General features: G+C 70.1%; 52 protein-coding genes and 2 pseudogenes (2 of these 54 only partly in view). 34 read left to right on the top strand and 20 right to left on the bottom strand.

Features of this window, described 5'->3' with window-relative positions:
- The 8 genes from RV986_RS22660 to RV986_RS22625 all read left to right on the top strand — a co-directional run.
- Window positions 1–63: the 3' end of a VC0807 family protein gene (locus RV986_RS22660; protein ID WP_475919146.1), read on the top strand. The gene continues 645 nt to the left of window position 1, outside the view; only the last 63 of its 708 coding nucleotides appear in the window; its start codon lies beyond the left edge, outside the window; its stop codon occupies window positions 61–63.
- A gap of 228 nt (window positions 64–291) precedes the next feature.
- Complete coding sequence (locus RV986_RS22655; protein WP_475919145.1) at window positions 292–1,506, top strand: MFS transporter; 1,215 nt, start codon at window positions 292–294, stop codon at window positions 1,504–1,506.
- Complete coding sequence (locus RV986_RS22650) at window positions 1,457–2,629, top strand: acetoin utilization protein AcuC (RefSeq protein ID WP_475919144.1); 1,173 nt, start codon at window positions 1,457–1,459, stop codon at window positions 2,627–2,629. Before RV986_RS22655 ends, RV986_RS22650 begins: the two co-directional genes overlap by 50 nt.
- Before the next feature lie 679 nt (window positions 2,630–3,308).
- Complete coding sequence (locus RV986_RS22645; protein ID WP_475919143.1) at window positions 3,309–4,124, top strand: phosphatase; 816 nt, start codon at window positions 3,309–3,311, stop codon at window positions 4,122–4,124.
- 129 nt (window positions 4,125–4,253) lie between these two features.
- The gene (locus RV986_RS22640) at window positions 4,254–4,466 is read left to right on the top strand and encodes a helix-turn-helix domain-containing protein (protein ID WP_004984898.1); all 213 of its coding nucleotides are present in this window, start codon (window positions 4,254–4,256) and stop codon (window positions 4,464–4,466) included.
- A gap of 165 nt (window positions 4,467–4,631) precedes the next feature.
- Window positions 4,632–4,730, top strand: coding sequence for a 30S ribosomal protein bS22 (locus tag RV986_RS22635; RefSeq protein WP_003948845.1), 99 nt, complete (start codon window positions 4,632–4,634; stop codon window positions 4,728–4,730).
- A gap of 506 nt (window positions 4,731–5,236) precedes the next feature.
- Window positions 5,237–6,298, top strand: coding sequence for an NAD-dependent epimerase/dehydratase family protein (locus tag RV986_RS22630; RefSeq protein ID WP_475919142.1), 1,062 nt, complete (start codon window positions 5,237–5,239; stop codon window positions 6,296–6,298).
- Window positions 6,299–6,312: 14 nt separating this feature from the next.
- Window positions 6,313–7,443 carry a lysophospholipid acyltransferase family protein gene (locus RV986_RS22625; protein ID WP_475919141.1) on the top strand — a complete coding sequence of 377 codons (1,131 nt, stop codon included), beginning with the start codon at window positions 6,313–6,315 and terminating at the stop codon, window positions 7,441–7,443.
- Between the two features lie 128 nt (window positions 7,444–7,571).
- On the opposite strand, the gene RV986_RS22620 is transcribed toward RV986_RS22625, so the two are convergent.
- The 3 genes from RV986_RS22620 to RV986_RS22610 all read right to left on the bottom strand — a co-directional run bounded on the left by RV986_RS22620 (window position 7,572) and on the right by RV986_RS22610 (window position 11,280).
- The gene (locus RV986_RS22620; RefSeq protein WP_475919140.1) at window positions 7,572–8,807 is read right to left on the bottom strand and encodes a DUF5667 domain-containing protein; all 1,236 of its coding nucleotides are present in this window, start codon (window positions 8,805–8,807) and stop codon (window positions 7,572–7,574) included.
- 327 nt (window positions 8,808–9,134) lie between these two features.
- Window positions 9,135–9,914 (bottom strand): ECF subfamily RNA polymerase sigma factor, BldN family, encoded by a 780-nt coding sequence (locus tag RV986_RS22615; protein WP_475919139.1) that lies wholly within the window; start codon window positions 9,912–9,914, stop codon window positions 9,135–9,137.
- Between the two features lie 415 nt (window positions 9,915–10,329).
- A complete protein-coding gene (locus tag RV986_RS22610) occupies window positions 10,330–11,280 on the bottom strand; it encodes an HAD family hydrolase (RefSeq protein WP_475919138.1) in 951 nt (316 codons plus the stop codon).
- A 128-nt stretch (window positions 11,281–11,408) separates the two neighbouring features.
- On the opposite strand from RV986_RS22610, the gene RV986_RS22605 reads away from it, so the two are divergent.
- The 6 genes from RV986_RS22605 to hemB all read left to right on the top strand — a co-directional run bounded on the left by RV986_RS22605 (window position 11,409) and on the right by hemB (window position 18,670).
- Complete coding sequence (locus RV986_RS22605) at window positions 11,409–11,708, top strand: glutaredoxin family protein (RefSeq protein ID WP_475919137.1); 300 nt, start codon at window positions 11,409–11,411, stop codon at window positions 11,706–11,708.
- Between the two features lie 388 nt (window positions 11,709–12,096).
- On the top strand, window positions 12,097–12,873 hold the full coding sequence (locus RV986_RS22600) for a redox-sensing transcriptional repressor Rex (protein ID WP_475919136.1): 777 nt from the start codon (window positions 12,097–12,099) through the stop codon (window positions 12,871–12,873).
- A complete protein-coding gene (locus RV986_RS22595; protein ID WP_475919135.1) occupies window positions 12,870–14,660 on the top strand; it encodes a glutamyl-tRNA reductase in 1,791 nt (596 codons plus the stop codon). Before RV986_RS22600 ends, RV986_RS22595 begins: the two co-directional genes overlap by 4 nt.
- Window positions 14,661–14,734: 74 nt before the next feature.
- Window positions 14,735–15,718: a hydroxymethylbilane synthase gene (gene hemC / locus RV986_RS22590; RefSeq protein ID WP_475924382.1), complete on the top strand. Its 984-nt coding sequence runs from the start codon at window positions 14,735–14,737 to the stop codon at window positions 15,716–15,718.
- Window positions 15,715–17,436, top strand: coding sequence for a bifunctional uroporphyrinogen-III C-methyltransferase/uroporphyrinogen-III synthase (locus tag RV986_RS22585; RefSeq protein WP_475919134.1), 1,722 nt, complete (start codon window positions 15,715–15,717; stop codon window positions 17,434–17,436). Before hemC ends, RV986_RS22585 begins: the two co-directional genes overlap by 4 nt.
- Window positions 17,437–17,677: 241 nt before the next feature.
- The gene (gene hemB / locus RV986_RS22580; RefSeq protein WP_475919133.1) at window positions 17,678–18,670 is read left to right on the top strand and encodes a porphobilinogen synthase; all 993 of its coding nucleotides are present in this window, start codon (window positions 17,678–17,680) and stop codon (window positions 18,668–18,670) included.
- A 58-nt stretch (window positions 18,671–18,728) separates the two neighbouring features.
- Here the strand turns inward: hemB and RV986_RS22575 are convergent, their stop codons facing one another.
- Window positions 18,729–19,484 carry a DUF4232 domain-containing protein gene (locus RV986_RS22575; RefSeq protein ID WP_475919132.1) on the bottom strand — a complete coding sequence of 252 codons (756 nt, stop codon included), beginning with the start codon at window positions 19,482–19,484 and terminating at the stop codon, window positions 18,729–18,731.
- 210 nt (window positions 19,485–19,694) lie between these two features.
- Here RV986_RS22575 and RV986_RS22570 point away from each other — a divergent pair, with 210 nt between their 5' ends.
- The 3 genes and pseudogenes from RV986_RS22570 to RV986_RS22560 all read left to right on the top strand — a co-directional run bounded on the left by RV986_RS22570 (window position 19,695) and on the right by RV986_RS22560 (window position 21,602).
- Entirely contained in the window at window positions 19,695–21,029 is a 1,335-nt protein-coding gene (locus RV986_RS22570) for a helix-turn-helix domain-containing protein (RefSeq protein ID WP_475919131.1), read from the top strand.
- A 92-nt stretch (window positions 21,030–21,121) separates the two neighbouring features.
- A pseudogene (locus RV986_RS22565) lies at window positions 21,122–21,271 on the top strand (SAM-dependent methyltransferase); the annotation flags it as partial.
- Window positions 21,272–21,470: 199 nt separating this feature from the next.
- Window positions 21,471–21,602: a hypothetical protein gene (locus RV986_RS22560; RefSeq protein ID WP_475919130.1), complete on the top strand. Its 132-nt coding sequence runs from the start codon at window positions 21,471–21,473 to the stop codon at window positions 21,600–21,602.
- A 13-nt stretch (window positions 21,603–21,615) separates the two neighbouring features.
- Here the strand turns inward: RV986_RS22560 and RV986_RS22555 are convergent, their stop codons facing one another.
- The 4 genes from RV986_RS22555 to argS all read right to left on the bottom strand — a co-directional run bounded on the left by RV986_RS22555 (window position 21,616) and on the right by argS (window position 25,671).
- On the bottom strand, window positions 21,616–22,503 hold the full coding sequence (locus RV986_RS22555) for a DUF4253 domain-containing protein (RefSeq protein ID WP_475919129.1): 888 nt from the start codon (window positions 22,501–22,503) through the stop codon (window positions 21,616–21,618).
- Window positions 22,463–22,666, bottom strand: coding sequence for a DUF397 domain-containing protein (locus tag RV986_RS22550; protein ID WP_475924381.1), 204 nt, complete (start codon window positions 22,664–22,666; stop codon window positions 22,463–22,465). The genes RV986_RS22555 and RV986_RS22550 overlap by 41 nt, the downstream gene beginning before the upstream one ends.
- 174 nt (window positions 22,667–22,840) lie before the next feature.
- Window positions 22,841–23,434, bottom strand: a complete 594-nt coding sequence (locus tag RV986_RS22545; RefSeq protein ID WP_475919128.1) for a lamin tail domain-containing protein — start codon at window positions 23,432–23,434, stop codon at window positions 22,841–22,843.
- 464 nt (window positions 23,435–23,898) lie between these two features.
- Window positions 23,899–25,671 (bottom strand): arginine--tRNA ligase, encoded by a 1,773-nt coding sequence (gene argS / locus RV986_RS22540; protein WP_475919127.1) that lies wholly within the window; start codon window positions 25,669–25,671, stop codon window positions 23,899–23,901.
- 158 nt (window positions 25,672–25,829) lie between these two features.
- Here argS and lysS point away from each other — a divergent pair, with 158 nt between their 5' ends.
- Window positions 25,830–27,656, top strand: coding sequence for a lysine--tRNA ligase (lysS, locus tag RV986_RS22535; RefSeq protein ID WP_475919126.1), 1,827 nt, complete (start codon window positions 25,830–25,832; stop codon window positions 27,654–27,656).
- A gap of 92 nt (window positions 27,657–27,748) precedes the next feature.
- Here lysS and RV986_RS22530 read toward each other — a convergent pair whose 3' ends face one another.
- From RV986_RS22530 to RV986_RS22520, 3 genes are all read right to left on the bottom strand, one after another.
- Window positions 27,749–29,113 carry a DUF2637 domain-containing protein gene (locus RV986_RS22530; protein ID WP_475919125.1) on the bottom strand — a complete coding sequence of 455 codons (1,365 nt, stop codon included), beginning with the start codon at window positions 29,111–29,113 and terminating at the stop codon, window positions 27,749–27,751.
- 187 nt (window positions 29,114–29,300) lie between these two features.
- Window positions 29,301–30,230: a DUF3558 family protein gene (locus tag RV986_RS22525; protein WP_475919124.1), complete on the bottom strand. Its 930-nt coding sequence runs from the start codon at window positions 30,228–30,230 to the stop codon at window positions 29,301–29,303.
- A 157-nt stretch (window positions 30,231–30,387) separates the two neighbouring features.
- Window positions 30,388–31,266, bottom strand: coding sequence for a DUF3558 domain-containing protein (locus RV986_RS22520; protein ID WP_475919123.1), 879 nt, complete (start codon window positions 31,264–31,266; stop codon window positions 30,388–30,390).
- A 213-nt stretch (window positions 31,267–31,479) separates the two neighbouring features.
- Between RV986_RS22520 and RV986_RS22515 the strand changes: the two genes are divergently transcribed.
- On the top strand, window positions 31,480–32,673 hold the full coding sequence (locus RV986_RS22515; RefSeq protein WP_475924380.1) for an RtcB family protein: 1,194 nt from the start codon (window positions 31,480–31,482) through the stop codon (window positions 32,671–32,673).
- A gap of 87 nt (window positions 32,674–32,760) precedes the next feature.
- Here the strand turns inward: RV986_RS22515 and RV986_RS22510 are convergent, their stop codons facing one another.
- The 4 genes from RV986_RS22510 to RV986_RS22495 all read right to left on the bottom strand — a co-directional run bounded on the left by RV986_RS22510 (window position 32,761) and on the right by RV986_RS22495 (window position 34,652).
- Window positions 32,761–33,177, bottom strand: a complete 417-nt coding sequence (locus RV986_RS22510; protein WP_475924379.1) for a tyrosine-protein phosphatase — start codon at window positions 33,175–33,177, stop codon at window positions 32,761–32,763.
- A 49-nt stretch (window positions 33,178–33,226) separates the two neighbouring features.
- Window positions 33,227–33,445: a hypothetical protein gene (locus RV986_RS22505; protein WP_475919122.1), complete on the bottom strand. Its 219-nt coding sequence runs from the start codon at window positions 33,443–33,445 to the stop codon at window positions 33,227–33,229.
- Window positions 33,445–34,221: an SDR family NAD(P)-dependent oxidoreductase gene (locus tag RV986_RS22500; protein ID WP_475919121.1), complete on the bottom strand. Its 777-nt coding sequence runs from the start codon at window positions 34,219–34,221 to the stop codon at window positions 33,445–33,447. The genes RV986_RS22505 and RV986_RS22500 overlap by 1 nt, the downstream gene beginning before the upstream one ends.
- A gap of 92 nt (window positions 34,222–34,313) precedes the next feature.
- Window positions 34,314–34,652, bottom strand: coding sequence for a YnfA family protein (locus RV986_RS22495; RefSeq protein WP_475919120.1), 339 nt, complete (start codon window positions 34,650–34,652; stop codon window positions 34,314–34,316).
- Between the two features lie 153 nt (window positions 34,653–34,805).
- On the opposite strand from RV986_RS22495, the gene RV986_RS22490 reads away from it, so the two are divergent.
- Window positions 34,806–35,282: a hypothetical protein gene (locus tag RV986_RS22490; RefSeq protein WP_475919119.1), complete on the top strand. Its 477-nt coding sequence runs from the start codon at window positions 34,806–34,808 to the stop codon at window positions 35,280–35,282.
- Between the two features lie 129 nt (window positions 35,283–35,411).
- Window positions 35,412–35,975, top strand: coding sequence for a MarR family winged helix-turn-helix transcriptional regulator (locus tag RV986_RS22485; protein ID WP_475919118.1), 564 nt, complete (start codon window positions 35,412–35,414; stop codon window positions 35,973–35,975).
- On the opposite strand, the pseudogene RV986_RS22480 reads toward RV986_RS22485, so the two are convergent.
- Window positions 35,969–36,364: pseudogene (locus RV986_RS22480) on the bottom strand (winged helix-turn-helix transcriptional regulator); the annotation flags it as partial. The gene RV986_RS22485 and the pseudogene RV986_RS22480 overlap by 7 nt on opposite strands.
- Window positions 36,365–36,488: 124 nt before the next feature.
- Between RV986_RS22480 and RV986_RS22475 the strand changes: the two are divergent.
- The gene (locus RV986_RS22475) at window positions 36,489–37,379 is read left to right on the top strand and encodes an NADP-dependent oxidoreductase (RefSeq protein WP_475919117.1); all 891 of its coding nucleotides are present in this window, start codon (window positions 36,489–36,491) and stop codon (window positions 37,377–37,379) included.
- A gap of 116 nt (window positions 37,380–37,495) precedes the next feature.
- On the opposite strand, the gene RV986_RS22470 is transcribed toward RV986_RS22475, so the two are convergent.
- Window positions 37,496–38,983, bottom strand: a complete 1,488-nt coding sequence (locus tag RV986_RS22470) for an MFS transporter (protein WP_475919116.1) — start codon at window positions 38,981–38,983, stop codon at window positions 37,496–37,498.
- 265 nt (window positions 38,984–39,248) lie between these two features.
- Between RV986_RS22470 and RV986_RS22465 the strand changes: the two genes are divergently transcribed.
- The 7 genes from RV986_RS22465 (at window position 39,249) to RV986_RS22435 (ending at window position 48,459) form a co-directional block, all read left to right on the top strand.
- The gene (locus tag RV986_RS22465) at window positions 39,249–40,529 is read left to right on the top strand and encodes an ATP-binding protein (protein WP_475924378.1); all 1,281 of its coding nucleotides are present in this window, start codon (window positions 39,249–39,251) and stop codon (window positions 40,527–40,529) included.
- 247 nt (window positions 40,530–40,776) lie between these two features.
- Window positions 40,777–41,865 (top strand): LLM class flavin-dependent oxidoreductase, encoded by a 1,089-nt coding sequence (locus tag RV986_RS22460; protein ID WP_475919115.1) that lies wholly within the window; start codon window positions 40,777–40,779, stop codon window positions 41,863–41,865.
- Entirely contained in the window at window positions 41,862–42,494 is a 633-nt protein-coding gene (locus RV986_RS22455) for a CE1759 family FMN reductase (protein WP_475919114.1), read from the top strand. The genes RV986_RS22460 and RV986_RS22455 overlap by 4 nt, the downstream gene beginning before the upstream one ends.
- Before the next feature lie 116 nt (window positions 42,495–42,610).
- Window positions 42,611–43,447 (top strand): response regulator transcription factor, encoded by an 837-nt coding sequence (locus RV986_RS22450; RefSeq protein ID WP_475919113.1) that lies wholly within the window; start codon window positions 42,611–42,613, stop codon window positions 43,445–43,447.
- A complete protein-coding gene (locus tag RV986_RS22445; protein ID WP_475919112.1) occupies window positions 43,448–44,914 on the top strand; it encodes a sensor histidine kinase in 1,467 nt (488 codons plus the stop codon).
- 463 nt (window positions 44,915–45,377) lie between these two features.
- On the top strand, window positions 45,378–47,330 hold the full coding sequence (locus RV986_RS22440) for an APC family permease (RefSeq protein ID WP_475919111.1): 1,953 nt from the start codon (window positions 45,378–45,380) through the stop codon (window positions 47,328–47,330).
- A 364-nt stretch (window positions 47,331–47,694) separates the two neighbouring features.
- Window positions 47,695–48,459 carry a DUF4118 domain-containing protein gene (locus tag RV986_RS22435; protein ID WP_475919110.1) on the top strand — a complete coding sequence of 255 codons (765 nt, stop codon included), beginning with the start codon at window positions 47,695–47,697 and terminating at the stop codon, window positions 48,457–48,459.
- Between the two features lie 117 nt (window positions 48,460–48,576).
- On the opposite strand, the gene RV986_RS22430 is transcribed toward RV986_RS22435, so the two are convergent.
- Window positions 48,577–49,140, bottom strand: coding sequence for a hypothetical protein (locus tag RV986_RS22430; protein WP_475919109.1), 564 nt, complete (start codon window positions 49,138–49,140; stop codon window positions 48,577–48,579).
- A gap of 453 nt (window positions 49,141–49,593) precedes the next feature.
- Between RV986_RS22430 and kdpF the strand changes: the two genes are divergently transcribed.
- The 5 genes from kdpF (at window position 49,594) to RV986_RS22405 (ending at window position 54,955) form a co-directional block, all read left to right on the top strand.
- Window positions 49,594–49,683, top strand: a complete 90-nt coding sequence (gene kdpF / locus RV986_RS22425) for a K(+)-transporting ATPase subunit F (protein ID WP_475915688.1) — start codon at window positions 49,594–49,596, stop codon at window positions 49,681–49,683.
- An 8-nt stretch (window positions 49,684–49,691) separates the two neighbouring features.
- The gene (gene kdpA, locus RV986_RS22420) at window positions 49,692–51,356 is read left to right on the top strand and encodes a potassium-transporting ATPase subunit KdpA (protein WP_475919108.1); all 1,665 of its coding nucleotides are present in this window, start codon (window positions 49,692–49,694) and stop codon (window positions 51,354–51,356) included.
- Window positions 51,357–51,385: 29 nt separating this feature from the next.
- The gene (gene kdpB, locus RV986_RS22415) at window positions 51,386–53,482 is read left to right on the top strand and encodes a potassium-transporting ATPase subunit KdpB (RefSeq protein ID WP_475919107.1); all 2,097 of its coding nucleotides are present in this window, start codon (window positions 51,386–51,388) and stop codon (window positions 53,480–53,482) included.
- A 6-nt stretch (window positions 53,483–53,488) separates the two neighbouring features.
- A complete protein-coding gene (locus RV986_RS22410) occupies window positions 53,489–54,157 on the top strand; it encodes a potassium-transporting ATPase subunit C (RefSeq protein WP_475919106.1) in 669 nt (222 codons plus the stop codon).
- A 114-nt stretch (window positions 54,158–54,271) separates the two neighbouring features.
- Window positions 54,272–54,955: a response regulator gene (locus tag RV986_RS22405; RefSeq protein WP_475919105.1), complete on the top strand. Its 684-nt coding sequence runs from the start codon at window positions 54,272–54,274 to the stop codon at window positions 54,953–54,955.
- A gap of 323 nt (window positions 54,956–55,278) precedes the next feature.
- Here the strand turns inward: RV986_RS22405 and RV986_RS22400 are convergent, their stop codons facing one another.
- Window positions 55,279–56,193, bottom strand: a complete 915-nt coding sequence (locus tag RV986_RS22400) for an SDR family NAD(P)-dependent oxidoreductase (protein WP_475919104.1) — start codon at window positions 56,191–56,193, stop codon at window positions 55,279–55,281.
- A gap of 72 nt (window positions 56,194–56,265) precedes the next feature.
- Window positions 56,266–56,775: the 3' portion of an NAD(P)-dependent oxidoreductase gene (locus RV986_RS22395; RefSeq protein WP_475919103.1), read on the bottom strand. 354 nt of this gene lie beyond the right edge of the window; the window shows 510 of its 864 coding nt (coding positions 355–864); its start codon lies beyond the right edge, outside the window; the stop codon is at window positions 56,266–56,268.

The raw sequence follows: 56,775 nt of genomic DNA, 5'->3' as shown, positions 1-56,775 counted from the left end.
CGGCTGGCCGTCGTCCCGATGGAGAAGATGCTGGAGGCCGAGCTCGCCGAGCGGGCCCGGTAAAACCCCAGCTACGGAGCCCAGCCGCAGTCCGAGCCCAGTCCTGATGCAGTCCTGATGTAGTCCGAACGTAGTCCGAATGCGGTCCGACGGCGGCTCGATCGCGGCCCAATCGCAGTCCGATCACCGCCCAACCGCCTTCCAGAGACGCCGATCGACCGTAGAGCTGAGCAGAATTCATCTTCGGCTTGATCTACCCACCGGTAAGCCAGGGGCCCTACGCTCGCCGCCATGACAGATGTGCTGCGGCGCGGTAGGGCCTCGTTGGCGTTCAGCTTCTTCGCTCAAGGCGCCGCCTTCGCGCTGCTCGTGACGCGCATTCCGGCCATCCAGGACCGCTACGGGGTCTCGGACGCGCTGCTGCCCGCCTTCCTGGCCGCCGTGCCGATCCTCGCCGGGGTCGGGAGCGTGACGACCGAGCATTTGGTGAAGCGAATACGGCCCAGCCGGCTGCTGCGCTGGTCCCAGCCGGTCGTCCTCCTGGCGCTGCTCGGGGTCGGGTCGGGGGACCAGCTGGTCGAACTGGCCGTCGCGCTCGGTGCCTTCGGGCTCGCGGTCGGCGCGCTCGACGCCTCCATGAACATGCTCGGGGTGAGCCTGCAGCGGACGTACGGACGCAGCATCATGCTCGGTTTCCATGCCACGTACAGCCTTGGCGGGATCCTGGGCGCCTCGCTCGCGTGGGTGGGGGCGCACTGGCATCTCTCGCTCTTCGTGTCGTATCTGCCGGTGGTGCTCGTGCTGCTGCCGGCGGCGTTCGTGGGGAGTCGCTGGTACGTGGATGGGGACTCCGCCGCGGAGGACGGACAGGAGAAGGGGGAGGGCGGGACCCTCGTCTTCAAGCTGCTGTTGCCGCTGTGCCTGGTGATGACGTTCGCGTACATCGGGGACTCGACGGTCTCCAACTGGAGTGCGAAGTATCTGCAGGACGTGCTGGGCAGTTCCGAGCAGCTGGCGACCGTTCCGTACAACGTCTACATGGTGATGACCCTGGTGGGGCGGGCCGTGGGGGACTTCGGGGTGCGGCGGTTCGGGGCGGTGGCCGTCGTACGACTGGGAGCGGTCGTGGCGGCGGCCGGGTTCGCGGTGGTGGCGGTGGCGCCCGGGCCGTGGGTCGGGATGCTCGGGTTCACTCTGCTGGGGCTGGGGCTGTGTGTTCTGGTGCCGCAGACGTTCGCGGCGGCCGGGCGGCTCTTTCCCGGGGCTTCGGATACGGCCATCGCGCGGCTGAACATCTTCAATTACGTGGGGTTCTTGATCGGTTCGCCGTTGGTGGGGGCATTGGGCGACGCCTGGAACTACCGGGGCGCCATGCTCGTACCGATGGCGTTGGTCCTGGTGACCTTGGGGTACGCCCGCTCGTTCGCACCCGAACCGGACCGATACGGTGACGGGCATGAGCGGCCGCGCACAGCTGATGTGGGACGAGGCAGTAACGGGCTATGACTTCGGTCCGGACCATCCGATGGATCCGGTCCGGCTGGCACTGACCCGGCGACTGGTCGATGCCTTCGGGCTCGACCGTGAGATGGATGTGGTCTCGGCGAAGGCAGCCGGGGAGTCGACGTTGCGGCTCGTGCATCGCGCGGACTATGTGGAGGCGGTCAAGGCCGCGTCCCTGGACCCGGGTGCCGCGGATACCTCGTACGGCCTCGGGACCATGGACGATCCGGCCTTCGCCGGGATGCACGAGGTGTCCGCCCTGATCGCCGGGCAGTCCGTGGGGGCGGCGGAGGCCGTATGGCACGGGGACGCGCTGCACGCGGTGAACTTCGCGGGTGGGTTGCATCATGCGATGCCGGGCGGCGCGTCCGGGTTCTGCATCTACAACGACGCCTCGCTGGCGATCGCACGGCTGCTGGAGCTAGGCGCCGAGCGGGTCGCGTATGTGGATGTCGATGTGCATCACGGGGATGGCGTGCAGGCTGCCTTCTGGGAGGACCCGCGGGTTCTGACGATCTCGTTGCACGAGCATCCGCGGACGTTGTTTCCGCAGACCGGGTGGCCGGAGGAGACGGGGGGCGCCGGTGCGGAGGGGAGCGCCGTGAATGTGGCGCTGCCGGCCGGGACCGGGGACGCGGGGTGGCTGCGGGCCTTCCACTCCGTGGTGCCCGAGCTGATCGCCGACTTCCGGCCGCAGGTGTTGGTCACCCAGCACGGGGCCGACACCCACTTCGAGGATCCGCTCGCTCATCTCGCCGTGTCGCTGGACGCGCAGCGGGCCGTGCAGGTCGCCTGTCACGAGCTGGCGCACGAGTACGCGGAGGGGCGGTGGGTCGCGTTGGGCGGGGGCGGGTACGCGGTCGTGGACGTCGTGCCGCGGTCGTGGACGCATCTTGTCGCTGTCGCGGCGGGGCGGCCGATTGATCCGGAGGCGGTGATTCCGGAGGGTTGGCGGCAGGAGGTGTTTGCTCGTACGCGGCAGTTGGCGCCGGTGCGGATGACGGATGGGCGGTGGCCTGTGTCCTGGAAGGGGTGGGAGGCCGGGTACGACCCGGCGGATCGGTTGGACCAGGCGATTGTGGCTGCTCGGCGGGCGGTGTTTCCGTTGCGGGGGTTGTTGGCGTAGAGGGTGGTGGGGTGGTGCCGGGTCGGGGATGGGTGGGTGAGCGGGGGTGGGTGGGGGTGTGGCCTTCGGCCTTGTCCTCAAGCGCCGGACGGGCTGAGTGGCGTGGGCCGGGGGTGGGTGGGGTACGGCCTTCGGCCTCGTCCTCAAACGCCGGACGGGCTGGAGGGCGCCGGCCCGGGGTGGGTGGGTGAGGGTGCGGCCCTCTGCCTTGTCCTCAAGCGCCGGACGGGCTGAAGGGTCGTGGGCCGGAGGATGGGTGGGATGCGGCCCCCGGGCCTGGTTCTGCAGCGCCGGGCGGGCTGCAGGATGCCGGCCTGTGCTGGAAAGTGCGCCCGGCCATGAGCGCCCCGGCAGGGGTGCGGGGAACTGCGCGCCCAGCCACCACCGGCCCGCGGCGGAGCAAACCGGGTAAACCGGTGGGCGGGGGATTCGGGGCGCGGCCCTGACCCAGGGGTGCGGGGAACTGCGCGATCAGCCCCCACTCACTCGCAACCAAGCTATCCGGGGTGGGCCGGGAAATCGGGGCGTAGCCCCGACCCGACCTGCGCGGGAAGCTGCGAGCGGCGTTCGCTCGGCCGTAGGCGGGGGATTCGTGGTGCAGAGTGTGCATTACGCCAACTGTGGGGCGTTTTCGGGAATTTCGGGGTGAAGGGGCGCCGTATGCGTCAGCATCGCTGACGTGTTGAGCACCGGAGCATTGCGTGCGCATTTGCTGGCCGCTCGGCTGGCCGGACCCGTGGCCACTTCGCGGGAGGAGAGCCTGCGGAGCTATCGGCTCTTCGCTGCCCGTGATCCCCGCGTGTTGCTCGGGCTTGATCCCGAGTGGACATGGCAGCAGCGGGATCTGATCGAGTTGATGGCTGACAAGTGCGGGGTTTCGGCCGATCCGGCGCACACGAGTGGGCATGATGTGATCGACCCCGAGCGGACCCTGGTCGCGCTCGACGCGTTCGCCGAGCGGCTCGGGGAAGCGGCCCGCAGGCGCGAACCGGTACTCCTCGGCACCGGCCACCCGCACCGTCTGCTCGGTTTCTACGCCGCTCTCGCGGACGCCTTGTCGGCGGCGGGATGTACCGTCCTCACCCCCGCGCAGGGTAGCTCTGTCGACATAACGACCCGGTTCGGTCTACGCACGTACAACCTTGACTACGTACAAGGCGTCGCGTTGGTACGCGAACCCGGCGTGCATGCCCCCGGTGGTGCGACCGGCGCACACTCCCACTCGCCGCTCCCGGTTCGTACCGTTCTGGCGGCCGCTGCGGAGGCCGGCGGGCCGCTCCCGGAGCTCGTGATCGGGGACCACGGATGGGTCTGCGGGGCAGGTCAGCTGGGGTTCGAGGCCATGGGGCTGGCCGATACGGACGATCCTGCGCTCTTCGTCGGAGAGGCAGAGGGGCGGGTGTCCGTCGTCGTTCCGCTTGATGACGCTGTGCGGTCTGATTACTACCGACCGCTTACTCGCTATGTACTCAATCGAGCGTGTCTGTCACAGTAGGCGGCCGATGGCATCCCCTCTTCCCCACTCGCATCACACGCCCCTACATTGGGGAGTGAGCACGCAACGACGAAGAGTCACCGGAAGGGGAAGCCGGTGGCCGTCGAGTGCGGAAGGTTCAGGTGTGTCATGGCTGCAGCTGGCGAGAGGCCTCTGAACGAGGTTCAGTTCCTTACCGTGGCGGAAGTCGCCTCGGTGATGCGAGTGTCGAAGATGACCGTGTACCGCTTGGTGCACAGCGGTCATCTGCCGGCGATCCGGGTGGGGAGGTCCTTCCGGGTGCCGGAGCAAGCGGTTCACGAGTACCTCCGCGAGAGCTATGTGGGGGTGGAGACAGCCTGACGGTTCCTCCGGGGAGTTCCCGAAAGGTCCTCGTGGCCGCCGCGGGAATTCACTCGGATCCCCTCGATTACGACCTCGGCGCTCGGACGGGTAGGCTGGCCCCTCATAGGTCGTGTGGGCCCATGCAGCCCAGCACCGAGTAAAGAGAAGTGAGCGAGGGTAGTCGTGGGCTCTGTTATCAAGAAGCGGCGCAAGCGGATGGCGAAGAAGAAGCACCGCAAGCTGCTCAAGCGCACTCGCGTTCAGCGTCGTAACAAGAAGTAGGGCCGGTGCCCCGTTCCGACGGGGCTCGTCCTCGCGCTTGTGCGACCGCTGAGAACGGCGCGCTCTGTGGCCCCCCACCGGCTGGTGGGGGGCCACAGCCGTTCCGGCGAACGGGTTGCCGTTGCGCCGGCCGAGCGGTCATCAGCGGGTGTTCCCGGCCGGCGGCGGCCGTCTTCCGCCGACGTGTGTGCGCGATGGCCGAGGTGGGTGCTTTCCGGGCCGGGCGGTGATGTGCCGGGTGAGCGGGCTTCCCCCGGAGCGGGTACTTTCCGGTCGCAGCGGGCGCGCATCTCCTCCAGAAGGCCCTCGGCAAGCGATGCTGTGCGTACGCCTGTGGGCCGTACGGCTCGGTCTGATCGTACGTCTGTGGCTGTCGTCACTTCGTGCATCGGGCGGTCATCACAGCGCAACATCGACCGGCTAGGTTGGCGGCAGACGGGGAACCCGGCAGGGTACGAGCAGAGCTACGTCCACTTACGTTCAAGACGGGAAGAGAGGCGCTGATCTTGGGGAAGGTCGTGCTCGTGACCGGAGTGGCCCGTCAGCTGGGGGGCCGGTTCGTACGACGGATCCAGCGTGACCCCCAGGTCGACCGGGTGATCGCCGTGGACGCGGTGTCGCCCGAGCACCATCTGGGCGGCGCCGACTTCATCCAGGCCGACATCCGCCAGCCCACCATCGCCCGGGTGCTCGCCGAGCACTCCGTCGACACGGTCGTCCACATGGACGTGACGGGCACCGCGCTGGGCAGCGGCAGCCGGACCACGGTCAAGGAGACCAACGTCATCGGCACCATGCAGCTCCTGGGAGCCTGCCAGAAGTCCCCGACGGTCAAGCGGCTGGTCGTGAAGTCCAGTACGAACGTCTATGGGTCCGCGCCGCGCGATCCGGCCGTGTTCACCGAGACGACCCCGCCCAAGTCGTTGCCCAGCGGCGGCTTCGCGAAGGACACGGTGGAGGTCGAGGGGTATGTGCGCGGCTTCGCGCGCCGCAGGCCCGATGTCGCCGTGTGCGTGCTGCGGTTCGCCAACATCCTGGGGCCGAGCGCCGACTCGCCGCTCGCCTCGTACTTCGTGCTGCCGGTGCTGCCGACCGTCTTCGGCTACGACCCGCGGCTGCAGTTCGTCCACGAGGACGACGTCATCGAGGTGCTGCGGATCGCCTCGCACGACCCGGAGCGCGGCACCCTCAACAGCGGGACCTTCAACATCGCCGGTGACGGCGTTCTGTTGCTCTCGCAGTGTGCGCGGCGGCTGGGCCGTCCCACGGTGCCGCTGCTGCTGCCGGCGCTCAGCTGGGCGGGCACGGCGGTGCGTACCCTGGGCGTGACGGACTTCTCGCCGGAGCAGCTGCGGCTGCTCACGCACGGCAGGGTCGTGTCGACGAACCAGATGCGCGAAACGCTGGGGTACAAACCGAAGTACACGACCGCGGAGACCTTCGCGGACTTCGCACGCAGCCGGGGGCCCGGACTCCTGCCCCCCGAGGCCGTCGCGGGGGCCGTCGACCGGATCGCCGCGCTGCCGTACGTGGGCGGCGGCCAGCCCCCGACACTGAGCGCCAACTGAGGAGCGCATCGACGATGGCGGACGCCAAGGTCATTCCGTTCGACGACGACCGGTCGCGCGGGGGTGCTGTGCAGCGCCCGCCGCGGCGGCGGGCCGGGGGGAGCCGACGCAAGGGTGATCCCGTGGTGGTACGTGAGGTCCAGCCCCTGCCCGGCCGGCCCTTCCCGCAGGATGATGTTCCTGTGACGCGTGAGGAACAGCCGCTTCAGCAGCCGGCGCCGACGCCGCGGCCGAGGCCCGCGCCGGATGCGCGGGCCGCGCAGCCTGCCTCGGATGCTCAGGAAGTGCGGAATGCGCAGGACGGCGGCGGGCTGGAACGGCGTATCGCCGGCGGCCTCGCGTTCCTGCGCCGACGTCTCACCGGTGACTACGAGATCGACGACTTCGGGTACGACCAGGAGCTCACCGACCAGGTCCTGATGTCCCTGATCCGCCCGCTGTACGAGAAGTACTTCCGGGTCGAGGTGAAGGGCATCGAGAACATCCCGTCCGAGGGCGGTGCCCTGATCGTCGCCAACCACTCGGGCACCCTCCCGCTGGACGGCCTGATGATGCAGGTCGCCGTCCACGACAACCACCCCGCCAATCGCCATCTGCGTCTCCTCGCGGCCGACCTGGTCTTCATGCTGCCGGTCGTCAACGAGCTGGCCCGCAAGGCCGGTCACACCCTCGCCTGCGCGGAGGACGCCGAACGGCTTCTGGAGCGCGGCGAGCTGGTCGGTGTGATGCCGGAGGGCTTCAAGGGCATCGGCAAGCCGTTCAGCGAGCGCTACAAGCTGCAGCGCTTCGGCCGCGGCGGTTTCGTGTCGACGGCTCTGCGGCAGGGCACCCCGATCATCCCGTGCTCGATCGTCGGCGCGGAGGAGATCTACCCGATGATCGGCAACGCGAAGACCCTGGCGCGGCTGCTGGGCTTCCCGTACTTCCCGATCACGCCGACCTTCCCGTGGCTCGGCCCGCTGGGCGCGGTCCCGCTCCCCACCAAGTGGACGATCCAGTTCGGCGAGCCGATCCCCACGGACGGCTATCCGCCGGAGGCCGCCGAGGACCCGATGCTGATGTTCAACCTGACCGACCAGGTCAGGGAACAGATCCAGCACACGCTGTACAAGCTGCTGGTGCAGCGCAGGTCGGTTTTCTTCTGATCATGCGGATACGTTTCTGACGGGCACAGGGCTGCGTTTCCGACGGACCCGTCTCTGATCATGCGGATACGTCGGTGGGGGCGCCCTTCGGGAGAAGGGCGCCCCCACCGACGTACGTACCCGCGGCCCTACTGTTTGTCCTCGCTGTCGATGCCCAGGCCCGGGAGGAGACCGGGCAGCAGCGGGGGCAGGGTGACGTCCGGCGCGCCGCTGGCCGGGCTGGACCTGCCGGCCGAGGGGGACGAGCTGGTGGTGTCCTTGGGCGGGTCCAGGAGGCCGCCCGTGCTGCCGCCGAGGAGGCCCTCGTCGGTGCTGCCCGAGGAGGTGGACGGCTTGGGCTTGCCGCTGTCGCTGCTGCTGTGGCTGCCGGTGGCGGAGCCGCTGGTGGCACTGGGTGCCGGGCGGTCCGTACCGGCGGACGAGCCGGGGGCCTCGGAACTGGCGCCCCGGTGGCGGCCCGTGCCCTCCTTCGCGGGTGTCTGCGGCAGCAGCGGGTCGACCTCCTCGTCTATGGCGTCGAACACCGACGAGACCTGCTGACTGACGTCGCCGAGTTGGACGGGCAGCCGGTCGCGCAGCGCGCCCCAGGCCTCGCGATGCGACTGGGCGAAGGCGGAGAGGGCCTGGATCGGGCCCAGTGAGCCGTCCCGCTCATACGCCTCGTGGAGCAGACGGTGGCCTTCGGACGCGTCGTGCTGCATGCCCGACAGTGCGCGGCGGATCTCGCCCAGCGACTCATGGTCGAGGTGGCCGGAGCGGCCGCGCTCCATGAGCCGGCGTGCCTCGCTCAGGCGTGTGGACGCCTGGTCGAGATAGAGCTCGCCCCGGTCGCTGTCACCGTGGGCCAGGCCCAGCTTGATGTCCTCCATACCTCGCTTGAGCCCGTAGAGCGAATCGCCGGGCAGGGCGTCGGAGCTGGCGGCGGCCACACCGCCGAAGGCTCCGGCGGCCACGCCGACGGTGAGCCCGCCCGCGGCGAGGCCCTTGGACAGACGCGAACGCGGTCGCAGCTTTCCCAGTCCGCTCGCCCGGTGTGCGCCCCGTGCCCGGTGGGACCGCTGCTCGGGCACGGAACGGTCCGGCCCTTCGCCCCCCGCGGCGGTGCCTGCCAGCAGCATGGCCTCCATCGCTGCCACGAGCTGTGCTCGCTGCACGATCTTGACCTCGGGATCCAGCTCCGGTTTGGGCAGCTCGCCGAGACCGGTGGCGAGGGCCAACAGCAGGCCCTGCCCGGTCTGTTCCGACGAAGCCTGGGACGGTGCCGATCCATCGGGCTGCTCGGCCGCCGTGCCCTGGTCGGAATGCTCCTCCAGGGCCTGGGCGAAGGCGTTCGCCCGCCGGTGTGCCGATACGTTCGCGATCACTGGCGGCACCTCCTCTCGTCATGACGGTCGACTCCCCAGGGGGTCCTGAGGGTTGCACGCCCCGGGCGCATCCACACGATCGAGTGATCGGCGATGGCCGGGTCGTGACCACAGGGAGCCTGTATCCCGCACAACGAGCGTCGCGGCACTTGGGTTACGGACGACGGATGATCGGACCGTGAAGTCAACGGACTTTCACGGAAGGTGAGTTGAGTGTCGCTGAGTGTGTGGGATCACTAGGGCGTTCGTACGGGTTGTGGTGGTCGTGTTCGTACGGGTTCCGATGACGGCCTTCGTACGGCTTCGGCCGGTGGTGTCGGTGCGGGGTCAGCGGGCGTCGTCCGGGAGGAGCCGGGCCAGGGTGCGGACGGCTCGGTACTGGAGGGTCTTGATGGCGCCCTCGTTCTTGCCCATCACACGGGCGGTCTCGGCGACCGAGAGCCCTTGCAGGAAGCGCAGGGTGACGCACTCCTGCTGCTGGGGATTGAGGCGTCGTACGGCGTCGAGCAGGGCCGCGTTGGAGAGCGATTCGAGCACCGAGTCCTCGGGGCTGCGTTCGACCTCGTTCGCGTCGAGCATTTCGCCGGTGGTCACTTCGAGCCGGAAACGGCTCGACTTGAAGTGGTCCGCGACCAGGTTGCGGGCGATGGTGACCAGCCAGGCGCCGAAGTCGCGGCCCTGCCAGGTGAAGGTGCCGATACGGCGGAGGGCGCGCAGGAACGTCTCACTGGTGAGGTCCTCCGCGGTCGCCTTGCCGCCGACGCGGTAGTAGATGTAGCGGTACACGGTGTCGCTGTACTGGTCGTAGAGGCGGCCGAAGGCGTCGGCCTCGCCGGCCTGGGCGCGCTCTACGAGGTCCATCATCCGGGCGCTGTCACTGTCTGCGGCCGGGCGGCGTGCGGTGGGCGTGGCGGCCGAGCCCGAGCGGCCTCGTCTGCCTACCGCCGCGTTGCCGTCGGCCAAGGCGTAGCAAGGGCCGACGGGCGCGGGGAGGGCGGCGAGGGCGGGGACGGCGTACGCGGTGGGGACGAAGCCGCGCAAGCGGTCCAGGACCGTTGCGCGCAGCGTAGCCAGGCCCGAGGCGTCAACCCCGACGTGTGAGTACACGGGACTCCCAGAGGCAGAGCTTCCATCACGTTCAGTGCGGGACCGTTCACCCGTCGTAGCGACGGAGGGGTACCGGTTTGCGTCTGAGGAGAATAACGCTTCGTACAGGCGGCACTACACCCAGTTGCTCAAATCATCGATTACGTCGCTTCTGTAACCGATTGACGCCTGATCAAGTGTCGGAGAGTGACCGATTGTTGATCGGATTAGTCCGTGTTCGGTGTAGGTGCGGGGCGTGTTGTGGCCGGGTGGGCGGTGGGGGGACTGGGCGGGAGGAGGTGGGGGGTAGGGCTGCGGGATTGGGCATGCGGCAGTGGGGCGCCGTGGGTGGGGCCGGGCATGCCGCAGGGCCCCGCGCCCTCTGGGGGCGGGGCTGGGTGGCGTGGCTCCTCATGCCCCCTGGGGGGCGGGTTTGTCAGCGGCGGCGGCGGTGGAGGGCGATGGCGGCTGCTGTGCCGCCCGCCACGGCGCCGACTCCGGCTGCCGCGGGGATGCCGACCTTCGCGGCCTTCCGTGCCGTGCGGTAGTCGCGCAGCCGCCAGTCGAACGTGCGGGCGTGCTTGCGGAGCTTTGTGTCCGGGTTGATCGCGTAGGGGTGGCCGACCAGGGACAGCATGGGGATGTCGTTGTGGGAGTCGCTGTAGGCGGCGCAGCGGGAGAGGTCCAGGCCCTCCGCGGCGGCCAGGGCGCGTACCGCCTCCGCCTTCGCCGGGCCGTGCAGCGGTTCGCCGACCAGTTTGCCCGTGTAGACGCCGTCCACCGACTCCGCGACCGTACCCAACGCGCCGGTCAGGCCCAGGCGGCGGGCGATCACCGTGGCGATCTCGACGGGGGCCGCCGTGACCAGCCAGACCTTCTGGCCCGCGTCCAGGTGGGCCTGGGCGAGGGCGCGGGTGCCGGGCCAGATGCGTTCGGCCATGTACTCGTCGTAGATCTCCTCGCCGATCGACATCAGCTCCGAGACCCGGTGGCCCTTGACGATCGACAGTGCCGAGTCGCGGGCGTCCTGCATGTGTTCCGGGTCCTCGACGCCGGCCAGCCTGAACCATGCCTGCTGCCAGGCGAATCGGGCCAGGTCGCGCGTTTCGAAGAACTTGCGCTTGTACAGGCCCCGGCCGAAGTGGAAGAGGGCGGCACCCTGCATCACGGTGTTGTCGAGGTCGAAGAAGGCCGCGGCCTTTTCGTCGCCGAGGACCGGGAACTCCGGTTCCTGGGCGGGGGCGCCGGCGTCGGGCGCGGCGGTGGGCGCCAGTTCCTCCAGTTCCTGGGAGGACTTGCGCGCTGCCTCCGCCGAGGCCTCGCCTGCCAACACGCTCCGCGCGGTGGCGGAGCGCCTACGGGGAGTGAGCCATCCGAGAGCGGCCATGGCGTGAGCATAGCCAGTTTGTTCGGTGCTTCCGGAGTCGAGAGGATGCGGGGCTGTGAACTCTCCGCGACCGAGTCGTTAAAGAAGTCGTCCGACCGGCGCGTCGGGCCCGTGTGCGCGGCGGGAGAATGACCCGTATGAGTTCCATGTTCCGGCGCGGTGAGCGCCGTACGGCATCGAAGACGCCCTCGGAGCGGCTGGTCACGCTCATCAGGAAGCCTGGTTGTCATCTGTGTGATGACGCACAAGAAGTGGTGGAGAAGGTGTGTGGGGATCTCGGGGTCCCCTGGGAGCACAAGGACATCACCGAGGATGAAGAGCTGCACCGCGCCTACTGGGAGCAGATCCCGGTGGTACTGGTGGACGGGGCGCAGCACACCTTCTGGCGCGTGGACGAAGGGCGGCTGCGCAAGGCCCTCGCTCCGTGACGGCACGCCGTGGTGCGGTGTGACGTGGTGCGGTGAGGGGCGGCGCGATGCGGTGTTCTGTCCGGATTGTGTCGCGGGTGGGCCGAGGGTGCGTCCTGGTCGGTGAGTCCGGTGCGGTCCGGAAAGTCGCCTAGGATCGACGGCGATTGGTCTCGGGGGCGGGATTCGTTGAGGAGAGTGTGCGGTTTTGCCCCCTTCAGGTGCGGAACGAAGCTGTGCGCGTGCCGGTTCCATACAGGCGCGCCGGGTGTGCGTGACCCCCGTCACGTTGCCCGGGCAAATCGGACACCATCTTTGTGCACGCGTTCACAAAGACATAGCCTGCATTCGACGGGGCGGTCTAGGTACGTGTGACCGCCTGCAGCCCCGCGCTACCCGCAGGAGCACCGTGGCAACTGGCCGAACTCACCGACCGGCGACCCGCAGCCGAGGGATTCCCGAGGCCACCGTCGCCCGGCTTCCGCTGTACCTCCGAGCCCTCACCGCACTGTCGGAGCGCTCGGTACCCACGGTCTCCTCCGAGGAGCTCGCGGCCGCGGCGGGGGTCAACTCCGCCAAGCTGCGCAAGGACTTCTCCTACCTCGGCTCCTACGGGACGCGTGGTGTGGGGTACGACGTCGAGTATCTCGTGTACCAGATCTCCCGTGAGCTGGGCCTGACCCAGGACTGGCCGGTAGTGATCGTCGGTATCGGTAACCTCGGCGCCGCACTGGCCAACTACGGAGGGTTCGCGTCCCGTGGGTTCCGGGTCGCCGCGCTGATCGACGCCGATCCGGAGATGGCCGGAAAGCAGGTCGCCGGGATCGCCGTGCAGCACAGCGACGGCCTGGAGAAGATCATCGACGAGAACGGCGTGTCCATCGGGGTCATCACCACCCCGCCGGGCGTCGCCCAGCAGGTCTGCGACCGCCTGGTCGCCGCCGGGGTCACCTCCATCCTCAACTTCGCGCCGACCGTGCTGTCCGTTCCGGACGGCGTCGACGTACGCAAGGTCGATCTCTCCATCGAGCTGCAGATCCTCGCCTTCCACGAGCAGCGCAAGGCCGGCGAGGAGGCCGAGGCCCAGGCGAATGCCGGGGCCGGTGCCGGACCCGTGGTCCAGACCTCCCAGGAGAACGACGGCAAAGGGCCTGACGGGGACGTCCCCGCCGTGATGCCGGCATGAGTCTCCTCGTCGTCGGGCTGAGCCACCGCAGCGCCCCGGTCAGCGTGCTGGAGCAGGCCACGCTGAACGCTGACGCCCAGATCAAGCTGCTGCAGGACACGGTCGCCGCCGAACCGGCCGCCGAGGCCACGCTGCTGGCCACCTGCAACCGCATCGAGCTGTACGCCGACGTGGACAAGTTCCACGCGGGTGTCGCCGAGCTGTCCACGCTGCTCGCCCAGCACAGCGGGGTCGGCCTTGAGGAACTCACCCCGCACCTCTATGTGCACTACGAGGACCGGGCCGTCCACCATCTCTTCTCGGTGGCCTGCGGGCTGGACTCGATGGTCGTGGGCGAGGGCCAGATCCTCGGTCAGATCAAGGACGCGCTCGCCACCGCGCAGGAGCTGCACACCGCGGGCCGGCTGCTGAACGACCTGTTCCAGCAGGCGCTGCGGGTCGGCAAGCGCGCGCACTCCGAGACCGGCATCGACCGGGCCGGGCAGTCCCTGGTCACCTTCGGCCTGGAGCAACTGTCCTCCGGTGCCGCCATCGACGCCTGGGCCTGGGGCAAGAAGGCGCTCGTCATCGGCGCCGGCTCCATGTCCTCGCTGGCCGCGGCGACGCTCGCGCGCGCCGGGGTCGCCGAGATCGTGATCGCCAACCGCACACCGGACCGCGCGGAGCGGCTCGCCCAGATCCTCAACGAGGGGGACGGTACGGACGTGCTGGCCCGCGCGGTACCGATGGATTCGGTGCCGGCCGAGCTGACACGTGCCGACGTGGCCATCTCCTGCACCGGGGCGACCGGGCTCGTCCTGACGGCCGACTCGGTCGCGGCAGCCGTGGCGGGACGCCTGGCCGGGCCCGTGGGTGCGGCCGAGCGTGCGGCGCAGCCCGCGGTTCAGGGCGCCACCTCCGGTCGTACGACATCCGCCGTGGACTCCGGTCGTACGGCGTCGTCCTCTGTCGTGTCCCAGAACGCGCCGCTCGCTCCCACGAGCGTCGGTGCCGACGACGGCTGCCCGCTCGACCTGTCCGCCGTGCAGGGCACGGCCGGCTTCTCCGTGCTCGGTGAGGCCGCCGTGGCCGGGATGGCCGCCGCCGAGCTGGAGCAGCACGCCGCCTGGGTGGACAAGGGCGACGCGGCGGCCCGTGCCCCGCGTGGCGCGGCCGTGCTCGACCCGGAGGCCGATGCCGAGGCCATCGCCGCGCTCGTCTCCGCCGTCGCCAGTGTGGGCCGGGTCCCCGAGCGCCGCAGGCCGGAGCCGGTCGCCGAGGCTCCCCGGCCCGCGCCCGTGCTCTCGCTGCTCGACCTCGCCATGCCCCGTGACATCGACGCGGCCGTGCACCGGCTGCTCGGTGTGCGGCTCGTCGACATCGAGTCGCTGGCCGAGGCGTCGGCCGACGCGCCGATGGCGGCCGACGTGGACCAGGTGCGAAGGATCGTTTCCGACGAGGTGGCCGCCTTCGGCGCCGCCCTGCGGGCCGCCCACATCACCCCCACCGTCGTGGCGCTGCGGACCATGGCCGCCGACCTCGTCGCGAGTGAGATCGCGCGGCTCGACGGGCGGCTGCCGGACCTCGACGAGAAGCAGCGGGGCGAGATCACGCAGACCGTGCGGCGCGTCGTCGACAAGCTGTTGCACGCGCCGACCGTACGGGTCAAGCAACTGGCCGCCGAACCCGGCGGCGCCGGGTACGCGGACGCGCTGCGAACCCTGTTCGACCTGGACCCCGAGACGGTCGCCTCCGTCTCGCGGGCCGAGAACAACAACGAGAACGCCAAGAACCGAGGGCGAGCATGAGTGAGCCACGTGAGCCACGTGCGCCGCAGGGGTCGGATGGAGCGCCCCGGAGGCGAACAGAGGAAAAAGGGGCACTGAGGCTGGGGACCAGGCGCAGCAGGCTCGCCATGGCCCAGGCCGGGCTGGTGGCGGATGCCGTGAGCCGGGTGACCGGACGGCCCGTCGAGCTCGTGGAGATCACGACGTACGGCGACACCTCCCGCGAACACCTCGCGCAGATCGGCGGCACGGGCGTCTTCGTCACCGCGCTGCGCGAGGCGCTGCTGCTCGGCGAGGTCGACTTCGCCGTGCACTCCCTGAAGGACCTGCCGACCGGGCAGCCCGACGAGCTCGCGCTGGCCGCCGTGCCGCTGCGCGAGGATCCGCGTGACGTGCTCGTCGCCCGCGACGGGCTGCGCTTCGAGGAGCTTCCGGACGGTGCGCGCGTCGGCACCGGTTCGCCGCGCCGGATGGCCCAGCTGAACGCGTACGCCCGTAACCACGGGATGACGATCGAGACGGTCGCGATCCGTGGGAACGTCGATACGCGGATCGGATACGTACGCGGTGGGGAGCTCGACGCCGTCGTGCTCGCCGCCGCCGGCCTCAGCCGCCTGGGGCGGATCGAGGACGTGACGGACTTCCTGTCCGTCGACACCGTTTTGCCCGCCCCCGGCCAGGGGGCCCTGGCGATCGAGTGCACCGCGGACAACGCGGATCTCGTCGCCGCGCTCGGCGAACTCGACGACCCGTTCACCCGGGCCGCCGTGACCGCCGAGCGGTCCCTGCTCGCCGCCCTGGAGGCCGGCTGCAGCGCACCTGTGGGTGCGTTCGCCGACCTCCCCCAAGCTCTCAGCTCCGTTCGAGCAGAGGGGACCCCCATGGCCGACGAGCAGGTTTTCAAGGAAATGCGCCTGCGCGGCGTCGTCGGCACGACCGACGGCACGACGTTGGTGCAGTTGTCCACCACCGGTCCCGTGCCCGAGACACATGACCAAGCAATGGCGCTCGGCCGTGAACTCGCCGCCGAGATGCTTGCCAAGGGCGCGGCCGGTCTGATGGGGGAGCGAGCACATTGAGCCCCACCACCCTTCCCGCCGGTCCCGCACACGGGCACGTCACCTTTCTTGGTGCCGGACCCGGAGATCCGGGCCTACTGACACTGCGCGCCGTCGAGGCGCTGGCGAACGCGGACGTCCTTGTCGCCGAGCACGAGGTGCTCGACATGGTCCGTGTCCATGCCAGACAAGGCGTCGCCGTCATGAGTACGAATACGGATGTGGGGACGCCTTTGGGCACGTCTTCCAGTACGTATCCGAGCACAGGCACGCCTCAGCCAGCGGTTGTTGACGTCGTGTCAACAACCGTTGGTGACCCCGCGTTGAGGGGCGCTGCCAATCTTGTCATGGAGGCCGTGCGGGGCGGCAAGCGGGTCGTGCGTGCGGTGTCCGGTGACCCCGGGCTCGACACGTACGCCGCCGAGGAGATGCTGGCCTGCGCCGCCGCGGGTGTGCCGTTCGAGGTCGTACCGGGGGTCGCCGCGGCCGTGGGCGTGCCCGCGTACGCCGGTGTGCCGCTGCGTGACGCGCAGGGCGCCGACGTGCGGTTCGTCGACGCGCGTACGGCCTCCGACCGGTGCTGGACCGAGGTCGGGGCGTCGGACGGGACGGTCGTCGTCTCCTCGACGCTCGACTCGGTGGCCGCGGCCGCGGGCGAGCTGGTCGCGGCCGGTCGTAAGCCGGACACCCCGATGACCGTGACGATCGCCGGTACGACGACACGTCAGCGGACCTGGTCGGCCACGCTCGGGACGATCGCCCAGACCCTGAAGCAGGCCAAGGTGCTGCCGTCCCCGGACGGTGGCCGGCCGGTGATAGCCGTGGTCGGGGAGCGTTCCGCCGCGGCTCAGCGCGAGCAGCTCTCGTGGTTCGAGTCCAAGCCGCTGTTCGGCTGGAAGGTGCTCGTGCCACGGACGAAGGAACAGGCGGCTTCGCTCTCCGACCAACTGCGTTCCTACGGTGCCGTGCCGCACGAGGTGCCGACGATCGCCGTCGAGCCGCCGCGGACGCCGCAGCAGATGGAGCGGGCGGTCAAGGGCCTGGTGACGGGCCGCTACGAGTGGATCGCTTTTACTTCCGTGAACGCGGTCAAGGCCGTGCGGGAGAAGTTCGAGGAGTACGGGCTCGACGCGCGGGCCTTCGCCGGGATCAAGGTCGCGGCGGTGGGGGAGCAGACCGCGAAGGCGCTGGTCGCCTTTGGCGTGAAGCCGGATCTGGTGCCGAGCGGTGAGCAGTCGGCCGCGGGTCTTCTTGAGGACTGGCCGCCGTACGACCCGGTCTTCGACCCGATCGACCGGGTGTTCCTGCCGCGGGCCGACATCGCCACCGAGACGCTGGTCGCGGGGCTCATCGAGCTGGGCTGGGAGGTCGACGACGTCACGGCCTACCGGACCGTGCGGGCCTCGCCGCCGCCGGCCGAGACGCGGGAGGCGATCAAGGGCGGTGGCTTCGACGCCGTGCTGTTCACGTCCTCCTCGACGGTGCGGAATCTGGTGGGTATCGCGGGCAAGCCGCACAACGTGACGGTGATCGCCTGTATCGGTCCGGCCACCGCCAAGACGGCGGAGGAGCACGGGTTGCGGGTCGATGTCATGGCTCCGGAGCCGTCCGTGCACAAGCTGGCGGAGGCGTTGGCCGACTTCGGGCTGAAGCGGCGGGCCGCTGCCGCGGAGGCTGGGGATCCGGTCACTCGGCCCAGTGAGCGGAGGCCGGGGGCGCGGAGGCGTCGGGCGACGTAGGGGGTGTGGGACGGGTAGGGGCGGCTCGGGGCGGGTTCTTCGCCCCCGCCGCCCCTACCCGTCCCATCCCTGCCTGGGGGCTGCCGCCCCCAGACCCCCGGGTGGGTTCTTCGGCTGCGGATGGTGGGGGTCGGTCGCGCAGTTCCCCGCGCCCCTGACGGGGTGCAGCCCCTCCGGAGCCGGTCGGCGTACCGGCACGGTGTCGGCAAGGGGGTATGCGTGGCGGGCGTAGCGTAGAGGGATGACTAAGTACGGATCCTTCCCCGGTACGCGGCCGCGGCGGCTGCGTACGTCGCCTGTCATGCGGCGCATGGTCGCCGAGACCCGGCTGCACCCCGCCGACTTCATCCTCCCCGCGTTCGTGCGGGAGGGCGTGAGCGAGCCGGTACCGATCGCGGCCATGCCCGGCGTCGTGCAGCACACGCGCGACAGCCTGAAGAAGGCCGCGCTGGAGGCCGTTGAGGCCGGGATCTCCGGGATCATGCTCTTCGGAGTGCCGGAGGACTCGAAGAAGGATGCCGTCGGGACCCCCGGGACCGACCCGGACGGGATTCTGCAGGTCGCGATCCGCGAGGTGCGCGCCGAGGTCGGGGACGAACTGCTCGTCATGTCCGACCTCTGTCTCGACGAGACCATCGACCACGGGCACTGCGGAGTGCTCGACGCGGAAGGTCGCGTCGACAATGACGCGACCCTGGAGCGGTACGCCGAGATGGCCCAGGTCCAGGCCGACGCCGGGGCCCATGTGGTGGGCCCCAGCGGGATGATGGACGGGCAGATCGGAGTCATCCGCGACGCCCTGGACCAGATCGGGCGCGAGGACGTGGCCATCCTCGCCTACACCGCCAAGTACTCCTCCGCCTTCTACGGCCCCTTCCGGGAGGCCGTCGCCTCCTCGCTGAAGGGCGACCGGAAGACGTATCAGCAGGATCCCGCGAATGTCCGGGAGTCCCTGCGGGAGCTGGCCCTCGACCTGGAGGAAGGGGCCGACATGGTGATGGTGAAGCCGGCCGGCCCCTACCTCGACGTTCTGGCGAGGGTCGCTGACTCCGTCGACGTGCCCGTCGCCGCGTACCAGATCTCCGGCGAGTACTCGATGATCGAGGCGGCGGCCGAGAAGGGCTGGATCGACCGCGACAAGGCGATTCTGGAGACGCTGACCGGCATCAAGCGGGCCGGCGCCCAGAACATCCTCACCTACTGGGCCACCGAGGTCGCGCAGAAGCTGCGCTAGGCCTCTGGGCCCCGGGCCTCTCCCTGGTCCCTGGTCCCTGTTCCCTAGTCCTTGGTGCCTAGTAGGACAGGGCGTCGTCCAGGCTCTGCTGCCAGTACGTCACCGTGAGCTTGTCGTCGACGTGGACACCCTTCGCGGGGAGCGAAGGGGTCGCGCTTGCGCCCTTGGCGAAGCCGATCACGAGGGTCTTGGCCGTGTAGCCGTTGCCGCCGCTGCCGTCGCCGGCCGACAGCAGGACGCCCGCGTAGCCGGACTCGCCGGGGGCCAGGGTGACGACCGCCTGCGGGTGGGTCTCCTCGGCGACCGGCGGGACCGCCTGGGCCTCCTCGCCGAAGCGGGCGATCGGGTAGCCGGTCAGGTCGCAGTTCTTCGAGCCGGTGTTGGTGACGGTGAGGAGGAGGTGGTTGAGGGGGCGGGAGACCTCGGTGGCGGTGGTTTTGGTGTTGCTGCCGTTGCAGGCGGGGTTCAGGGTGGTTGTGGTGCTTCCACCGTTCTTTCCGGTGGAGTTGGAGCCGGAGTTGGATCCCGAGTTGGATCCCGAGTTGGATCCGGAGCTGGAGCCGCCGCTGGTGCCCGTGGCGGTGCTCTTCGGGTCGGCCGTCGAACCTCCCGTGTTACCCGCCGGCTTCGCCGTCGCCCCTCCGCCGGCCGCCGACGCGCTCGGCTGCGTCGAGGTCTGGGACGAGGTCTGGGACGAGGCGGACGGGCCCTCGTCATGTACGCCCTGTCCGTTGTTGCACGCCGTAAGAGCGAACGCGGCGAGCGCGACCGTCGTGGCGGCGAGGAGGCGGGTGCGGGCGGTGCGTGCGGACATGAGGGATCCCCCTGTGTGTATGGCTGGTTGGCGGCCGCTCGACCGGTCGAGGGGAGCGGCGTGCTTGGATGACCACAGCTTGTGGGGTGATCCGTCCCGGCCGCCATGGTTGCCGGGGGATACGGGACGCTGGAACGTTCGTAGGGGGTCTGACCTGGGGGAATGTCGTCCCCCTGGAACGCGGCCCGGGACGCGGGGGATGGAGGAACGATGGCCGGGGACGAGTTCACGGGGCTGCTGCGGGAGCTGAAGGAGCGGTCCGGACTCAGTTACGGGGCACTCGCGAAACGCTTGCACGTGAGTACGTCCACGCTGCATCGGTACGTCAACGGGGATGCCGTACCGGCGGATTACGCGCCCGTGGAGCGGCTCGCACGGGTGTGCGGGGCGACTCCCGGGGAGCTTGTGGAGCTGCATCGGAGGTGGGTACGGGCGGACGCGCTGCGGGGGCAGAAGGGAATGCCTTCGGTGTCTGCGGTGTCTCTGGAGGCTCTGGTGTCTTCGGAGGCTTCGGGGGCTTCGGAGTCGGCGGTGCCCGTGACGTCCGCGGTGCCCGTGACGTCCGTGGTGTCTGCGACCTCTGGGGCGGCGGAGGGTTCCTCCGGGGAGGCTCCGGCGCCGGGGCGACGGCGGCGTACGGTCGTGCTCGCCTCGGTCGCCGTCGCCGCGGTTCTCGCGTCCGCGGCGCTCGCGGTGCGGTTCGTGCCGGACGGGAACGGAGAGCCGGGCGGAGGGCGGGAGGCCGTGGGGGCCGCCGCCTCGGTCGGCGCTTCGGCGGGCACCCAGGACACGGCGTCGTCCGACGCGAAGCGGCGGGAGCCTTCCGGCTCCGTGACGCCTTCCGGTTCCGCTTCCGCCTCGCGCGGTGGCAGTCCTGAGGTGTCCGCCCGGGCCACTTCCAGTGCGGGTGCGGGCGCCGGTGCGGGGCTGGGGGTTGCCGACGGTGCCAGCGCGCCCGTCGTCGCCACCAACCCGTACAAGTGGGACGGTCCCTGCAGTCAGCACTACCTCGTGAACCGGGAGGCCGCTCGGGTGCCCCCGCCGCCGAACGAGCCGGACGCGCGCGGATGGGTCTCGGCGCTCGGCGGGGTCGCCGGCGGGGAGCAGATGCTCGCGCTGACCGTACAGGGGACGGGCAGGGCCACCGTCGTCCTGGATGGGCTGCACGTGCGGGTGGTGGGGAAGAACGCGCCGCTCGCCTGGAACGACTACGCGATGGGCGTCGGCTGCGGCGGCGGCGTGGAGACGAAGTCGTTCGCGGTGGACCTCGACGCGGGCCGGCCCGTCACCACGCCCAAGGCCGGGCAACGGGACTTCCCGTACAAGGTCAGCGAGTCCGACCCCGAGGTCTTCTATGTGTTCGCGGACGCGCAGGCGCACGACGTGAGCTGGTACCTGGAGCTCGACTGGTCCAGCGGGACGAACAGCGGCACGGTGCGCATCGACGACAACGGGCAGCCGTTCCGCACGAGCGGGAACGTGGGGCGGCCCGCGTACGACTATCCGCTGGGCGGGAGCGAGTGGCAGACGGCGCCCACGGGATAGGGCACCACTCCCGTCGGGCCGGGGCACTGTCAAGTCCCCCAGGAGTTGGGTTGTTGCTCGCTCAATGACGCGACTCTCCAGGGGGAGGCTTTATGCCCGGTGATGCTCTCGGCCAGGACCCCGCCGAGCTGAGAAGGAGGATCGACGCCACCAAGGCGCACCCGGCGCGCGTCTACGACGTCTTCCTCGGGGGCAAGGACAACTACCCGGTCGACCGGGCGGCGGCCGCGCGCTGTCTCGCCGACCGGGACCTCGATGCCCATGTGGCCCGGGTCGCGGGCGGGTAGCGCGGGCGGCGCGACGCCATGCCGGCGGGTATGGCCGATGCCCTTCCGGGTGGGTCCACGTGGACCCGGCCCGAAGGCGGCATGTTCCTCCGGGCGCGGCTGCCCGAGGAGTACGACACCACCGCCCTGCTCCCGGCTGTGGTGGAGCAGGGCGGTGGCGTATGTGCCCGGGGCGCCCTTCTACGCCGGTGCCGCCGACCGCGCGAGGCTGCGGCTCTGCTTCGTCACGCAGACTCCGGACGAGCTCGCGGAGGGCCCGCGGCGGCCGGCGAAGGGGGTGCGGTAGGCAGGGGAGTCGGTCAGTCCCACCAGAAGGACCACACCCGCTTCCCGAGCACCTCGTGCTCCGCGTACGCGCGCAGCGTCTCGCCCTCGCCCTGGGTGATGTTGTCCGGGCAGAACGCGAAGTGCTCGGCGGCGACCGCCTCGGCCTCGGCCTTCGTGGCGGGCGGGGCCGCCACCGACAGGACCAGCTGGTCGAAGGTGAGGGCCACCACCCGAACCCCGAAACGGTCCTCCCACGAGCGCAGGACCGCGCAGAGACGGGCCACGTCGCCCTCGTAGTTCACCGGACCGGACCAGCCGATCGCCGCCGGGATGTCCGCGCTGCGGCGCGCCGGGATCAGGGCGAGGCGCGGCTCCTTGAGCCATGAGCCGCTGCCCGCCAAGGAGTCGGCGACCTCGGCGGCACGGTCGTCCGGGTCGGCGCCGGAAGCGGTGGCGGGCGCGAGGCCGGGCCACTGCACGCCGTGCGGGGCTATCGTCTCCGCGAACTCCTCGGCCTCACCGAAGAGTTCGACGACCGTCTCCTTGCCGGGGTAGTCCACGTCGGCGTCGAGTTCGAGCTCGTCCTCCGCGTACTCCTCCCAGTACCCCGCCAGCACCTCGTCGGCGTCGTGATCCCCCGGATACGACACCTCGCCGGGCAGCAGCTCCCACTCCTCCGGCCCGCCTTGGCTGCCGCCGACGTCTATGAGCAGGGGGAGCAGCCCGGCCGTGCGCGGGGAGGAACCCAGCGCCGTCCAGTCGCCGGGGGCGGCCGGCCCGTCGGCGTGCCACAACAACGGCTCGTGCCACGGGCCCTCGTCGGTCGTGTCGATCAGTCTCCCGGGCGGGAGTTCGAGCCCGAGCGCGCGCCCGCTCGGGTCAGCCGCCAGCGAGGGCAGCGGGTTGGGAAGTGTCGCCATGGAAGTGACTGTAGGTGCAGCCACTGACAGTTGGGTGCGATGCGGTGCCCTGGCGGGCCGCGTATGCCGTGAACGCCGACCAGGCTTCCGGGGAAGCGGCGACGATGGGGCCGGTGGGGGTCTTGGAATCGCGGACGTGGATGGCGTGGGGGCAGGCGGCCACCTCGCGCACTCGTGGCTCTCCCGGCTCTCCTGGCAGACGGTCCAGCAGGCTCCTGGACGGGACACACGGGCGCGGCGTGCCACAAGTGGTTCGTGGCACGCCGCGCGAAGGGGAGAAGGTCAGGCGCGGGGTGAGGGCGGCACCGTCCGTGTGCCGGCCCTGTCCCGCTCGGGGTCAGCGGTGGCCGTGGCCCGGGCCCCGGTTGTCGCCGTCGCCCCGGCCGTGACCGTTGCCGTGGCCCGGGCCCCGGTTGTCGCCGTCGCCCCGGCCGTGACCGTCGCCGTGGCCGCGGCCGTCGCCACCGTGGTGCCTGCTGTCCCAGGAGGCGGTGTCGACCACGCGGCGGTGGTCGTTGCGGAGCGTGGCGGTGTCGTCGCGGTCGTCCCAGACGTAGTCGCGGCGGTCCTGGTAGACGTCGCGGTGGGTGTCACGCCCGACACCGGTGTGGACGCGGACGGTGGAGCGGCCGTCCAGGCGCAGGTGGTGGAAGGTGTAGACGCGGCCCTGGCGGTTGGACAGGGTCCAGTTGTCCAGGTTCACGCTGTGGCGCCCGTTGTTGGTGATCTGCACCCACTCCTCGTTCAGCGAGCGGTTGGACCTGGAACCGTGTCCCGGGGAGTCGTACTGGACCTTGCTGATCTCCACCTGCGGACCGCGCGGCTCGGCTCCGTTGGCTGCCGCCGGCAGGGCGGCTGCCCCCACCAGCGCGGCGGCGGACAGGGCGGCGGCGGCCAGGCGCCGGGCCGTGAAGGACTGCGAAGCGGACATGGGTCCCCCTTGGGGTACTCGCGGGCCACGGCCACAGGATCGTGCCGTGGGCCCGCTGTGTGGTGCACCCGGCCTGCTGGCCGGACACCGCACAGCCTGCCGACCGAAGCGCTCCGGTGCGTCGGGGAATCAGGGGGCGTTGCCGATCAACGACATAGCCGTGATGGTCGCCTGCAGTGTGCATGTTTTGTGAAGGGGTGTCAGGTTGACGCCTCTTTGGAGGGTGTCGCCGCATCAGTACTGATCTGTCGTGCTTGTTCGCCATGCCGCGCCACCCATTCGCGACCCCCGCCGTCACCCGAAAGTGAGTAACAGTCCCGAGTGGGCAGGGGCACCCGCCCGGGTGGTCGTGCGTACGCGCGTTCGGGTGCGGAAACGACTGATCCCGTAGGCGGCATCAGCGGCCTACGGGATCAGGTAGTACGGGAACAGCGAGGTGCGGGAGATCAGAGGCGTGCCGGAGATCAGAGGCGCTCGGGCGTCCTGATGCCCAGCAGGGCCATGCCCTGGTGGAGCGTGCGGGCGGTGAGGTCGCAGAGGAAGAGGCGGTTCTCCGCGACCTCCTGGGCCGGCGCCGGCTTGATGACCGGGCACTGGTCGTAGAACGTCGTGTAGAGCGACGCCAGTTGGTACAGGTACGCCGCCAGCTTGTGCGGGGCGTACTCGGCGGCGACCTCGTCCAGCGTCTCTCCGAACCGGTCCAGGTGCAGACCCAACGCCCGCTCCGCCGGGGCCAGTTCGAGCCCCGGGTGGGCCAGCGGCGTACGGTCGCCGGCCTTGCCGAAGATCGACCGGATACGGGCGTACGCGTACTGGAGGTACACGGACGTGTCGCCGTTCAGCGAGACCATCTGGTCCAGGTCGAACTTGTAGTCCCGGACGGCGGAGGTGGAGAGGTCCGCGTACTTCACGGCGCCGATGCCGACGTGCCGGCCGTTCTCCTCGATCTCCTGCTCGCTCAGGCCCACCTTCTCGGCCTTCTCCCGTACGACGGCGGTGGCCCGCTCGATCGCCTCGTCGAGGAGATCCACCAGCCGGACCGTCTCGCCCTCACGGGTCTTGAACGGCTTGCCGTCCTTGCCCAGGACCGTGCCGAAGGCCAACTGCTGCGCCTTCACGTCGTCGTTCAGCCAGCCCGCCCTGCGCGCGGTCTCGAAGACCATCTTGAAGTGCAGGGACTGGCGGGCGTCGACCACGTAGAGGAGGGTGTTCGCCTTCAGGTTGAAGACACGGTCCCTGATCGCCGACAGGTCCGTCGCCGCGTAGCCGTAGCCGCCGTCCGACTTCTTCACGATCAGCGGGACCGGGTTGCCGTCCGGGCCCTTCACATCGTCGAAGAACACGCACAGCGCACCGTCGGAGCGGACCGCCACGCCCGAGTCCTCCAGGAGGCGGCAGGTCTCGTCGAGCATGTCGTTGTAGCCCGACTCGCCGACCACGTCCGGGTCCCGGATCTCCATGTCCAGCTTGTCGAAGACCGAGTAGAAGTAGATCTTCGACTCGTCCACGAACCTCTGCCACATGGCGAGGGTCTCGGGCTCGCCCGCCTGGAGGTCGACCACCCGGCGCCGCGCCCGCGTCTTGAACTCCTCGTCGGAGTCGAAGAGCGTCCGCGCCGCCTTGTAGAGCCGGTTCAGGTTCGACATGGCCTCCTCGCCGGAGACCTCCGCCTCGCCCTTGTGGTCCAGCTCGTGCGGGTGCTCGATCAGGTACTGGATGAGCATGCCGAACTGGGTGCCCCAGTCGCCGATGTGGTGGCGCCGGACGACGGACTCGCCGGTGAACTCCAGGATCTGGACGACCGCGTCACCGATCACGGCAGACCGGAGATGACCTACGTGCATCTCCTTCGCCACGTTCGGCTGCGCGTAGTCGATCACCGTCGTGCCCGGCTGCTCCGCGAGCGGCACGCCGAGGCGCTCGCCGTCCGCGTACCGCGCCGCCAGGTTTTCGGTGATGGCCTTGTCGGTGACCGTGATGTTCAGGAAGCCGGGGCCGGAGACCTCGATGTCCTTGATCGTGTCGCCCGACTCGACCCGGGCGACGACCTGCGTCGCCAGCTCCCGCGGGTTCGCCTTCGCCTTCTTCGCGAGGGCCAGGATCCCGTTGGCCTGGAAGTCGGCCCGGTCGCTTCGTCGCAGCAGCGGGTCCGCGGAACCGGCCTCCGGCAGGGCTGCCGAGAGGGCGTCCGCGAGGCGCTGGTGGACGGAAGCGGTGAGGGACGTGACCGAGGCCATGGAGTGGCTGCCGTTCTGCTCGGGTTCCGGGAGTTCGTGTAGCTACAGAAACTCAGTATCCCATGCACTGAAAAGCCGTTTTCGCGGTTGCCGCCCGAGCTGGGAGAATGGTGCGGTCAGCCGTACTGGCGTATCAGGGCGTATCAGAAAAGAAGGACGTGCCGATCGTGGCTCAGAGCACCGAGACCACCGACTGGGTCTCCCGTTACGCGGATGAGGTCATCGAGGAGTCGGAGCGTCGTGCGCCTGGCGCGGTGACATCAGTCGCTACCGCTCCGGGCATCGTCGTCGCGTCCGGCCTCTCCCCCTCGGGCCCGATCCACCTCGGCAACCTCCGCGAGGTCATGACCCCGCACCTCGTCGCCGACGAGCTCCGCCGCCGCGGGTACACCGTGCGCCACCTGCTCTCCTGGGACGACTACGACCGGTACCGCAAGGTCCCCGTCGGCGTCCCCGGCGTCGACCAGGAGGCCTGGGCCGAGCACATCGGCAAGCCGCTGACCTCCGTCCCGGCCCCGAAGGGCTCGGCCTACCCGAACTGGGCCGAGCACTTCAAGGCCGCGATGGTCGAGGCGCTGGCCGAGCTCGGCGTCGAGTACGACGGGATCAGCCAGACCGAGCAGTACACCTCGGGGACCTATCGCGAGCAGGTGCTGTTCGCGATGAGGCACCGCGGTGACATCGACGCGATCCTCGACCAGTACCGGACCAAGAAGGGCCCGGCGAAGCAGCAGGGGCAGAAGCAGCAGGGGCAGAAGCAGCAGGGGCAGAAGCCGGTCGACGAGGCCGAGCTCGACGCCGCCGAAGGCTCCGGCGCCGCCGCCGAGGACGACGGCAGCTCGACCGCCGGGTACTACCCGTACAAGCCCTACTGCGGGCAGTGCGAGAAGGACCTCACCACCGTCACCTCGTACGACGACGAGACCACCGAGCTGGCGTACACCTGCTCGGCCTGCGGCTTCTCCGAGACCGTCCGGCTGAGCGAGTTCAACCGCGGCAAGCTGGTCTGGAAGGTCGACTGGCCCATGCGCTGGGCCTACGAGGGTGTCATTTTCGAGCCGAGCGGCGTCGACCACTCCTCTCCGGGGTCCTCGTTCCAGGTGGGCGGCCAGATCGTGGGCATCTTCGGCGGCAAGCAGCCGATCGGACCGATGTACGCGTTCGTCGGCATCTCCGGCATGGCCAAGATGTCCAGCAGCAAGGGCGGGGTGCCCACCCCGGCCGACGCGCTCCAGATCATGGAGCCGCAGCTGCTGCGCTGGCTGTACGCCCGCCGTCGCCCCAACCAGTCGTTCAAGATCGCCTTCGACCAGGAGATCCAGCGGCTGTACGACGAGTGGGACAAGCTCGCCGGCAAGGTCGCTGGGGGCACCTCCCAGGCTTTCGGCTCTGGGGGAGGGTCGGTACTGCCGGCCGACGCCGCCGCGTACACGCGCGCGGTGGGCACCGCCGCCGGGGAACTGCCCAGGACCCCGCGCCCGATGCCGTACCGCACCCTCGCCTCCGTCGCCGACGTCACCGCAGGCGCCGAGGACCAGACCCTGCGGATCCTGAGCGAGCTCGACCCCGGAAACCCGCTCGCCTCCCTGGACGAGGTCCGGCCCCGGCTCGACAAGGCCGAGACCTGGATCAACACCCAGGTCCCGGCCGAGGAGCGCACGGTCGTCCGCGAGGAGCCCGACATCGACCTGCTCAAGTCCCTGGACGACCAGGGCCGCGAGTCGCTGCGGCTGCTGCTCGACGGGCTGGCGGAGAACTGGTCCCTGGACGGCCTGACCCACCTCGTCTACGGCGTCCCCAAGGTCCAGGCCGGCTTCCCCGCCGACGCCACCGCCAAGGAGCTCCCGGCGGAGATCAAGGTCGCCCAGCGCACGTTCTTCGCGCTGCTGTACCACCTGCTGGTCGGGCGTGACACCGGTCCGCGCCTGCCCACGCTGCTGCTCGCGGTGGGACAGGACCGGGTGGGCAAGCTGCTCGGCGCGTAGGGCCTTCGGCCGTACGAGGAAGGGGGCGCCCGGTGAACACCGGGCGCCCCCTTCCTCGTACCTCTCGATGCCTCGCGTACGCACGTCTGTGCTTACGCGATGTGGTCTTCCTGGAGTTCCGCCGTGTGGCGGTTGGTGAAGCGGTTGACCATTCGCTCGGCCTCGCGCTGCGGGAGTGTGGTGCCGTACGTGGCCTCCACGTCACCCCTGAACTGGCCCGAGGTCGGGTAGCTGCCGTCTATCGACTTCTTGAAGACCAGGTAGTAGTCGTCCTCGGTCGGCTCCGTGCCGCCGCCCGCGCCCAGCTCACGGGTGCGGCCCGGGCCGGACGGGATCGGGAAGGTACCGGTGTCCTCCGGAGAGGGCTCCGGGGCGGGGGCCGGCGGCTCCTCGTACTGCTGCGGGAACGCCTGCTGCGGGAACGTCTGCTGCTCGAACTGCTGCTGTTCCTCGAACTGCTGCCGGGCCCGGAAGAACTGCTGCTGCTCCTCGAACTGCTCGGCCTGCTGCTGCTCGTCGTACCACTGCCTGTACGCGACATCCGGGTCGTACGTCGGGTCGTAGCCGCCCTGATACGCGATGGACTGGGGGTCCCGCGCCTGAAGCCACTGACTCTGCGGCTCGGCGTAGTCCTCCGGCTGCCCGGGGAACTCGTCGGCCCGGGGAGCGGGACGCTGGTTGCGGGCGGGTGCCGCGTTGTTCTGTACGGCGGGTGCCGTCTCGGGGGCGCGACCGGTCGCCGCCGTGTCGGCCGGCTCCAGGGCGGGCTGTGGGGCGGGGGGCAGCAGTACGGGTTCGATGCCCGCCGCCGCCAGACCCGCCGGAGCCGTTTCCGCCAGCGGGACGCCGTAGCGGGCCAGCCGCAGGGGCATCAGGGACTCCACCGGGGCCTTGCGGCGCCAGGCGCGGCCGAAGCGGGAGTGCAGGCGGGCCTGGTAGACGAGGCGGTCCTGCTCCAGCTTGATGACCTGCTCGTAGGAGCGCAGCTCCCACAGCTTCATGCGGCGCCACAGGAGGAAGGTGGGCAGCGGCGAGAGCATCCAGCGGGTGAGGCGGACGCCCTCCATGTGCCGGTCGGCGGTGATGTCGGCGATCCGGCCGATCGCGTGCCGGGCCGCCTCGACCGAGACCACGAACAGCACCGGGATCACGGCGTGCATGCCGACGCCCAGCGGGTCCGGCCAGGCCGCCGCGCCGTTGAACGCGATCGTCGCGACCGTCAGCAGCCACGCCGTCTGGCGCAGCAGCGGGAAGGGGATGCGGATCCAGGTCAGCAGCAGATCGAGGGCGAGCAGGACGCAGATGCCCGCGTCGATGCCGATCGGGAACACGTACGCGAAGTTCCCGAAGCCCTTCTTGAGAGCGAGCTCGCGCACGGCCGCGTAGGACCCGGCGAAGCCGATCCCCGCGATGACGAGCGCACCGGCGACGACCACGCCGATGAGAATCCGGTGCATTCGTGTGAGCTGGATTGGCGCGGCCACCCGTACTCCCCTCCCCTTGCGTGTTGTTGCGCGCAACAGGGTGGCACATGTGTACGGCGGACGGGTGGGCGGTATGGGAGGAGCGCGGTCCCCGCGGAGACCGGGCCCCTCCAAATGGGCTGCTGGGCAGGCAAGTTGAGCGGTGACGGCCCTTTGGACGTCAGTTCTTCTTGCTCGCCGATGTGGACGGGGAAGCCGACGCCGAGGGCTTGGAGCCGGTCGTCGCGGACGGCGAAGCCGACTTGGACGGGGACGCCGACTTGGACGGCGAACCCGCCTTGGAGGGGGAGGCGGACTTCGCCGGGGCGGTCGCCCGGCTGCCGTCCTGGTTCGAGGTGGCCACCGCGGCCACCGCCTCCTTGGCGGCCTTCTCCGCGGCCTTCGTCAGATCGTCCGCGTCGGGGGCCTTGTCGCCCGCCAGGCCGGCACCGTTGTAGTCGAGGGTGATGACGACGTTCTCGACGCGTGTGACGACCGTCTGCTGCTTGAAGGTGCCTTCCTTCTTCTTCAGGTCGTAGCGCACGGCCGTCGACTCGTCGCCCGCCCCGGAGACCGGCTCCGACCGGATGCTCTTCGCGCCCGTCACCGTTTTGGCGTCCTTGATCTGCTTCTCGTAGTAGCTCCGCGCGAGCTGGTTGCCCTCGCCGCGGGCCGCGTCCGACTCGAAACGCAGCAGGGAGACGTTCAGCCAGCGGAACTGGGAGCCCTTGACGCCCTTGTTGTCGAGGCTGTTCCAGGAGCAGTTGCTGCGGGTCTGCGCATCGTCCGACTTGCCCGCCTTGGCCGACTTCAGCCCCTTCGGGACGAGTTCGCCCAGTGTCTTCTTCGAGAGGGCCGAACAGGGGGCCGGAAGCGTCCCGTACGCGGCCTCCTTGACGGCGTTCGCGGAGGCGTTCGCGGAGGCCGACGAGGTCGCGGCGGTGTTCTGCTCCGCGTTGTTGCCGGCGCTCGATCCGGAGCCGGAGCCGGAGCTGGATCCGGAGTCCGAGGAACAGCCGGCGGTGACGAGTACTGCCGGGACGGCGGCTGCGCAGACAAGGATGCGGGTGAGTCGCGGGGCTCGGCCTACTCGCTGTGCTGGTCGGTGCATGGTTCCTTCACTCGTGGCGCTCATGGTGCGGCGTGGTGCGGCCGCACATGGCAGGTGCGGCCGGTCGGGTCCGAGGGGCCACGGTACGCGGTGAGGCAGCTGAGCGTTTCCTGTTCGCGGGGTTCGTGCGGGACGCCGGGGTGCCCTCGTGGAGCCCTCAGCCGTTGAACCTGTCGACGAGCTTCTGTGCCAGATTTCGCGCCTTGTCCTGCATTTCCTTGCTGTCCGGGGCGCCGGTGGAGGCGGTCGGCTGCTCGGCGTACTCGATCCTCACGATCACGTTGGACGTGCGGAACACCACAGTCACCGTGCGCTGCTGGGTCGTCGAGGAGGCGGAAGTGAGCCGGTCGTTCAGGAACGCCTCGTCCCCCAGACCGCTGAGTTGGCGGGGCTGGAGATCGGTGGGGGTTCCGCTCGCGCTGGAGGAGGCGGAGGCGGAGGAGGAGGTCGAGGGGGAGATCGAGGTCGAGGGTGAGGTGGAAGGGGAGGCTGAGGGCGAGGTGGGGGTGGAGGCCGAGGCGGACGCGGAGGGGGTGGCGGAGTCGGTGTCGCCACCGGAGGCGGAGGCGGGGGGCGAGGTGGAGACCTCGGGGAGGTCCGCGGCGGTCTCCTCCGTCGCGTAGATGTCCTGGGCGCGGGTGTCGTCGCTCACCGCGTTGTCGTACGAGACCACGCGCTCGAAGTCGACGAGGAGGTGGTCGCCGGCGTCCGTGGACTCCACCTTCCAGCCGCAGCCGACGCGGCGGTCGGTGTCGTAGGTGAGGGTGGCCTCGCCCTCGTACGCCTTGTCGCGCTGGTCCTGGTCGGTGATCTGCTTGATGCCGGGCAGCAGCGAGTCGAGGCTGTCGTGGCTCACGGCGGCGCAGGCTTCCGGGAGCGTGCGGTACTTGCCCGGCTGGGCGGCCGGGGTGGACGCGCTGAAGTCGCCGGGCTTGGAGTCGTCCGCAGTGCCGCCGCCTCCCGAACCGCCGGTGCAGCCGGCCAGCAGTGCCGCGAGGAGTGCGGCGATGCCGGGGACGTACGCCTTCCGCTGCACGGTCAGGCTCCTCTCGACGGTTCCCGGGGCCTGTGGCCGGGATGCCCTGTGGTGCTGTCCTGTGGTTATTCGGTTGCCGCGCGGGGGCGGCCCCTGGAGACAATGTGTATCGCACGCACTGCTGTGGATGCCGGTCCGTTGTCTCATACGTCGACCTTGGCACTGGTTTTGCGTTGTATGACTTTTGTTGTTTTCCGGGGGAATGAGGATGTTATGTCGTACGTGGAGATACCGGGCGCGCAGGTGCCCATCCGTATGTGGACCGACCCGGCGTCGGTCGAGGACGTGGCCCTGCGCCAGCTCCAGAACGTGGCCACGCTCCCGTGGATCAAGGGGCTCGCCGTCATGCCCGACGTCCACTACGGGAAGGGTGCGACGGTCGGGTCGGTCATCGCGATGCGGGACGCGGTGTGTCCGGCGGCGGTGGGGGTGGACATCGGGTGCGGGATGTCTGCCGTCAAGACGTCGCTCACCGCCAATGATCTGCCGGGGGATCTTTCGCGGCTTCGGTCGAAGATCGAGGAGGCCATTCCGGTGGGGCGGGGGATGCATGACAGTCCGGTCGAGCCGGGGCGGTTCCATGGGCTGGCCACTGCCGGGTGGGACGACTTCTGGGGGCGGTTCGATGGCATCGCCGAAGCGGTCAAATTCCGTCAGGAACGTGCCATTAAGCAGATAGGAACGCTCGGATCGGGAAATCATTTCATCGAAATCTGCACAGATACGACCGGTTCTGTCTGGCTGATGCTGCACTCCGGTTCGCGCAACATCGGAAAGGAACTGGCCGAGTACCACATCGGCGTCGCCCAGAAGCTCCCGCACAACCAGGGGCTGGTCGACCGTGACCTCGCGGTCTTCGTCGCGGACACTCCGCAGATGGCCGCGTACCGCAACGACCTGTTCTGGGCGCAGGAGTACGCGAAGTACAACCGCACCCTGATGATGGCGCTCCTGAAGGACGTGGTCCGCAAGGAGTTCAAGAAGGCGAAGCCGAACTTCGAGCCGGAGGTCAGCTGCCACCACAATTACGTCAACATCGAGCGCTATGACGGCATGGACTTGCTCGTCACCCGCAAGGGGGCCATCAGCGCTCGGGCCGGAGAATTCGGCATCATCCCGGGTTCGATGGGCACGGGTTCGTACATCGTGAAGGGACTCGGCAACGAGAAGTCCTTCAACTCGGCGTCGCACGGCGCGGGTCGGCGCATGAGCCGCAACGCGGCGAAGCGCAAGTTCTCGACGCGCGACCTGGAGGAGCAGACGCAGGGCGTCGAGTGCCGTAAGGACTCCGGTGTCGTGGACGAGATCCCGGGTGCGTACAAGCCGATCGAGCAGGTCATCGAGCAGCAGAGCGACCTCGTGGAGGTCGTGGCGAAGCTGAAGCAGGTCGTCTGCGTGAAGGGTTGACGCGCGGAGGTAAAGGTAGTCAGAAAAGGGAGGGCCCGGACAAGTCGGTTCGTCCGGGCCCTTTACTTGGTTCACGGCTGCCGTTGTTCACCTGGGCCCGGTGAGCTTGGCTTTCGCCATACGGGCACGACAGTGCCGGGTTCGAAATGATGCGAACCCTTCGTACCCGGGAGAATGACTACGGACTCGAGAAGGCCGAAGTCGTGGGCGGTCTGCCAGCGGGCCGCCTCGTCCCCGAGGCGGACCAGGGTGGGGATGTCGGCCTCGGTCGCCCGCTGGAAGGTGGTGTTCGGGGACGCGGCCCTTCGCGTCGATCTCCCAGGAGTAGCGGAGGTCCACGACCGTGCGGATGCCGAGGGAGAGGAAGAGATCCCAGTCCTGCGTCCCGGGGGTCAGTTTGCCGAGCGAGTCTGCGCGGTACAGGCGGGAGCGGCGGACCGTACGGCCGTCCGCGGTGGTGTATCCGCCCAGGTCGCGGAAGTTGTGCAGACGGGCGAAGGGCATGTGTCTGTTCACAGCGCGGCAGCGTACGGCGGACGTACGGCTGCCGCGATCACTTCGCGTGGGATATCGCGTAGATCATGACGAAGGCCACGATGTGGATGCCGAAGAGGAAGTACGCGAGGTACCACCAGACGTAGCGTCGGTTCTTCTTCTCCGCGGCCAGGTGGCGTTGCTCCAAGGAGGGCTCGTCCGGCGCCTCGTCCGGCGCCTCGCCCAGCGCCTCACCCTGCGCCTCGTCCGGCAGTCCGTCCGGCTGCCCGTTCGGCATCACAGGTCCCGGTGGACCTTGGTGTTCGACGCCTGGGCGCGGGGGCGCACCACGAGGAGGTCGATGTTGACGTGGCTGGGGCGGGTGACGGCCCAGGTGATGGTGTCGGCGACGTCGTCGGCGGTCAGCGGCTCGGCCACGCCCGCGTAGACCTTCGCCGCCTTTTCTGTGTCGCCGCCGAAGCGGGTCAGCGCGAACTCGTCCGTCTTGACCATGCCGGGCGCGATCTCGATGACCCGGACCGGTGTGCCGACGATCTCCAGGCGGAGGGTCTCGGCGAGGACGTGCTCGGCGTGCTTGGCGGCGACATAGCCGGCGCCGCCCTCGTAGGTGCTGTGGCCGGCGGTGGAGGAGAGGACGACGACCGTTCCGTCGCCGCTCGCCGTGAGGGCGGGGAGCAGGGCCTGGGTGACGTTCAGCGTGCCGATGACGTTCGTCTCGTACATCTGGCGCCACTCCGCCGGGTCGCCGGTCGCGACCGGGTCGGCGCCCAGCGCGCCACCCGCGTTGTTGACCAGGACGCCGATCGTCTTGAAGGCCCCGGCGAACTCGTCGACCGCCGCGCGGTCCGTGACGTCCAGTGCGTACGCGGTCGCCTGGTGGCCCGTCGCGTTGATCTCCTCGGCCAGCGCCTCGATACGGTCCTTGCGGCGGGCGGTCAGTACGACGCGGTAGCCGGCCGTGGCGAGCTGCCGGGCGGTCGCCGCGCCGATGCCGCTGCTCGCGCCGGTGACGACGGCGATACGGGAGGAGGCGGAGGGCACGGCGGACGTCATGAGCTGCTCCTAGGACGTGGCTGACTGGCGTACGTGGTGTGGTCGGTCCTTGTCAGGATAGGCAGGCGGTCGGCCTCCGCGGGGCCGTGGGCTCAGTTGCCGCCGCGCGGCGCGTACATGATCACGGCCATTCCGACGAGGCAGATCAGGGCGCCGGTCACGTCCCAGCGGTCGGGGCGGTAGCCGTCGGCGACCATGCCCCAGACGATGGAGCCGGCGACGAACACTCCGCCGTACGCGGCGAGGACGCGACCGAACTCGGCGTCCGGCTGGAGCGTCGCCACGAAGCCGTAGACGCCGAGCGCCATGACGCCCGCGCCGATCCAGAGCCAGCCGCGGTGCTCGCGCACGCCCTGCCAGACCAGCCAGGCGCCGCCGATCTCGAACAGCGCGGCGAGGACGAAGAGGGCGGCGGAACGGACGATCAGCATGCGGTCACCTTCGCACGGGCGGCATCCGCGGCTTCCAGGGGTGGCAGCCACGGCTTCCGTCACCTGATGGACGGCGCCTGTCCGGGGCCAGGGGTGGCATACATCGGGTGACCTGGTGAATGCGTGGGTGTTCCGAACAAAGGAAATGACGTCATGCGGATTCGGCTGCGGATGCGGAAGCTGTGCGTGCTGGGTGCCGGGGCGGCTCTGACGGTGGGCGGGGCGCAGTCCGCCGCCGCTCTCGTTCCCGAGGCCGATCTCGCCTATCACGGCTCGGTGACCATGGCGGACGGGCTCGTCGATCTGCGGCTGACCCCGCAGAACCACGGCCCGAGCACCGTCGACGAAGCCACGGTCCAGCTGAGCTGGTCCGCCCCGCTCGCGGATGCGCAGCGGCTGCCGGGGGGCTGCGCGCGCTCGGGCGAACGGGTGGTGGTGTGCCGGACGGGTGCGCTGGCCCCGAACGAGCCGGGGGACGAGATCCGGCTGGAGGTACGGCTGCGGGACGCGCCGTCCGAGGTGACGCTGGAGATCGACACGGTGTGGAGCGGCGGCGCGCTGGACCGCGATCGCGGGAACGACCAGGAGCGGGTGCTGGTGCTGGACACCGGGGACTCGTACGCCTTCTAGGCCGTATGAGCCGTATGAGCCTTATGGGCCTTCTGGCTCAAGGCGCTGTCTGTTCCCGTCCGGCGCTCTCTGCGTCGTACGCCTTCTGCGTCGTACGCTTTCTGCACGACGCAGACGAAGGGTGTGGTCATGGCCGGGAACGCGCGTGCGCGGCTGCTCGACGAGCTGTCCACCGTCTCGCGGCGCTACATGGCGTCGTACGCCCTCTTCAACCAGGCCCTCGCCGACCGGCTGAAGCTGCACCCCACGGACATGCAGTGCGTGAACCTGCTCAGTCTGGAGGGCGGGCCGGTGACGACCGGCCGGATCGCGGAGCTGACCGGTCTGACGACCGGCTCGGCGACGCGGCTCGTGGACCGGCTGGAGAAGGCGGGCTATGTCGTACGGCAGCGGGACGCCGTCGACCGGCGGCGGGTGCTGGTGGCGACCGTGCCGGAGAAGGTGGCCGAGTTCGGGCGGGTGTGGGACCGGCTGGGCGGTGGCTGGTACGCGCTGTTCGACGAGCTGGCGGACGATGAACTCGCCCTGATCATCGGGCACATGCGCCGCACGGTGGATCTGAGCGCGGAGCAGATCGCGCGTCTGCGGGGCGGGGACTTTCAGGACGCCGCAGACGCCGCAGACGCCGTGGATGCCACGGACGCCACGGACGCCGTGGATGCCGTGGATACCGCGGACGAGGCGTCGTCGTAACGCTTCCGTGCCTCGTTGACCTCCTCGATGTGCAGCTCCGCCCAGTCCTTCACGGCGGAGAGCAGGCCGGCGAGGCTGGCGCCGAGGGGGGTCAGTTCGTAGTCGACGCGTACGGGTACGGACGGGGTCACCGTGCGGATCACGATGCCGTCGCGCTCCAGTGAACGCAGGCTCTGCGTCAGCATTTTGGGGCTGACGCCCGCGATCTTGCGGCTCAGGTCGCTGTAGCGCATCGACGGCCCGTCGGCCTGGGCGAGCGCGCTGACGACCAGGCTGATCCATTTGTCGCTGATGCGGTCCAGGAGCTGGTTGGTGGGGCAGCTCCGGATGAACGCGTCGTACTCGATCCGTGCCTGCTCGCGCCGCTGGGCCGCGGTCGTGGTCGCCATGGCTCACCTCCGGGTGACGAACGCACCTTCAGGTGCGCACTTACCAATGGAGAGTAACTCTTCCTAGGGTTGCAGCAACGGGAGGGATACCCGGGCAGAACGTACTCAACCAGGGAGAGTCGGCATGCGTGCAGTAGTCGTGACGGCGTTCGGCGGGCCGGAAGCCGCGGAGATCGTGGAGACCGCGGTGCCGGAGCCGGGCGCCCGGCAGATACGGATCAAGGTCGCGGCCGCCGCGCTCAACCCGGTCGACGCGGGGGTCCGTGCGGGCGGCTTCGGGGGCGCCGGCGGGCGGTTCGGACTCGGCTGGGACGTGGCCGGGACCGTCGACGCGACGGGCGGGGCCACCGGGTGGAGTGTCGGGGACGAGGTGGTGGCGCTGTCGCACGGGACGGCCAAGTCCCTCGGCACGCACGCCGATTACGTGGTCGTGGACGCGGACGCGGTGGCCAAGGCGCCCGCCTCGGTCGACGCCGTGCACGCCGCCACCCTGCCCCTGAACGCCCTCACCGCGGCCCAGGCCCTGGATCTGCTGGCCCTGGAGCCGGGGCAGCGCCTGCTGGTGACGGGCGCGGCGGGCGCGGTCGGCGGTTACGCGGTCCAACTCGCCGCACGGCAGGGTGTTTCGGTGACGGCGGTGGCCCGCGAGGCCGACGAGGAGCTCGTACGGTCGCTGGGGGCGGCCGACTTCGCCTCGGACGGGGTCGCCGCGGGCAGTGTGGACGGCGTGCTGGACGCGGCGGTCCTCGGGGAGGCGGCGCTGGAGTGGGTGCGGGACGGCGGCGCGTACGTGGGGGTCATTCCGCCGACGCATCCGGCGTCCGTACGGGGCGTGCGGACCGACTCGGTGGGGGTGGTTGCCGACGGGGCGCGCCTCGCGGAACTGGTGGCGCTCGTCGACGAGGGGGTGCTCACGACCCGGGTCGCCGGGACGTACACGCTGGACGAGGCGGCCAAGGCGCACGCCCGGCTGGCGGAGGGCGGGCTGCGGGGGCGGCTGGTTCTGATCCCCTGAGTTGTCGGTGCTGCCGGATGCCTCCTGAGTTCTCGGCGGTACCCGATAGCTCCTGAGTTCTCGGCGGTGCCCGACATCTCCTGAGTTCTCGGCGGTGCCCGACATCTCCTGAGTTCTCAGTGGTGCCGTTCCTCCGGGGCCCTGAGCGGCAGCAGGCGTACGAGGGGGACGCACAGCAAGGTGATCGCGGCGACCACGGTGAGGCTCACCGCGGTGGCGTGGGCCTGGCCGCCGCCGGTCCTGAAGTAGACGGTGGTGACGGCGGCGGCTCCGACCGCGTTCGCCAGCTGCTGGACGGCGCCGAGGGAGCCGCCGGCGCTGCCCGCCTCCTCCGGCGCGATGTCACCGACGGTCACGTCGTACAGCGAACCGAAGCAGGTGCCCATGCCGAGGCCGACGACGAGCAGGGGCGGGACCAGGGCCCAGCCGCCGGTGTCCGTGCCGGAGGTGGCCGTGAGGGCGAGCAGGTGGCCGATCCCGGCGAGGGTGATGAGCAGGCCGAGGAGGACGAGGCGGCGGCCCAGCGCGCCGATGAGCCGGTAGCAGGCGATCGAGGCGATGACGATGCCGGCGGACAGCGGCATGAGGCCGAGCGCGGCGCCCGTGGGGGAGCGGCCGAGGCCCTGCTGCAGGAAGAGCGAGACGACGTAGAGGAGGCCCGCGACGGCGGCGAAGAAGACGATGCCGAGGACGAGTCCCGAGGTGAAGCCGCGGTTGTGGAGCAGGGAGGGCCGGATCAGGGGGCTGTCGGCGGTGCGCTGGCGGTGGCAGAAGAGGGCGAAGAAGACGACCCCGGCGGCGATGAGCAGGATGTTTGTGGGAGCCCAGCCGTGTGCCGAACCCTCGATGAGGCCGGAGAGCAGGGCGAGCATGGTGGCGCCGAGGAGGGCGGCGCCGGGGATGTCGACGGTGACCGAGCCGTCGCCGGTGTCGCCGGTGTCGCCGATGTCGCCGGTGGTGTCGCGGGTGTCGCCGGTGTTGCGGGTGTCGCGGGGAAGCAGGCGGGCGGCGGCGAGGAGGGCGGCGCCGCCGAGGGCGAGGTTGATGAGGAACATCGAGCGCCAGCCGAGGCCGGCGAGGTCCGTGTCGATGAGGAACCCGCCGAGGATCGGTCCGCCGACGGCCGAGAGCCCCATGACGGGGCCGAACAGGCTGTAGGCGCTGCCGATCCGGTCCCGGGGCCAGGTGGCGCCGAGGATGCCGAAGCCCTGCGGGACGACGAGTGCTCCGAAGGCGCCCTGGACGAGACGGGCGACGACGAGCGCGCCGGGGTTCGGTGCGAGGCCGCAGGCCACCGAGGCGGCGGTGAATCCGGCGAGGCCGGTGAGGAACAGGCGGCGGTGGCCGTACTTGTCGCCCAGCCGTCCGCCGAGGACGAGGAGTACGCCGAGGGTGAGGGCGTAGGAGGCGCCGAGCCACTGGATGAGGGAGGCGCCGCCGCCCAGGTCCTTCGCGATGGTGGGGGCGGCGATGTTCGTGAGGGTGCCGTCGAGGAGGTCGAGGACATCGGCGGCGAGGACCACACCGAGGATGGCCCAGCGGGTTCGGGCGGGCAGGGGTGCGGATTCTTCCGTATCTTTTGCGGCGTGCAGTATCTGCGTCACGCAGGTAAATGTGGCGGAGAGGGGCGGGCGCGGTCAAGGGGTTGTTCCGGGCGCGCCGCGCTCCGCCTGGTCAGCGGCAGTCCGTGCTCCGCCTGGTCGCCGGCAGTCCTCGCCCCGCCTGGTCCACCGGCGGCCCTCGCCCCGCTCCCCGCCCGGTCGCCGGGCCGGTGCTCCGCGCGGAGAATGGGCAGGGAGAACGGGCGGCGGCGGGACACGGTCATGGCGTCGAACGGGACACGGTCATGGCGTCGAAGAGGCGGCGATGATGCCGACGTGGCGATTGCGGGACTTCCACGACGACGACCTGGACCGTGCTGTCCAGATCTGGGACCAGGACCGGCAGCCGGGCGATTCGCCTCCCGCGTTCCCCATCTCCGAGGTGATGGCCGCGGCCAGGGCGGGCGGGCCCGCGGTCGTCGCGGTGGTCGGCGAGGACCTGGTGGGCATGGCGGTGGCGCAGACCCAGGGCGACCGGGCCTGGATCACGCTGGTGGCGCTCGCGGGGAGGTGGCGCAATCGGGGGATCGGGAGCGCCCTGGTCGCCGAGCTGGAGCGGCGCCTGCGTCTGCAGGGGATGCGCCGGATCAGCGCGCTGCTCGTCCCGGAGGCCACCGGAGCCACGGCCCTGGAGAACTCCGGTTACCGGATCCGTGAGGGGCTGATCTTCTACGAGAAGGTCGAGCATCTCGGCGCGAGCGACGCGGGTCTGCTCGCGGAGCTCGGCGGGAGGGTCCAGCCGCAGGGGCTCTGGACCGCCCTCGCGGGGATGGAGCGGGAGAAGGAGGCCATCGAGCGGCGGATCGTGCTGCCGCTGGCCGAGCCCGCGCTGGCCGACCGGTACGGGGTGCGGCCGCCGAAGGGGGTCATCCTCTTCGGGCCGCCGGGTACCGGCAAGACCAGCTTCGCGCGGGCGGTCGCCTCCCGGCTGGAGTGGCCGTTCGTGGAGCTCTTCCCCTCCCGGCTCGCGGCGGACGGCGCCGGGGGTCTGGCCGCCTCGCTGCGGGAGACCTTCGCCGATCTGGCCGGGCTGGAGACCGTTCTGCTGTTCATCGACGAGGTCGAGGAGATCGCCGGCGTCCGGTCGGGACTGGCCGTCGACCCGGGCCATGGAGTCACGAACGAGCTGCTCAAGCTGATCCCCGGCTTCCGCGACCACGACGACCGGCTGCTGATCTGCGCCACGAATTCCGTCCGCTCCCTCGATCCGGCGTTCCTGCGCCCCGGCCGGTTCGACTACGTCATACCGGTCGGTCCCCCCGATCCGGCCGCCCGGCAGGCGATCTGGCGGCGTTATCTGGGCCCCGCCGCCGACGGGGTCGAGCTGCACCGGCTGGTGGCGGCCACCGAGATGTTCACCCCCGCCGACATCGAGTTCGCCGCCCGCAAGGGTGCGCAGGCCGCGTTCGAACGCGAGGTCGCCGACCGCCGGGGGACGCCGGCCCGTACCGAGGACTACCTCGCCGCCGTCGCCGACACCCGTCCCACCCTCACCGACCAGGCGCTCACCGAGTTCCGAGAGGACATCGAACTCTACGTGCGCTTGTGATGCCGGACGTGCGTGTGATGCCGGGTGTGCGTGCGATGCCATGCGTCCATGCGATGCCATGCGTCCATGCGGTGTCAGGCACGCATGGGGTGCCGGGCACGCATGGGGTGCCGGGCACGTATGGGGTGCCGGGCACGCATGCGGTGCCGGGCCTCTGCCCCTCGACGTAGGGCACGCGGAATAGTCGAGTGGGGGGAATCGTTTGGGGGTATAGTTGAATCGTAAACAACTTGGAGGGTGAGCGACCATGCAGTTCGGGATCTTCAGTGTCGGCGATGTGACGCCGGACCCCACCACGGGCCGTACGCCGACGGAGGGCGAGCGGATCAAGGCCATGGTCGCGATCGCGCAGAAGGCCGAGGAGGTCGGCCTCGACGTCTTCGCCACCGGCGAGCACCACAACCCGCCGTTCGTGCCGTCGTCGCCGACGACGATGCTCGGCTACATAGCCGCGCGGACGGAGAAGCTCATCCTGTCCACGTCCACCACGCTGATCACCACCAACGACCCGGTGAAGATCGCCGAGGACTTCGCGATGCTGCAGCACCTGGCGGACGGACGGGTGGATCTGATGATGGGGCGGGGGAACACCGGGCCGGTGTATCCCTGGTTCGGCAAGGACATCCGCCAGGGCATCAACCTCGCCGTGGAGAACTACGCGCTGCTGCACCGGCTGTGGCGTGAGGACGTGGTGACGTGGGAGGGGAAGTTCCGTACGCCGCTGCAGTCGTTCACCTCCACGCCCCGGCCGCTGGACGGTGTGCCGCCGTTCGTGTGGCACGGCTCGATCCGCTCGCCGGAGATCGCCGAGCAGGCGGCGTACTACGGTGACGGCTTCTTCCACAACAACATCTTCTGGCCGGCCGACCACACCAAGCAGATGGTGGAGCTGTACCGGGAGCGGTACGCGCACTACGGGCACGGCACGCCGGAGCAGGCGATCGTCGGCCTGGGCGGGCAGGTGTTCATGCGGAAGAACTCGCAGGACGCGGTGCGTGAGTTCCGGCCCTACTTCGACAACGCGCCCGTCTACGGGCACGGACCGTCGCTGGAGGAGTTCACCGACCAGACGCCGCTGACGGTCGGCTCGCCCCAGCAGGTCATCGAGAAGACGCTCGGTTTCCGTGAGTACGCGGGTGACTACCAGCGCCAGCTGTTCCTGATGGACCATGCGGGGCTGCCGCTGAAGACCGTGCTGGAGCAGCTCGACCTGCTGGGCGAGGAGGTCGTGCCCGTGCTGCGTGCGGAGTTCGCCAAGGACCGTCCGGCCGACGTGCCGGACGCGCCGACCCATCAGGCCCTGGTGGCCACCGCTCAGGAGGTGAGCACGGTATGAAGCTCGTCGTCGTCTCGGCGGGGCTGAGTGTCCCGTCGTCCACGCGGCTGCTGGCCGACCGGCTGGCAGCGGCGACGGTCCGCGGAATGTCCGAGGAGACCGAGGTCGTCGTCGTCGAGCTGCGCGACCTCGCCGTCGAGATCGCCCACAACTTCACCAGTGGCTTTCCCGGGCGGGCCCTCGCCGCGGCGCAGGAGGCGGTGACCGCGGCGGACGGACTGATCGTCGTCACCCCGGTCTTCTCCGCCTCCTACAGCGGCCTGTTCAAGTCCTTCTTCGACGTGCTCGACCAGGACGCCCTGAGCGGGAAGCCCGTCCTGATCGCCGCGACCGGCGGCTCCGCCCGCCACTCCCTGGTCCTGGAGCACGCCCTGCGCCCGCTCTTCGCCTACCTGCGGGCCGTCGTCGTCCCGACCGCGGTGTATGCCGCCTCCGAGGACTGGGGCGCGGAAGGCCTGGCCGAGCGGATCGACCGGGCGGCCGGGGAACTGGGCATGCTGATGACGGGGACCACGGCGGTACGGCGTGCCGTGCCTGCCCAGTCCTCGGAGCCCGACCTGCCCGGTACGCACGGCGGCGGCTTGGAGGTCATCCCCTTCGAGCAGCAACTCGCCGCGCTGCGACCGTAGTTCGCGGCGGAGTCGCTGCCGCCCGGACCTGGGGAACGGTGAGAGCCGGGTAAGAAGCCCGCTCTCACCCCCACTCATCAGGTGGTACGCGTCCGGGGTGCAGGCAGACTGGTGGGGTGCCCCAGAATGTGCTGCTCGCCGAGGACGACCGTGCCATCCGCCATGCCCTGGAAAGGGCGCTGACGCTGGAGGGCTATGAGGTGACGGCCGTCGCGGACGGCGTCGAGGCGCTGGCCCAGGCCCACCGCACCCCACCGGACGTCCTCGTGCTGGACGTGATGATGCCCGGCATCGACGGGCTGCAGGTGTGCCGGGTGCTGCGCGCGGAGGGGGACCGTACGCCGATCCTGATGCTCACCGCGCTGGTGGAGACGGCCGATCGGATCGCGGGCCTGGACGCGGGGGCGGACGACTACGTGGTCAAGCCGTTCGACGTGGAGGAGGTCTTCGCCCGGCTGCGGGCCCTGCTCCGCCGGGCCGGTCCGGCGAACGGCGCCCCCGTGGACGTGGCGGCGTCGTCCGCGGCGTCCATGGCGTCATCGTCGGGTTCGGCATCGGCATCGGCGTCAGGTTCGGCATCGGCGTCGGGTTCGGCGTCGGGTTCGGCGTCGGGTTCGGGTTCGGGCTTGGCGTCCGCGGCGCGGGAGGCGCAGGGGCAGATCGGCGCGGCCGGGCTGCGTATGGACATCCAGGCGCGCCGGGCCTGGCGCGGACAGCGTGAGCTGGAGCTCACCCGTACCGAGTTCGAACTGCTCGAACTCCTGGTCCGCAACGCGGGCATCGTCCTCGACCACGCCACGATCTACGACCGTATCTGGGGCTACGACTTCGGCCCCGGCTCCAAGAACCTCGCCGTGTACGTGGGGTATCTGCGGCGCAAGCTGGACGGGCCGGGTGCCCCGGCGCTGATCCACACGGTGCGCGGCGTGGGGTATGTGCTGAGGGAGGACTGAGTGTCCCCCGGACGGCTCGCGGGGCTGCGGCCCCGGCGGCTGTCCTCCCTGCGTGCCACCTTCACCCTGTCCTTCGCGGCCGTGGCCGCCGCCGTCACCGTCCTCGTCGGCTTCCTCAGTTACGATGCCGCGGCCCGGCTGGTGCGCGTGGACCAGCAGACCGTCTTCTCCGAGGTCGTGCAGGATCTGCGCGAACAGGTGCGCGAGGCCCCGCTGGACCCGGGCGACTTCTCGTCCTCCGACCCCGATCACGACGGGCCGGTGGACGACATCATCCGGCCCAGCCGTACGGATGTGCAGGTGCTCGGGCGTGACGGGGCGGTCACCGACCGCGGAAGGCCCGCCCTGCCTGTCACCGCCGCCGACCGGGAGATCGCCCGGTCCGCGACCGCGGCCCGCTGGCTGGAGCACCGGGAGGTCGACGTCGTCGGCGACCGCTACCGGGTGGCGACCGTCGCGCTCGGCGGCGGGCGGGGCGCGGTGCAGGTGGCCCAGCAGCTCAGCGACACGGAGGATCTGCTGCGGGAGCTGCAGCAGCGGACCGTGCTGCTGGTGTCGGCGGTGGTGATCGCGGCGGGGCTGTTCGGCTGGTGGCTGGCCCGGCGGATCACCCGGCGGCTGGTGCGGCTCGCCGGGGCCGCGGAGGACGTGGCGCGCACCGGGCGGCTCGGCATTCAGGTGCCGGTGGCCGGATACGACGAGGTGGCCCGGCTCGGCCGCTCCTTCGACCGGATGCTCGGCCGGCTCGCCCAGTCCGAGGAGGACCAGCGGCGCCTGGTCCAGGACGCGGGACACGAACTCCGTACGCCGCTGACCTCGCTGCGCACCAACATCTCCATGCTCCGGCGTATCGACGAGCTGCCGCCCGCCGCCCGTGAGGAACTGGTCGCCGACCTGGCCCAGGAGTCCCGGGAACTGACCGACCTCGTCAATGAGCTGGTCGCGCTCGCGGCCGGGCAGTCCGACACCGAACCCGTGCAGCGGATCGACCTGGCCGACCTCGCCGAGGACGTCGCGATCGCCTCCCGGCGGCGGAGCGGGCGGGACATCGTGGTGCACGTGGGCGGCGACACGACGGTCGACGGTCGTCCCACGGCGCTGGCGCGGGCGATGTCCAATCTGGTGGAGAACGCGGCCAAGTTCGACCGCGACGGCGGGGCGCCGATCGAGATTGCCGTCACGGGCCCCGTCGGCGGCCACGGCCGTCCGGGCAACGTCCGGATCGAGGTCCTCGACCGTGGTCCGGGCATCGCCGAGGGCGATCTCGTCCGCCTCTTCGACCGTTTCTACCGTGCCGCCGACGCCCGCAGCCTGCCCGGCTCCGGCCTCGGCCTCTCCATCGTCCGCGAGGTGGCCACCGGCCACGGCGGAGCACCGTTCGCCTTCCGGCGGGACGGGGGAGGCGCGGTGATCGGCTTCACCGTGAGCGGCGGCCGCCCGCTGGACGAGGCCGACCGGACCGACTAGGTCGGCGAGCTGGACCGACCAGGTTGGCGAGCTGGACCGTCCAGGCCGGCGAGCTGGACCGACCAGGCCGGCGAGGTCGGCGGGGCCGGCGAGGGAGAAGCCGTATGAGACCCCGTATGAGACCCCGTACGGGAAGCCGTACGAGAAGCGTGGTGGATTCGTCAGGAAGCCGTATGGGACCCCGTGGCGGACTCGCCCGGACGGCGTGGCGGACCCGTCAGGAAGTCGTATGGAACACGTATGGAACACGTATGGATCCGACCGCTCCTCGTGGTGCCGACGGCGCTCTCCGTGACCACAATGGGCGGCACGGACAAGCGGAAACGTTGCTCTCGACAGGGTTCTGCGCGGGCTCTCCACATGCGCGGGACCCCAGGCCTGTGGATCACTGGTTGCATACGCTGACCCGGCCGTCCGTCCGGCGGCAGGAATCCCACGTTGGCAGCACGTCAGGAGCACACCGATGGCCACCACCCACACCGACCCGCGGACGAGTCGGCTGCGCGCGTGGATGCTGGAGGGGATGGCCGACATGGGCAAGGCCCCCCAGGGGCCGCACGCCCAGCCGGAGCCCGTGCACCGGGGCCAGCGCTGGTGGCGGGTGATGTGCCTGACCGGTGTCGACTACTTCTCCACGCTGGGCTACCAGCCCGGCATCGCCGCCCTGGCCGCCGGGCTGCTGTCCCCGGTGGCCACGATCGTGCTGGTGATCGTCACTCTGGCGGGCGCACTGCCGGTGTACCGGCGGGTGGCCGAGGAGAGCCCGCGCGGCGAGGGCTCGATCGCGATGCTGGAGCGGCTGCTGTCGTTCTGGAAGGGCAAGCTGTTCGTCCTGACGCTGCTGGGCTTCGCCGCCACCGACTTCCTGATCACCATCACCCTGTCGGCGGCGGACGCCTCCACCCACCTGGTGGAGAACCCGCACCTCACCAGCACACTGCACGACAAGCAGATGCTGATCACGCTCGTCCTGGTGGCGCTGCTCGGCGCGGTGTTCCTCAAGGGCTTCCTGGAGGCGATCGGCGTCGCGGTGGTCCTGGTGGGGATCTATCTGTCGCTCAACGTGGTGGTCGTGGTCGTGGGCTTCTGGCACGTGGCCACCGCCGGGCACGTGGTCACCGACTGGACGAACGGGCTCACCGCCGAGCACGGAAACGTTCTTGCCATGGTCGGTGTCGCCCTCCTGGTCTTCCCGAAGCTGGCCCTCGGTCTCTCCGGCTTCGAGACCGGTGTGGCGGTCATGCCGCACGTCCAGGGCGACCCCGAGGACACCGAGGCCAAGCCGACCGGCCGTATCCGGGGCACGAAGAAGCTGCTGACCACGGCCGCCGTGATCATGAGCGTCTTCCTGATCGCGACCAGCTTCATCACCACCCTCCTCATCCCGGAGAACGAGTTCAAGACGGGCGGCCAGGCCAACGGCCGCGCGCTCGCCTATCTGGCCCACGAGTACCTCGGCAATGCCTTCGGCACGGTCTACGACGTCTCCACGATCGCGATCCTGTGGTTCGCGGGCGCCTCCGCGATGGCCGGACTGCTCAACCTGATGCCCCGCTATCTGCCCCGCTACGGCATGGCGCCGCACTGGGCGCGCGCCGTCCGCCCCATGGTGATCGTCTTCACCCTGGTGGCGTTCCTGGTCACCTGGATCTTCGACGCGAACGTGGACGCACAGGGCGGCGCCTACGCCACCGGTGTCCTCGTCCTCATCAGCTCCGCCGCCATCGCCGTGACCATCGCCGCGCGCAAGGCCGGCCAGCGCAACTGGACCGTCGCCTTCGCCGTCATCTCCGCGGTCTTCCTCTACACGACCGTGGTGAACGTCATCGAGCGCCCCGACGGTGTCAAGATCGGTGCCTGCTTCATCGCCGGGATCATCCTCGTCTCGCTGCTCTCCCGGCTGGCCCGCGCCTTCGAGCTGCGGGTGACCAGTGTGCATCTGGACGACATGGCGGAGCGGTTCGTACGGGACATAGCCAGTCGGCGGATCCGGTTCATCGCCAACGAGCCCGACACCCGTGACCTCACCGAGTACCGCGAGAAGATCGAGCAGATCCGCGCCGACAACGACGTCCCGTCCCAGGAGGACTTCGTCTTCGTCGAGGTCACCATCCTCGACCCCTCCGAGTTCGAGGCGGGCCTGACCGTACGCGGCGAAGTCCTGCACAAGCGCTACCGGGTCCTGACGCTGGAGTCCTCCTCCGTCCCCAACGCCCTGGCCGCGCTGCTCCTGCACGTCCGCGACAGCACCGGCTGCATTCCGCACGTCTACTTCGAGTGGACCGAGGGCAACCCCTTCACCAACTTCCTCCGCTTCTTCCTCTTCGGCCAGGGCGAGGTCGCCCCCGTCACCCGCGAGGTCCTCCGCGAGGCCGAGCCGGTGCGCGCACGGCGCCCGCGGGTCCACGTCGGCTGACCGGCCGACACCGACAACACCACGGGGCCCGGACCGGGACCGGCTCTCTCCCGGGGCCCGGCCGGAGGCCCGCCCTTCGCCGAGCAGGCCGGGCATCCCCGTGGCACAGGGACCGCGGAGGGGGGATTATGAGCGCAGGAGGCGACGAGAAATGACCGGCAATCCGCCGGCTCGACCGGCTCACCACCTTTTGGCCCACCGTCCGCGCCATCCGAGCCCGCGCGCCCGGACACCGCGCGATCCGGTGCCCGACGATCCGACGCCGCGCGCCCCGGCAACCGGCCGCGCGACGACCGGCCGTCCGATGACCGGCGGCGCGACGACCGGCCGTCCGATGAGCGGCCGCCCCATGACTGGTCGCCGCATGACGTCTCATTCGCTGGTACGTCTTCCGTCGCGGGGCTGGACGGCACTCGCCGCGGGCCTCCTGGGTCCCCTCGCGACGGCGCTCATCCTCGTCCCCTTCCGCACGGACCTGTCGCACACGAACGCGGCACTGATCCTGGTCGTGGTGGTCGTCGCGGTCGCCGCCCTCGGCAGCCGTACGGCGGGCGCGCTCGCGGCGCTGTCGGCGACGGCCTGGTTCGACTTCTTCCTCACCCGCCCGTACCAGGGGTTCGGCATGACCGACTCCACCGACATCGGGACGGCGGCGCTGCTCCTGGTCGTGGGACTGATCGTCTCCCAGCTCGCGGCCCGGGCCCGCCGCCTCGAAGTGATCACCGTGACGGACGCGGGCTATCTGGCCCGTATCCACGAGACGGCCGACCTCGCCGGCTCCAGCACCTCCCCGGACGCCGTGGTCGACCACGTCCGCGGTCAGCTGATCGAACTCCTCGGCCTGCGCGCCTGCCGCTTCGAGTTCGGCACCCTCTTGGGGCACCCGGCACGGCTGGAACCGGACGGATGCGTCACGGTCGGCCGCAAGCGCTGGGACATCGACGGCCGGGGCTGGCCGGACGGCGAGACAGAACTGCGTACGTACGCGGGCGGTCACTACGTAGGCCGCTTCATGCTCACCCCCGGTCCGGGTGCCGTGCCGCCCCTCCAGGCCCGGCTGGTGGCCGTCGCCCTCGCCGACCGGACGGGCGGGGCACTGGACACGACGGGTCGGACGACGGACGCCTGACAGGGTCCAGGGACGCCTGACAGGGTCCAGGGACGCCTGACAGGGTCCAGGGACGCCTGACTGGGTCCGGATTTGAAGAGCCGTGAGCCGTCGGCTACTTCCTACTTCAGCTACTTCCTACTTCAGCCCCGACACCCTGAACACCGTCAGCGCCGTTTCGCGGTCGATCCGTTCCGAGACGCGGTTCAGCGCGGTCGTTCCGCAGGTCAGCGTGGCGCGCCGGGCGGAGACCCGGGCGTCCTGGTCCAGGCGGTGCCACAGCGGAGGGTTGGCGACCAGGACACGAGGGTCGATCTCGACGCGCGCGCCGAACGTGTCCCGCAGGACGAGCCGCTGTCCGACACCGTCCAGGCAGCGCACCGACACCAGGTGGTCGGTCCGCACCCGCCGGGTGCGCAGCAGCCCGCGCGCGGCCAGCCAGCCCTCACCCGCGGCGACGCGGGTGGGGTACAGCACCAGGAACAGCAGCGCCGCGAGCGTGATCCACAGGGTGGCGCGCAGGGCCGTGAGGGTGCCCGCTCCCCAGTCGATGAGCAGGAGGAGGGCGAGGAGCGCGGCGGCGCAGCGGATCGAGCTGCGCAGATCCTGGGCCCAGAGGCGGTCGCGTGCCACTTCCGCGAGGGGTGTCGTGGGTGCGTCGACCGCGTTGCGCGCGTCGTAGCGGCGGTTGCGGCGTTCCATGAGAACGACCGTAGAGACAGGAGGGGCCGGGGTCAGCATGCTTTGACGGGTCTCTGATGGCCCCGGCGTCAAGGTTGCGACAAGGACGCCCGGGAGGAGTGGAAGCCGGGGGGTCCCACTCGTTCGGCTGGCCTCCGAGCGCAGGGCGCCGGGCCGCCCCATAGCGTCGTACGTGTGTCGGTACGTGTGCGGTTCCGCCTCTCCTGACCCTTCTCCCGACCCTCTCCCGGTTTCCGCTTCTGCCCGGACGTATGGGATGCGTCAAAGGCGTATGGGCCGCCGTATGGGAGGTGTCAACGGTGGCCAAATCCGGCCAGAGAGGCGCTTTCCTTCTAACCGTCCGTTCGTTCCGTACCTCTTCTAGGAGCTCACGATGGCCGACGTGGCCTTCGTCGTCACCACGATCGCGGTGTTCGCGCTGGTGGCCCTCGTCGCCAAGGGGGTGACGAAGCTGTGACTGCCGAGAACGTTGTCGGTCTGGTCGTGGCCGTCGCTCTGCTGGGCTATCTGATTGTTGCCCTCGTCTTCCCGGAGAGGTTCTGAGTCTCGATATGAGTCCCGTCCTCGCCGGCGTGCTCCAGCTGCTCGCGCTGATAGCGGCGCTGGCGCTCGCCTACATTCCCCTCGGCGACTACATGGCCAGGGTCTACTCCTCCGACAAGCACTGGCGTGTCGAGAAGTGGATCTACAAGGGCATCGGTGCCAATCCGAACACGGAGATGCGCTGGCCGGCTTATCTGCGCGGTGTCCTGGCCTTCTCCGCGGTCGGTGTCCTCTTCCTCTATCTGCTGCAGCGTCTGCAGGGTCATCTGCCGGGCTCGCTGGGCTTTGCCGCCATCGATCCGGACCAGGCGTTCAACACGGCCGCGTCGTTCGTGTCGAACACCAACTGGCAGTCGTACTACGGCGAGCAGGCCATGGGTCATGTCCTGCAGACCGGTGGTCTGGCGGTGCAGAACTTCGTCTCGGCCGCGGTCGGCATCGCCGTCGCGGTGGCGCTCGTACGCGGCTTCTCGCGTTCGCGCACGGGTGAGCTCGGCAACTTCTGGGCGGACCTGGTGCGCGGCACGGTCCGTATCCTGCTGCCGCTCTCGGTCGTCGCCGCGATCATCCTGGTCGCCTGCGGCGCCATCCAGAACTTCGCGGGGATCCACTCGGTGGGCCAGTTCATGGGCGGCTCGCAGCAGTGGAACGGCGGTGCGGTCGCCTCGCAGGAGGCCATCAAGGAGATCGGGACCAACGGCGGCGGCTACTTCAATGCCAACTCCGCGCATCCCTTCGAGAACCCGACGCCGTTCTCCAACCTGTTCGAGATCTTCCTGCTCCTGGTCATCCCGTTCGCGCTGACCCGCACCTTCGGCCGTATGGTCGGCAGCCTGAAGCAGGGCTATGCGATCCTCGCCACGATGGCGACGATCTGGGTCGGTTTCGTCGCGCTGATGATGTGGACGGAGTTCGCCCACCACGGCCCGGCGTTCCAGATCGCGGGCGGTGCGCTGGAGGGCAAGGAGCAGCGGTTCGGTGTCGGCGCCTCGTCGATCTTCGCGGTGTCGACCACCCTGACCTCGACGGGTGCGGTGGACTCCTTCCACTCCTCGTTCACCGGCCTCGGCGGCGGCATCACGATCCTGGGCATGCAGCTGGGTGAGATCGCACCCGGTGGTACCGGTTCGGGTCTCTACGGCATGCTGATCATGGCGGTGATCGCGGTGTTCATCGCCGGGCTGATGGTCGGGCGCACGCCGGAGTACCTGGGCAAGAAGATCGGGACGCGTGAGATCAAGTTCGCGGCCTGTTACATCCTCATCACCCCGGCGCTGGTGCTCGTCTTCACGGCCGCGGCGATGGCGCTGCCGACGCCCGGCAATTCGATGACCAACAGCGGGGCGCACGGCTTCTCCGAGATCCTGTACGCGTATTCGTCGGGTGCGAACAACAACGGTTCGGCGTTCGCGGGTCTGAACGCGGACACGCAGTGGTTCAACAGCACGATCGGGCTGGCGATGCTGCTGGGCCGTTTCCTGCCGATGGTGTTCGTGCTGGCGCTGGCGGGTTCGCTGGCCGAGCAGAAGCCGGTCCCGGCGACCGCGGGCACCCTGCGCACCGAGAAGCCGCTGTTCACGGGTCTGCTGGTGGGCGCGATCCTGATCATCACCGGTCTGACCTACTTCCCGGCCCTGGCGCTGGGTCCGCTGGCCGAGGGGCTGGCGTCATGACCACTCGGATAGAGAAGCAAGAGGACTCGATGTCCACAGTCACTCCGACCCGGGCGCCGCACAGTGATGTGCCGACCGGCCACAAGGACGAAGGGCGGGTCGGCGCGGGTCTGTTCGACCCGAAGCAGCTGCTGAGGTCGCTGCCGGACGCCGTGCGCAAGCTGGACCCGCGGGTGATGGTCAAGTCGCCCGTGATGTTCGTGGTCCTGGTCGGCTCGGTTCTGACGACGGTGTTCTCCTTCAAGGACCCGGGGGACTGGTTCGGCTGGGCGATCAGTGCCTGGCTGTGGCTGACCGTGATCTTCGCCAACCTGGCGGAGGCGGTGGCCGAGGGCCGCGGCAAGGCCCAGGCGGAAACCCTCCGCAAGGCCAAGACCGACACCATCGCCCGCCGCCTGACCGGCTCCACCGAGGAACAGGTCCCCGGCACCGAACTGCGGGTGGGTGACCTGGTCGTGTGTGAGGCGGGTGACATCATCCCGGGCGACGGTGACGTCGTCGAGGGTGTCGCGAGCGTCGACGAGTCGGCCATCACCGGTGAGTCGGCCCCGGTCATCCGTGAGTCCGGCGGCGACCGTTCGGCCGTGACCGGCGGCACGAAGGTCCTCTCGGACCGGATCGTCATCAAGATCACGACGAAGCCGGGCGAGACGTTCATCGACCGGATGATCGCCCTGGTCGAGGGCGCGGCCCGGCAGAAGACGCCCAACGAGATCGCGCTGAACATCCTGCTCGCGTCCCTCACGATCGTCTTTCTGCTGGCCGTCGCGACGCTGCCGCCGTTCGCGGACTATGCGGGCACGCACCTGACCATGGTGGTCCTGGTGGCGCTGCTGGTGTGTCTGATCCCGACGACGATCGGTGCGCTGCTCTCGGCGATCGGTATCGCGGGCATGGACCGCCTCGTGCAGCGCAATGTCCTGGCGATGTCGGGGCGTGCGGTCGAGGCCGCGGGTGACGTCTCCACGCTGCTGCTGGACAAGACCGGCACGATCACGCTGGGCAACCGGCAGGCCGCCGAGTTCGTGCCGGTGACCGGCACCACCGAGGCCGAAGTCGCGGATGCGGCGCAGTTGTCGTCGCTGGCGGACGAGACGCCCGAGGGGCGCTCGATCGTGGTGCTGGCGAAGGAGAAGTACGGGCTGCGCGAGCGTCACCAGGGTGAACTCGCGGGCGCCGAGTGGATCGCCTTCACCGCCCAGACCCGGATGTCGGGTGTGGACGTCGACGGACGCAGGATCCGCAAGGGCGCGGCCGGTTCGGTCATCTCCTGGGTCCGCGAACAGGGCGGCGAGGTGTCCCAGGGCGCCGACACCCTCTCGAATCGGATCTCCGAGGCGGGCGGCACCCCGCTGCTGGTCGCGGTCGAGGACGCGCAAGGTGCCCGGATCCTGGGCGTCATCCATCTGAAGGATGTCGTCAAGGAGGGCATGCGGGAGCGGTTCGACGAGCTGCGCCGGATGGGTATCCGCACGGTCATGATCACGGGTGACAACCCGCTGACGGCCAAGGCCATCGCGGACGAGGCGGGTGTCGACGACTTCCTCGCGGAGGCCACGCCCGAGGACAAGATGGCGCTGATCAAGCGGGAGCAGGCGGGCGGCAAGCTGGTCGCGATGACCGGTGACGGCACCAACGACGCCCCCGCGCTGGCGCAGGCGGACGTCGGTGTGGCGATGAACACCGGCACGTCGGCCGCCAAGGAGGCCGGCAACATGGTCGACCTCGACTCCAACCCGACCAAGCTCATCGAGATCGTCGAGATCGGCAAGCAGCTCCTCATCACCCGGGGCGCGCTGACGACGTTCTCGATCGCCAACGACGTCGCGAAGTACTTCGCGATCATCCCGGCGCTGTTCGCGGCGGTCTACCCGGGCCTGGACAAGCTCAACATCATGCATCTGTCCTCGCCCGACTCGGCGATCCTGTCCGCGGTCATCTTCAACGCGCTGATCATCATCGCGCTGGTGCCACTCGCCCTGCGGGGTGTGCAGTACCGGCCGATGAGTGCCGACCGGATGCTGCGGCGCAACCTCGGGATCTACGGGATCGGCGGGCTGATCGCCCCGTTCATCGGCATCAAGATCATCGACCTGATCATCTCCCTCATCCCCGGAATCGGCTGATCGGCTATGAACAACTCGGTTACGAACACGGCCCGGCTGCTGTGGGCGGGCCTGCGGGCCCTCCTCGTCCTGACCGTCGTGTGCGGTGTGCTGTATCCGCTGGCCCTCACCGGCGTCGCCCAGGGCCTGTTCCCCGGCCGGGCGAACGGCTCGGAGATCAAGGCGGACGGCAAGGTGGTGGGTTCCTCCCTGATCGGGCAGGCCTACAACCTGCCCCTGAAGAAGGGCCAGGAGACCCCGGACGCGGACCTGAAGTGGTTCCAGGGCCGCCCGCAGAACGGCCTGGGCGCCAACAGCGTCAACACCCAGTACAAGCTGATCCTGTCCGGCGCCACCAACCGCTCCGGTGACAACAAGGACCTGATCGACTGGGTGAGTGCCGCGAAGAAGGCCGTCATCAAGGACAACTCGGTCGACGGCTACACGGTCAAACCCCCCGACGTGCCCGCCGACGCGGTGACGTCCTCCGGCTCCGGCCTGGACCCGGACATCTCCCCCACCTACGCCGGCATCCAGGTCCACCGGATCGCGGCCAGGAACGGCCTGCCGGTCGCCGAGGTGCAAAAGCTCGTCGACCAGCACACCGACGGCCGCACCCTCGGCTTCATCGGCGAGCCCCGCGTCAACGTCCTCGAACTCAACATCGCACTCAAGGAACTCCTCGCGAAGAGCTGACGGACCCACACGCACCCCTGCGGGAGCCGACGGACAAGGGAAACAAGGGAAACACCCCTTCACCCCCGCCGGCTCCCGCAGCCATGACCCCCACAACAGGAAAGGCACATCCCCATGACCCGGGTGCTGGTGGTGGAGGACGACCCGCAACTCGTCCGGGCGCTCGTGATCAACATGCAGGCCCGCGGATACGGAGTCGACGCCGCCCCGGACGGCGCCACCGCACTGCGCCTCGCCGCCGCCCGCCAGCCCGACGTGGTCGTACTCGACCTCGGACTGCCCGACATGGACGGCACGGACGTCATCAAGGCCCTGCGCGGCTGGAGCCGCGTCCCCGTCCTGGTCCTGTCCGCACGCCGCTCCTCCGGCGAGAAGGTCGCCGCCCTCGACGCGGGCGCCGACGACTACATCACCAAACCCTTCAGCATGGACGAACTCCTCGCCCGGCTGCGCGCCGCCGTCCGCCGCACCGACACCGCACCGCTGGCCCCCGACATGGTCCTGGTCACCACCGACGACTTCACCATCGACCTGCTCGCGAAGAAGGCCACCCGCGCGGGCCGCGACGTCCGCCTGACCCCCACCGAGTGGCACCTGCTGGAGATCCTCATCACCAACCCCGGCCGGCTCATCACCCAGCGCCACCTGCTCCAGGAGGTATGGGGCACCTCGCAGAGCAACAAGACCAACTACCTCCGCGTCTACATGGCCCAACTCCGCCGCAAACTGGAGACCGACCCCTCCCACCCCCGCTACCTCATCACCGAACCCGGCATGGGATACCGCTTCGAGGGCTGACCGACCCGGTCACCGGCACTCCACTCCACCGCCGTCCGATTCCCGGGCGGACGCGACGACGGCGGCCAGGTCCGCGCCCGCGCGCAGCAGCGCCACGGTTCGTGTGGCGATCCGGTCAAGACGTTGCCGCAGAATGCGCCACGACAGCCCCGGCGGCACCCGCGAGTCCTCGATAGGCGCGCAGGGCGTGCACGGGGATCGGCGTGTAGGAGCGGTATCCGTTGCTCGCCGCCCACGCCGCCGCCCGTACCGGGTTCGCGCGGCGGCATGAACGGGGAAGGCCGCTGGAGACCGACTGACACGGGCCCGGGCCAGGGGGTCGATCAGGACAGGAGCCGGAGGGACTCGTCCCAGAGGCGTTCCGCGTTGGCGGTGTCGAGTGCGTAGGGTGCGACGCCACTGGCCCAGCCGTTGCCGTCGGAGACCGGGACGGCTTCGTTGCAGTCTTCGAAGTAGCGGCCGCCGATGCCTTCCAGCTGAGGGGAGGTGGCCAGCAGCACGGAGGTCGCGGCGCCCTGCTGGGGGGTCTTGCGTCGCTCGGGCGGCGTCCTGAGGCCGCCGGTGTGGCGCTGGAGGTTGGTGGCGATGGCGCCGGGCATCAGCGCGTTGGCGGTGATCCCGTCGGTCGCCCAGCGGCGGCCGGCCTCGACGGCGAAGAGCACGGTGGCGGTCTTGGACTGGCCGTAGGCCACCAGCGGGTCGTAGGGGCGGTAGCGGAAGTTGATGTCGTCGAAGACGACCGGGGAGATCAGATGGCCGCTGGAACTGACGACCACGATCCGCGCGTTGCCGTCGGCGGCCAGCGCGTCATGGAGTCCGGTGGCCAGGGCGAAGTGGCCGAGGTGGTTGGTTGCGAACTGCATCTCCCAGCCCTCGGCAGTGCGTTCGAGTTCGGGCGTGGCCATGATCCCGGCGTTGTTGACGAGGATGTGCAGCGGCCCCTCCCACGCCTGTACGAAGGCGTCCACCGACGTCGGGTCCGAGACGTCGAGGCGGGCTACGTGGATGTCCTTGTTGCCGGTGGTCCGGGTGATGTCGGCGGCGGTTGCTTCACCGGCTGTCGTGTCGCGTACGGCCAGCGTCACCCGGGCGCCGGTGGCTGCCAGGGTCCGGGCGGTCTCGATGCCGATGCCCGAGGTGGCGCCGGTGATGATCACTCGCCGTCCGGAGAGGTCGATACCGCGGGCCACTTCGTCGGCGGTGGAGGAGAAGCCGAAGGGGGTCGTGATACGAGTCATGATCAGATTTCTTTTGTGAGTCTGTGGGGCTGCGAGTTGGTGGGTTTGTGAGTTTGTGAGACGGCGCGGGGTTCAGGCCCGCCGACCCGGTGCGGTCGCGAGGGCGACCGCCTCCACCAGGCCGTCGGCGCCGGCCAGGGCACGGTGGCGCAGTTCCTCCGGGTCGAGGCCCTGGGCGCGTACGGCGTCGGCGAAGTGCTCAATGTCCTTGCGCATCAAACCCTGCAGGTGGGGGGCGTTCTCGGGGGGGATGGCGGTGCCGAGCGCCCGCAGTGCGGCGCTGCCTCCACTGCTGACGGAGATCACGTCGAGGACGGCCGGGATGTCCACGTGGAGCTGCTGGGCGAGGCGGATCAGGTCCACGGCATTCTTCAGGTTCGACATCGTCATCGCGTTGTTGAGGAGCTTGGTCATCTGGCCGCTCCCGACCGGGCCCATGCGGCTGACGCGCGTGGAGAAGGTGGCGAACACCGGTGAGCACCGCTCGAAGGCGTCCTCGTCGCCGCCGACGAACGTGGTCAGGGTGCGTGCCCTCGCCCCCGGGCCGCCGCCGCTGACCGGAGCGTCCAGGTAGGGGGCGCC

Source organism: Streptomyces sp. RLA012, from assembly GCF_056270325.1.
This window is presented reverse-complemented; position numbering and strand designations above follow the sequence as displayed.

Coding starts and splice junctions, on each gene's coding strand:
- hemB (WP_475919133.1), top strand. CDS start 17,678: ATGACTAAGTACGGATCCTTCCCCGGTACGCGGCCGCGGCGGCTGCGT.
- RV986_RS22545 (WP_475919128.1), bottom strand. CDS start 23,434: ATGTCCGCTTCGCAGTCCTTCACGGCCCGGCGCCTGGCCGCCGCCGCC.
- RV986_RS22655 (WP_475919145.1), top strand. CDS start 292: ATGACAGATGTGCTGCGGCGCGGTAGGGCCTCGTTGGCGTTCAGCTTC.
- RV986_RS22530 (WP_475919125.1), bottom strand. CDS start 29,113: ATGCACCGGATTCTCATCGGCGTGGTCGTCGCCGGTGCGCTCGTCATC.
- argS (WP_475919127.1), bottom strand. CDS start 25,671: ATGGCCTCGGTCACGTCCCTCACCGCTTCCGTCCACCAGCGCCTCGCG.
- RV986_RS22650 (WP_475919144.1), top strand. CDS start 1,457: ATGAGCGGCCGCGCACAGCTGATGTGGGACGAGGCAGTAACGGGCTAT.
- RV986_RS22475 (WP_475919117.1), top strand. CDS start 36,489: ATGCGTGCAGTAGTCGTGACGGCGTTCGGCGGGCCGGAAGCCGCGGAG.
- RV986_RS22605 (WP_475919137.1), top strand. CDS start 11,409: ATGACCCGTATGAGTTCCATGTTCCGGCGCGGTGAGCGCCGTACGGCA.
- RV986_RS22440 (WP_475919111.1), top strand. CDS start 45,378: ATGGCCACCACCCACACCGACCCGCGGACGAGTCGGCTGCGCGCGTGG.
- RV986_RS22455 (WP_475919114.1), top strand. CDS start 41,862: ATGAAGCTCGTCGTCGTCTCGGCGGGGCTGAGTGTCCCGTCGTCCACG.
- RV986_RS22465 (WP_475924378.1), top strand. CDS start 39,249: ATGCCGACGTGGCGATTGCGGGACTTCCACGACGACGACCTGGACCGT.
- RV986_RS22460 (WP_475919115.1), top strand. CDS start 40,777: ATGCAGTTCGGGATCTTCAGTGTCGGCGATGTGACGCCGGACCCCACC.
- RV986_RS22555 (WP_475919129.1), bottom strand. CDS start 22,503: ATGGCGACACTTCCCAACCCGCTGCCCTCGCTGGCGGCTGACCCGAGC.
- RV986_RS22505 (WP_475919122.1), bottom strand. CDS start 33,445: ATGCCGAACGGGCAGCCGGACGGACTGCCGGACGAGGCGCAGGGTGAG.
- RV986_RS22430 (WP_475919109.1), bottom strand. CDS start 49,140: ATGGAACGCCGCAACCGCCGCTACGACGCGCGCAACGCGGTCGACGCA.
- RV986_RS22410 (WP_475919106.1), top strand. CDS start 53,489: ATGAACAACTCGGTTACGAACACGGCCCGGCTGCTGTGGGCGGGCCTG.
- RV986_RS22595 (WP_475919135.1), top strand. CDS start 12,870: ATGAGTCTCCTCGTCGTCGGGCTGAGCCACCGCAGCGCCCCGGTCAGC.
- RV986_RS22405 (WP_475919105.1), top strand. CDS start 54,272: ATGACCCGGGTGCTGGTGGTGGAGGACGACCCGCAACTCGTCCGGGCG.
- RV986_RS22570 (WP_475919131.1), top strand. CDS start 19,695: ATGGCCGGGGACGAGTTCACGGGGCTGCTGCGGGAGCTGAAGGAGCGG.
- RV986_RS22510 (WP_475924379.1), bottom strand. CDS start 33,177: ATGCCCTTCGCCCGTCTGCACAACTTCCGCGACCTGGGCGGATACACC.
- RV986_RS22490 (WP_475919119.1), top strand. CDS start 34,806: ATGCGGATTCGGCTGCGGATGCGGAAGCTGTGCGTGCTGGGTGCCGGG.
- RV986_RS22500 (WP_475919121.1), bottom strand. CDS start 34,221: ATGACGTCCGCCGTGCCCTCCGCCTCCTCCCGTATCGCCGTCGTCACC.
- RV986_RS22525 (WP_475919124.1), bottom strand. CDS start 30,230: ATGCACCGACCAGCACAGCGAGTAGGCCGAGCCCCGCGACTCACCCGC.
- RV986_RS22495 (WP_475919120.1), bottom strand. CDS start 34,652: ATGCTGATCGTCCGTTCCGCCGCCCTCTTCGTCCTCGCCGCGCTGTTC.
- kdpA (WP_475919108.1), top strand. CDS start 49,692: ATGAGTCCCGTCCTCGCCGGCGTGCTCCAGCTGCTCGCGCTGATAGCG.
- kdpB (WP_475919107.1), top strand. CDS start 51,386: ATGTCCACAGTCACTCCGACCCGGGCGCCGCACAGTGATGTGCCGACC.
- RV986_RS22575 (WP_475919132.1), bottom strand. CDS start 19,484: ATGTCCGCACGCACCGCCCGCACCCGCCTCCTCGCCGCCACGACGGTC.
- RV986_RS22640 (WP_004984898.1), top strand. CDS start 4,254: ATGGCTGCAGCTGGCGAGAGGCCTCTGAACGAGGTTCAGTTCCTTACC.
- RV986_RS22625 (WP_475919141.1), top strand. CDS start 6,313: ATGGCGGACGCCAAGGTCATTCCGTTCGACGACGACCGGTCGCGCGGG.
- RV986_RS22515 (WP_475924380.1), top strand. CDS start 31,480: ATGTCGTACGTGGAGATACCGGGCGCGCAGGTGCCCATCCGTATGTGG.
- RV986_RS22485 (WP_475919118.1), top strand. CDS start 35,412: ATGGCCGGGAACGCGCGTGCGCGGCTGCTCGACGAGCTGTCCACCGTC.
- RV986_RS22435 (WP_475919110.1), top strand. CDS start 47,695: ATGACGTCTCATTCGCTGGTACGTCTTCCGTCGCGGGGCTGGACGGCA.
- RV986_RS22610 (WP_475919138.1), bottom strand. CDS start 11,280: ATGGCCGCTCTCGGATGGCTCACTCCCCGTAGGCGCTCCGCCACCGCG.
- RV986_RS22400 (WP_475919104.1), bottom strand. CDS start 56,193: ATGACTCGTATCACGACCCCCTTCGGCTTCTCCTCCACCGCCGACGAA.